Here is a 57671-nt window from a genome sequence, read left to right on the forward strand (position 1 = left end):
GGCCGCAAGGGCCTCTCAAACGCATGGGGATGCTCGGTGAGACGAGCTTGCGAGCGCAACGACAAGCACACGCGCTCGCCATCAAGCCAATTTACGACTTGATCAGACCTTCCCTAGCGTTGCGACGTTGGCATAGGCGATGGTGTAGCCGTCCGCCGGGGCGGCGATGGTGGCTTGCGTGCCGATGATGCCGGAGGCGCCGACGCGGTTCATCACCACCACCGACTGGCCGAGGTCGCGGCCCACCGCATCGGCGAGCAGCCGCGAGACGATGTCGGGCGTGGTGCCGGCGTTGAAGGGCACGATCAATGTGATCGGCTTGTCGGGATACGCGGCCTGCGCGTGGCCGCACAGGGCCAGTGTGGCCAGCGGCGCAGCCAGCACATTGAAGAGCCAGCGGCGGGAGGCAAAAGAACGAACGTTGAGGAACGACATGGTCAAGGCTTTCTGAAGAAGATCGAGGGGGGGCTTGCGGTCTCCTGGGCGACGCTGCGCCGGGGCATGGCGGCGTCGGCCTCGTTGCTATGGGGAATGGATGAATGGGCGCTACGCCATCACGGATTGCAGGACCGGCAGGTCGACGTTGCCGCCCGAGAGCACGAGCACGGCGCTCTGCCCGCGCAGCGAGATGTGGCCGGCCAGCATTGCCGCGAGCGCCACGCTGCCGCCGGGCTCGACGACGAGGTGCAGCTCCTCCAGCGCGAATCGCATCGCGCGGGCCACCTCCGCGTCCGTTACGGCCACGGCCTCGTGAAGCAGCGGCTGGTTGATGGCGAAGGGCAGCTCCGCGGGCGTAGCGGCCTGCAGGGCATCGCACAGCGTGCGCGCGCCGGGAGCGTTGGTCTCGCGTCGGCCGCTGCGCAGCGAGCGCACGGTGTCGTCGAAGCTCGCAGGCTCGACGGCCACGCGCCGCGCACCGGGGCTCAGCGCATCGAGAGCCAGGCAGCAGCCGGCCATGAGGCCGCCGCCGCCGCAGGGCGCGGCGAACAGGCCCAGGGTTTCCTGCCCGCCGACCGGCAGGTCTTGCAGCGCTTCCAGTGCCACGGTGCCCTGCGCGGCCAGCACCTCGGGGTGGTCGCCCGGCGGAATCAGCGTGCCGCCGGTTTCGGCCAGCAGGCGCATGCCGATGTCCTCGCGGCTTTCCCTCTCGCGGTCGTAGTGGATGACCTTCGCGCCCTGCGCGAGTGCGCGCGCCACCTTGGTCTTCGGGGCATCGACCGGCATCACGATGGTGGCCGATACGCCAAGCTGCCGGGCCGCCCAGGCGATCGCCTGGCCGTGGTTGCCCGTCGAATAGGCCACCACCCCGCGCTCCCGCTGCTGCGGCGTGAGTGCCAGCAGGGCATTGAAAGCGCCGCGAGCCTTGAAGGAGCCGGTGACCTGCAGGCTCTCGGGTTTGATCCAGACGGTGCCGCCCACCAGCGCGTCCAGCGCGGGCGAGCGCAGCAGCGGCGTGCGTTGCACGTGCGGCGCGATGGCCTGCGCGGCGCGCAGCACGTCCTCGAAACGGGGCACGCGCATCGTGCCGAGCATCGCGTGCTCGATGTGGTCCGGCAGCGCCGAGGCGAAAGGAGTGGAGGAGGAGTTCGTCATCGCGCGGGCCTCCTTCAAGCCGGTTGCCACACCGGGGGCTCGGTGCTGCCAGTCTGGCTGGTGAGGCGGGTGTAGGCCTCCAGGCGGCGGTGCTGGGCGAAGTTGAAGATGGTGTTGCGGCCCAGCTGGCACATTTCCAGGTTGCAGTCGGCCACCACCAGCTCGTCGTCCCAGCTGGTGGCCATGGCCATGATCTCGCCTTGGGGGTTCACGATGATGGAGTGGCCCATCAGCTCGAAGCCGTCCTCGCTGCCGGCCTTGGCCACGCCCACGCCGAAGGTGGCGTTCTGGTAGCACCCGGCCTGGATGGAAAGCTGGGAGTGGAAGTTGCGCAGGTGGTGCGCCTCGAAGCCGCGGTTTTCCTGGTTCACCGCCGGCGTGTTGTAGCCCAGCATGACCAGCTCGACTTGTTGCAGGCCGAGCTCGCGCCACGATTCGGGCCAGCGGCGGTCGTTGCAGATCAGCATGCCCAGGTTCACGCCATCGACCTTGCCCACCGGGACGCGCACGACCGGAAAGCCCAGGTTGCCCACCTCGAAGTAGCGCTTTTCCAGGTGCTGCACCTTGCGGATGGTGGAGAACTCCTTGTGCCCCGGCAGGTGCACCTTGCGGTACTTGAGCACGATCTCGCCAGAAGGCGCGATCACCACCGAGGTGTTGAAGCGGCGCTTGCGCACCACGCCGGTCTCGTCGGCTTCGTGGGCGATCTCGGCGTAGCCCAGGTAGCAGGTCAGCCCGTAGCGGCGAATGGCATCGAAGAGCGGCTGCGTGGCGGGCGAGGGCAGCGCCTCTTCGTACCAGGCGTCGGCCTCGTCGAGGTTCTCGACGTACCAGCGCGGAAAGAAAGTGGTCAGCGCCAGTTCGGGAAACACCACGACATTGGCGCCGCGCTGATGCGCGCGCTCGAGCAGGCGCACCATGCGGGCGACGACGACATCGCGGCCTTCGGCTTTCTGGATGGGCCCGAGCTGGGCGGCGGCGACGGTGATCGAGCGGTTCATGGCTGCAGAAAAGTTGGTCTGAGCCGGATGATCTGGCCCGCCGCCTCTGCGGCCAACTGCGCCTGAACCGTCCTGACAGGCCGCGAGGGCATGCCTCCGATCCGCCGCAAGTGATTGATTTCAAACACAAAATCCGTGGCACCCAAGGCGCTTCGACCCGCCCGTCGATAACCGCGCGTTATGCCCTGGGGATAAAAGGTGATGGACATCCGCCCCGCGCTGTCAATGGCGCGCAACGAACGGCCCGGCTCAGGGGCGAGGCGCGCGCACGGGCGCATCCTCGCCCGGGTGCTCCGGCAGCGTGGGAGCGAGCGCACTGTCGCGCCCCTCCTGCTTCAGCAGCCGCTTGAAGACGGCCAGGAACTCCTTGGCCATGGCCGACAGCGGGCTCACGTTGGTGTGGATCAGGTAGATGCGGTGCGCGAGTGCGGGCACGAGCGGCTTGAGCACCACGCCATCCGTCATGACCGAGCGCCGCGCACCGAAGGCTTCGATCAGCGCTACGCCGACGCCTTCACGCACCAGCGCCATCGCCTCGGGCGTGGAGCGGATCTCGATGTCGGCGCGCAAAGGCAGGCCCGACGCGGCGAGGAAATCGGCCGTGAGCCGGCCGAAGGGCGTGTCGCGCCCGAAGCCGATGAAGGTCTGGCCTACCAGGTCGCTCGCGCTGATTGCCTCGGCCTGCGCCAGCGGATGGCGCTCGGGCACCGCGCATTCGATGAAGCTGTGCCCGATCGCCCGCGCCGCCGCGTTGGCACTGGGCGGCGGCGGCATCGAGGAGATCGCCAGGTCCGCGTGTCCCAGCAGCACGTGCGGCAGCAACTGGTCGAACGGCAATGGCCTGTACTTGATGCGCACGTCCGGGTAGCGGGCCCGGAAGCGCTTGATTGCCACCGGTATCAGCCACTCGCTGAAGCTGGGGCTGGAGACCAGCGACAGCTCGCCATGGGAGCCGCCGACCAGGTCGGCAGCCAGCGCATTGAAGCGGCGCACGCCTTCCAGGATGCTTTCCACTTCGGAGAACAGTCGGCGCGCCTCGGGTGTGGGCTGCAGGCGCCCGCGCACGCGCTCGAACATCAGCATGCGCAGCCGGCTTTCGGTCGTGGCCAGCACGCGGCTGACGGCCGGCTGCGAAACGCACAGCATGCGCGCCGCCCCGCTGAGGGTGCCGGCAATCATGATGGCGTGGAAGACTTCGATCTGCCGCAGATTCAGCGGCACCGGTGGGGTCAGGAGCGTGGCAGGCATGGCGCAGTACGCCATGCAAGTAGCACGCCACCGCGCAGAGGTCGTGGCCTATGGCCTAGCGCGCCCCGAACGCCGCGTTCTCGAACAGATCCTTGAACTCGCGCGGCTGCGAGCGCCAGTACTGGTGCGGCGCTTTTACCTGCGCGCCCAGTTCGGCGGCGGCGTGCCAGGGCCAGCGCGGGTCGTAGAGGATCGCGCGTGCGAGCGACACCGCATCGGCCTGCTCTTTGGCAATGATTTCCTCCGCCTGCCGAGCCTCGGTGATGAGGCCCACGGCAATGACAGGCATGCCCACCTCCGACTTCACGCGTTCGGCAAACGGCACCTGGTAGCCAGCACCAAGCGCGATGGCCTGCTTCGGCGACACGCCGCCGCTCGATACATGGATGGCCGCGCAGCCCCGCGCTTCGAGCGCCTTGGCAAAGGCCACGGTGCCCTCGAGGTCCCAGCCGCCCGGCACCCAATCGATGGCCGAGACGCGCACCCACACCGGCTTGTCGGCGGGGAAGACTTCGCGCACCGCATCGAACACCTCGAGCGGAAAGCGCATGCGGTTCTCGATGCTGCCGCCGTATTCGTCTTCACGGTGATTGGCCAGCGGCGAGAGGAACTGGTGCAGCAGGTAGCCATGCGCCGCGTGGAGCTCGATGCCGTCGAGGCCCAGCCTCGCCGCGCGCCGTGCGGCTTCGACGAAGGCGTTGCGGATGCGGGCGAGCCCTGCGGCATCGAGCGCGATGGGTGGGTCTTCGGTGGGCGCATGCGGCACGGCTGAAGGCGCGTATGCCTTCCAGCCGCCCGGCTCGTCCGGCCGGATCTGCTTGCCGCCTTCCCACGGCGCGCGGCTCGATGCCTTGCGCCCCGCGTGGCCCAGCTGCATCGCGATCTTGATCGGCGAATGGGCGCGGGCCGCTGCGAGCACGCGCGCCAGGCCTTCTTCGTTGGCATCGGAATACAGCCCGAGGTCGCCGGGCGAGATGCGCCCCTCAGCCTCCACCGCCGTCGCTTCAAGAATCAGCAGCCCCGCACCGGATAGCGCGAGATGCCCCAGGTGAATCAGGTGCCAGTCGCCCGGCGTGCCATCTGTAGCGGAGTACTGGCACATCGGCGCGATGACGATGCGGTTGTCTATTTGAAGAGGGCCGAGCCGCAGAGGCTCGAAAAGGCGGGGCTTGCTGATGCTGTCGTTGTTGCTCATGACGGTGCGGCTCCACAGGTGCTGTAGTTGCGCGAATTCTGCGGCGTCTGCGCGATCGGCGCCGGGGCCGGCGCGGAAGCCTTGCGGTTCAGGGCGGTATGGATCAGCAGCGCGCCGACCACCATCGCCATGCCCACCGCTTCGTTCACCGTGGGCAGCCTGCCCAGCGCCGCGCTCATCAGCAGCGCCGACACCGGCACGAAGTTGATGAAGGCCGTGCCCGTGACCGCACCCAGCGTGCGCACGCCGTAGTTGAAAGCCAGCACCGCGATGGCCGAAGACACCAGCCCCACGTAGAGCAATGCCTGCCACGACAGGCGCAGGCCTTCCATGCTCGGCGCGTGCGTCCAGCCCAGCAGCGTGCCGATCAGGGCCGTGGCCAGCAGCAGCGGCCACGAGGCCAGCACCGTGAGCGCGGTGTACTCGATCACGTCGAGTTCCGGAAAGCGCGCCGCACCGCGCGTGTACCAGACCCAGCCCAGCGTTCCGACGAAGGCCACCGCGTCGCCAAAGAGCGTCGATTCGCCCGAAGGCCCTCCGCCGAACAGCAGCCCCGACACGATGGCCACGCCCAGCAGCGACAGCGCCGTGGTCAGCAGCGTGGAGCGGCTCGGCCGCACGCCGTCGAGCGCCCAGCGCAGCAGCTGCGTGGTCATGGGCGTGGTCGCCATGATCACCGCGCCGTGCGAGGGCACCGAGTGCGCCAGGCCCGCCAGCAGCATCACGCTGAAGATGCCGAAGCCCGCGAACCCGCGCAGCGCCAGCGGCCCGGCATGCTGGCGCAGCTTGCGCCACGGCGCTGCGCCGCGCGGAAGAATCAGCAGCACGAACAGCAGCGCCGACATGCTGTAGCGGATGAGCGTGAACCACGCCGGCTCGACGTGGTGCAGCACGCCTTTGCTGACCAGGAACATGCCGCCCCACCCGGAGGTGGCGAGCAGCAGCGCGGCGATGCCGAGCAGGCGTTGGCTATGGGACATGGGAAAACCTCTTCTGCAATGAATGAATCGATGTCCCAAGAATCGGTGCTGGGGCCCGCAAATGCCATTCGCTTCTTTGGACAGGGGTCTCCAAAAAAGCGAACAGACTGCGGCAGCCGCGAAGCTCACAATCCGCTCCCATGGAGCTCTACCAACTCAAGACCTTCGTCGCGATCGCTCGGGAAGGCAGCCTGACCCGCGCCGCCGAGCGTGTGTTCACCAGCGCACCGGCGGTGAGTGCCCAGCTCAAGGCGCTGGAAGACGAGCTAGGCGTGAAGCTGTTCGAGCGCACGCCGAAGGGCATGTCGCCCACCGAGGCCGGCCTCAGCCTGCTGGAAGAGGCCGAACGAACGCTGGCCTCCGCGTCGCGCATGCGCTCGGCGGCCGATCAGCTGCGCGGTGCGGCGCAGGGCGTGGTGCGCTTTGGCACGGTGGTCGATCCGGTGGCGCTGCGGCTCGGCGAGGTGCTGGTGAAGCTGGCGGAGCGCCATCCGCAGGTCGCGCTGCAGCTGAAGCAGGGCCTGTCGTACGAAACGCTGTCGGCAGTGCAGCGCGGCGATCTCGACTGCGCGTATTTGCTCAGCGACGGCGAGCAGATCGACGGGCTGGAGCTGCACCGCCTCGGCGTGATCGACCTCGTAGTGACCCTGCCGCTGCCGGTGGCCGAGGCGCACCCCGACCTCTCGCTAGACCAGCTCACCAACCTGCCATGGGTGGGCACGCCACCTTCGTGCATCCTGCGCGTGCACCTCGAAAAACTTTTCGCCGGTGCGGGCCGTGAATACCGCCAGGGCCGCACTGCCGATGGCGAGAGCGCCATTCGCAGCATGGTCGCGAGCGGAATGGGCGCGGGCCTGATGCGGCTCGACCAGGCAGAGCAGGGCGAGCGCAATGGCGAACTCGCGATCTGGAACGGATGGCGTTCGCACACATGGCTGTGCTGGGTTGCGCCTGCTGAGGGAAAGCGGCCTGTGGCTGTTGATGCTGTGCGTGCGGCGGTGATGGAGGCTTGGGCCTGAAGGGGTGGCGTTGTTCGTTCGGGGCGCGCTCACGCCGACGGGGTACCTTGCTCCGCGAATGTCCCCCGGCCTGCGGCCTCCTCCTTTATTTCGCTGCGCAAGGCACCCCATCGACGTGAGCGTTGTTCGCAGCGGTGGTTGATCGGCCAGCACAACAGCCGCGTCCATGTGCGAATGGCATCGGGTGCTCCCCGCAGCGAAATAAAGGAGGAGGCCGCAGGCCGGGGGACATTCGCGGAGGGGAGTACCCGGTGTCATTCGCACTCGCCCCGAATGAACACACCCGAACTCGGTGTTATTTGCACTACCCGGTGCCCATTCTTAAAAGCTTCTTCTTAACAGGCATGCCAAACGGCTTATTGCCCGCGCAACGAGCCACCGATACCTTCGATGCGCGCCTCATCCGAGGCGCGATTCGCATGGAAAACGGACAACCACAATGGCTCATTCACTCCCCGCGTTCCGGTCGAACTTCGGCCGGCGCCTGCAACAACTCCTGGCGTGTGCCGCATTGCTCGCGGCCGCCACCATCGCATCGGCCGCCGAGCCCGCCAAAGATCATCCGCTGGTCGGGCGCTACGAAGGCTCGGTGATGGACGCCTTCCAGAGCAAGGACTACGACGAGGTCGGCCTGCTGCGCGAACCGATCCAGAACTGGGGCGACCCCGTGCCCAAGCCGCGCCTGCTGCAGGTCGCGGGCAAGGTCTCGCTCTACTACTACCGCCTGCCTGACGGCCGCTCGCTGCTCGAAGTGCAACGCAACTACGAGGCCGGCCTGAAGGCCAAAGGCTTCCAGGCACTTTTCTCTTGTGCCACCACCGACAGCAGCTGCTACAAGAAAGACCCCGACCGCGAAACGCCGTACACCGACGTCTCGGTGCTGGCCAACACCATCGACACGCCCGAGTGGCCGATGATCGGCCGCGGCCGCCAGTTCGTGAGCAACTATTTCGACAACAGCGGCCGCTACCTGCTCGCGCAATATGACGGCCCCAACGGAAGGGTCTACGCCAGCATCGCGCTTGCCGAAGGCAACAGCCGCGGCAACTTCGCTTTCGTGCGCGTGGTCGAGAGCAAGGCAATGGAGACCGACAAGATCGTCTTCGTCGATGCCACGGCAATGCAGAAGGGGCTGACGGAGAACGGCCGCATCAGCCTCTACGGCATTCACTTCGACCTCGACAAGGACAGCATCAAGCCCGACTCGCAGCCAACGCTCGACGAGATCGCCAAGCTGATGCGCAGCAACCCGCAGCTGCGCGTGCAGGTGGTGGGCCACACCGACGCGCAAGGCGAAGAACCGCACAACGCAGACCTCTCGCGCCGGCGCAGCGTGTCGGTGATTGCCGCGCTTGCGAAGACGGGGCTCGATGCGCGGCGCTTCACTTCGCGCGGCGCCGGTTCCAAGGAGCCGGTGGCGCCGAATACCAACGAAGAAGGCCGCGCGAAGAACCGCCGCGTCGAGCTGCTGCGGCTGTAGCCGCGCATGGTCAGCCAGCGGTCAGCTGGCGAGCAAATTCCATGGATTGCCGGGATGGCAGGCCGCGCTTTGGCCTGTCATCATTCGCGGCTGCATGAATAACGACTCGAAGAATTCTCTTGCCGATTTGTTGACCCGCGCGAGACAAGCCATGGCGGACCCAGCGGGTGGATTGCCCACAGCATCGGCCGCCACAGCCGAAGCGGGGTGCGTGGTTTTCTTCGCCATCGGCGAAGACAGCGGCCGGGCCCGCGTGGTTTCAGGGCGAGGCACCGACATCGACGCCGCATGGCGCGCCGCCACCGAGAAAGCCAGGCGCGCCGGCCAGGCACCACAGCGCCTGCGCGCCGAGGTGGTCGACAAGGTCACGCCCATGAGCTGGGCCGCGCTGAAGGCGAAGCTGGCGCAAACCAAGCGCAACTACTTCAACGAAGGCATCGCATTCGATGCACGCTTCGAGTTCGCGCTGCTCGCGCAGGAAATGCACGGCAGCGCGATCCTCTACAACGGCGACGTGGAGCATGCCGAGCCCAACACCGGCAACCTGCGCCTGCACTGCAAGCGGCGCTTCGGCCGCGAGATCGACTTTCCCACGGACGATGCAGCGCCCGTCTGGTGCTTCACCACGCGGGCCGTGTACGTGGACGCGAAGGGCGCATGGCCCATCACCGCAGAAGGCCAGGCGGCCGGCTTTCGCGAGTTGCGCGAATGGAATGCGCAGCAGATCCACGCGCTGGTCGACAACGCCGGCAACTACCTCGCCGAACAGGTCCAGCCCACGGGCGAGTTCCACTACGGCTGGTTTCCCTGTTTCGACCGCGCCATCCCGACCTACAACACGCTGCGCCACGCGAGCTCCACTTACGCGATGCTGGAAGCGTGGGAGCTCACGCGCAACGACACGCTCAAGGCGGCCATTGATCGCTCGCTGGCCTTCCTGACCGGCACGCTCATCCGACCGGCCAACCTGTCGGACGGCACGCGCGCTGCCTATCTGCTGGACATCGGCAGCGAGATCAAGCTCGGCGGCAACGCCGTGTGCCTGCTCGCGCTGGTCAAGTACACCGAACTCACCGGCGACAAGAAATACCTGCCGCTGCTGGAGCAGCTCGCGCTCGGCATCCGCCACATGCAGGATGCGGAGACCGGCAGCTTCGTGCACGTGCTGAATGCGCCCGTGCTCGACGTGAAGGACAGGTTCCGCGTCATCTACTACGACGGCGAAGCAGCCTTCGGCCTGATGCGCCTGTACGGCCTCACGCGCGACGAGCGCTGGCTCGCGGTCGTGGAGAAGGCCTTCGAGCATTTCATTGCCGCCGAGCATTGGCGCGCGCACGACCACTGGCTGAGCTACTGCGTCAACGAACTCACGCGCTACCGACCCGAGACGCGCTACTACCAGTTCGGCCTGCAGAACGTGGCGGGCTACCTCGACTTCGTGCTGGAGCGCATCACCACCTTTCCCACGCTGCTCGAACTGATGATGGCTGCGCGCGACATGGTGCTGCGGCTGGAGGCCGACCCTGCACTGCGCCCGCTGCTGGCCGGGCTCGACCGCGACAAGTTCGACCGCGCGCTGGCGTACCGCGCGCGCTACCTCGCCAACGGCCACTTCTGGCCCGAGCTGGCGATGTTCTTCCGCAACCCCGCGCGCATCGCCGGCTCGTTCTTCATCAAGCACCACAGCTTTCGCGTGCGCATCGACGACGTGGAGCATTACCTCTCGGGATATGTGGCGTACCACCGGATGCTGAAGGAGCGCGAGGTGCAGCAGAGCGCGCAGGCAACAACAGCTACCGGCGTCGTCGCGTGGGGCGGCGACATCAACCTCTCGCGCCGCCAGCACTACCGGCTGCACGAACTCGGCGGTGCAAGCAAGATGCTCGGCGACATCGCCGCGCTGCGCGAAGCCGACCTGCGCATCGCGAACCTCGAATGCGTGGTCGCCACCCTCGGCGAGCAGGGCGTCGACAAGGACGAGACCGCGCCGTACTACTACCGCGCCCGCCCCGAGATGCTCGCGGTGCTGACCGAGGCCGGCATCGGCATGGTCGCCACCGCCAACAACCACAGCGGCGACTACGGCCCCGATGCGGTCATGGAGCAGCAGGGCCTGCTGGATGCCGCGGGCATCGCCCATGCCGGCACCGGCCGCACGCCAGAGGCCGCGCTGCGATCAGCGTTCCGGCGCGCGGGCGGCTTGCGCGTGGCGCTGTTTTCGCTCGATGCCACGCAGCCCGAATTTGCCGCCACCGCCGAGCGCGCAGGCGCCGCCTGGCTGCCACTGGACGACCCGGCCGTATGGACCGCCACGCTCGCGCCGCGCATCGAGGCCGCGCGACGCGAGGCCGACGTGGTGCTGGTGGCGGTGCACTGGGGCGACAACCTGGAGACCGAACCCACGCAGGCCGAGATCGCCGTCGGCCACGCCATCGTCGATGCGGGCGCGGACGCGGTCCTCGGCACCTCGGCGCATGTGCTGCAGGGCATCGAGATCTATCGCGGCCGGCCGATCCTGCACGACGCCGGCGACCTGTTGTTCGACTCGGTGCGCAACGACTTCGGCGATTCGGGCGTGTTCTCGCTGGCGCTGGGCCCGCGCGGTGTCGAGGAGGTGATGTTCACGCCCATCGGCGTTGGCTTCGGCTTCTCGCGGCAGCTCGAAGGCGACAAGGCGCAGGCACTGAGCGAACGCTTTGCCGCGCAATGCCGCGCGCTCGGCACGGAGATGCTGCCGGTGTCCGATGGCCGCTGCATGGTGCGGCTGTCGCCGCCCGAGCGGCCTGTCTTTCAGCCTGACCCGGCCGCCGTCGCATCAGTCCCCTGCCCGGCGCCCGTCGTCGGGCCAGTGCAGGCACCACGGCCCGAATGGCTGGTCGACGCGGTGCCCGAAGGCGCGCGCATCGCGCCGCTGCAGATCGGCCCGCTGCGCCTCGTGGGCCTGCGCTGCACGCCGCGGCAGATCGTCGGGCGCCGCATGCTGTGGGTCGAATCTTTCTGGACCGCTGACGAGCCTGTCGCGGCCGACCTGCGCGTGTACTTCCGCGCGATGCCGATGCGCAGCACCCGCATGCCGCCCTGGGGCGAGAGCATGGACCACGACCCCTGCGACTGGATGTGGCCCACCAGCCGCTGGGAGCCGGGCCTCATCTACCGCGACCGCTATGGCCTGCGCCCGCCGCGCGGCGGCCTGCTGGAAAGCGACGTGCTGCAACTCGAAGTGAGCGTGCGCGGTGACCTGCCCGACTTGCCACCCGCGCGCCGCCTCGCGCTGTGGTGCGGCCTGCGCGTGCCGGATGCTCCCACGCCCTTGCCGGAACGCGCCGCGCCCGTGCTGATGGCCGACCGCCCCGGCGCGGGCCCCGACCCCGCGCCCGTGTGGACCGCCGAACAATTGCAGCGGGCCACGCGCGGCCGCTGGCTCGTCGAGCCGCCGCCGGGCTGGTTCGCCAACTCGGTGGTGCGCGGCCCGGTTCACATGGGGCTGCTGCCGAAGCCCTCGCTGTTCATCGCCTCCGACTACCGCACGCTGGCCGTGCACGAGAGCTACAGCAAGCCACGCACCGACAACTGGGACCGCCACCTCGAACTACCCCGCCTGCACTCCGAGTTGGCCGGCGCCGTGGTCGCGCGTGCGGTGGACGGGCTCGATCCAGCCTTCCCGCTGCTGCAGGTGGACGACCCCATTGCCGCGATGCTCGCCATGGGCGCCGCCGCGCGGTCGCGCTACAAGGGCCTGATGGTGGGCGTGACCGGCACGGTCGGCAAGTCGTCCACCATCGCGATGCTGCGCGACCTGCTGCCCGAGCGTGCGCGCGTGCACACCACCATCGACAACTACAACTCGCGCGTCGGCGTGCCTGCCATGCTGGCCAACCTCGGGCCCGACGTGGACGTGTGCATCCTCGAAATGGCGCAGAGCGGACTGTGGATGGACCGCGGACCGATCTCGCTGGTGGCGCGGCCGCACGTGGCACTCATCACCGAGATCGGCCTGTCGCAGACGCGCCAGGCCTCGACGCTGGAGCTCACGGCCGAATACAAGTCGCGCATCTTCCTGGGGCTGGAGCCCGGCGGCGTGGCGATCGTGCCCGACCACATCCCCTGCATGCGGCAGGTGGTGGCAGCGGCCGCGCGCACGGCGAGCGCCATCTGGATAGTGGGCACCGGGCCCGAGGCCAACGTGCGCGTGACTGACACCCGGCCCGAACGCGGCGGCGGCTGCCGCGTGCGCATTGCCGTGGCGGGGCGCACGCTGGAGTACCTTTTCCCGGTCGAGAGCGCGGGGCTGGTGCGCAACTCGGTGATCGCGTTCGCGGCCCTGCTGGCCATGGGCTTCGAAGGCGAGGCCGCCTGCGCGCGCATGCCGCATGTGCGCCTGCCGGCCTCGGTGATGCAGGTGCGCGCGCTGCGCACCCAGGCCGGCGTGCAGGTCACGCTGATCGACGACAGCTGGAACGCCGAAGTCATGTCGATGCACAACGCGATGGAGTTCGTGCGCACCTGGCAGCGCGCGGAGAGCAGCGGCCCGGTGGTGCGCAAGATTGGCGTGCTGGGGCGCATCGTCAACCTCGACACGGACGCCGAGGCCATGCACCGCAGCCTGGCCGGGCCGCTGCTGGCATCGGGCATCCAGCACCTCGTGACGCACGGCGACGAGATGCGCTGGCTGCGCGAGGAAGTGCCCGCCGATCTGCTCGGCCCGCACTTCGACAACGCCGTGCAGCTTGCGAACTACATTGGTGGCTTTTTACGCGACGGCGACTTGGTGCTGGTGAAGGGCGACCGTGATCGCTCCGACTTCGGCAGCATCCCCGCGCTGCTGCAACGGCTATGACTGCATCGAGCTTCTTCCGCCGATACGCGCGCTGCGCCCTCGTGCTGCTCGCGCTGGCGCAGGCCGCCTGCGCGCAGCGCACCGGCCCCGACGTGCCCCGGCCCTTTGCCGCGGCCAACGACGAAGTGCTGCACTGGAACCAGCCCGCCGACCGCGCCAGCTGCCCCGACCGCAACAGCTACCTGTGGGTGCAGACCGCAGAGGGACCCGCCTGCATCCGCTATTTCGCGAGCGACGATATCGAGGGCGCGCGCATCGCCATCGTGCAGTTCTCTGGCGACCGCGACAGCGTGATGGACCAGGCGCCCACGCGCATTCCCGAGAACACCGAAGACCTGCGCACGCTCGATGCGCAGCGCAGCCGCGACCGCGCGGGCGTGCCGTGGATCTTCGTGGCGCGGCCCGGCACGTACGGATCGTCCGGCGACCACCGCAAGCGCCGCCAGTTGGTGGAGTTCCACGCGCTCGACGCCGCGCTCGACGCGCTCATGCAGCGCCACAGGCTGCAGCGCATCGTCATCGTCGGCCACAGCGGCGGTGCCACCGCGGGCGCGGCGCTGCTCACGCTGGGCCGCACGCGCGTGGCCTGCGCGGTGCTTACTTCTGGCGCCTACGGCCTGCTGGAGCGCGCGCGCATGCTGGGCCGCTCGAGAGACGGCCGCACCGACACCACCGGCAGCACGCAGTTCTACGACCCGCTGGACCATGTGAGCGGCATCGCGCGCGACCCGGCGCGACGCATCGTGCTGATCGGTAATCGCGAGGACAGGAACACGCCCTTTGCGCTGCAGGAGCGCTTTGCCGATGCCGTGTCCAAGGCCGGCCACCGCATCGAATTGCGCACGCACGCGGCCGAGCCGCCCGACTACCATGACCTCAAGGATCGCATCGCGCTGCGCACCGCATCGCAATGCGCGCGCGAGGCGTTATTCCCGCAAGCAGGAGACAAATGAGCAGCAACATCACATCGCGCGAGTTCGGCCGCATGCCCGACGGCCGCGCCGTCACCGAATACACCTTGAGCAACGGCCGCGGCCTGAGCCTGAGCGCCATCAACCTCGGCGGCATCGTCACTGCGCTGCGCGTGCCCGACCGCGAGGGGCGCAGCGCGAACATCGTGCTGGGCTTGCCGACGCTTGCCGACTACCTCAAGCCGCATCCGCACTTCGGCACCATCGTCGGACGCTTCGCGAACCGGATCGCGGCGGGGCGCTTCACGCTCGACGGCACGGCGCACCAGCTGGGGCTGAACGATGGCGTCAACTCGCTGCACGGCGGTGCGAAGGGCTTCGGCACGCGCTTCTGGGAGATCGTGCCGCTGTCGGCGCAAGAGGCTGGAGACGACATCGCCATCGAGCTGCGCTACACCAGCGCCGACGGCGAGGAATGCTACCCCGGCGAGGTGCGGGTGACGGTGCGCTACACGCTGCTGGCGAACGCCAACACATGGCGCATCGACTACAGCGCCCTGACCGACAAGCTCACGGTGCTGAACCTGAGCCACCACGACTACTTCAACCTCGCGGGCAGCGGCTCGGTGATGGACCACCGGCTGACGATTGCTGCGAGCCGTTATTGCCCGGTGGATGCGACGCTGATTCCGACAGGCATCGCAGACGTGACTTCGACGCCGTTCGACTTTCGCAGCGCGACCCGCATCGGTGAGCGCATCCGCGAAGGCCACGAACAGTTGCTGCTCGCGCACGGCTACGACCATAACTGGGTGCTGGACCGCGCTCAAGTCGATCGCCGCCTTGCTCTGGCGGCACGGCTGGAGCACGAGGCCACAGGCCGCGTGATGGAAGTGCACACCAGCGAGCCCGGCGTGCAGTTCTACTCGGGCAACTTTCTCGACGGCAGCCTGATGGGCACGGCGGGTGCAAGTCTGCGGCAGGGGGATGGGTTGTGCCTGGAGACGCAGCACTATCCGGATTCACCGAACCAGCCGGGGTTTCCGTCTACGGTGCTGCGGCCGGGGGAGGTGTTTCGCAGTGCGACGGAGCACCGCTTCTTCGCGTGAAGCCATCGCCGCAATCTGAATCACTTCACGGAGCCTCGATCGGTCCGCGACGGCTGGAAATCGCATGTGCCGTTGGTCGCCACAGCCTGTTGGTCACGAACTCCGCCGCATGGACTGGCCCGGCATGGGTGAGCACCACAGGGCAAAAGGGCAATGCGGCCACTGTCCCTACGGCCTGCAAGGCACGCCGGCGTGAAAGGGTCGAACCTGCCTTCGGGTCAGACGGAGCGTCACCCGTGCTCATGATGTTTTTCGTCATTGATTGATTCCTCCCTGATCTGGTCACTTGATTGCCACCGCATCGGCGGGCGCGCCCGGCACCGCCACGCGGAACTTCAGGCCGTCGAGCAGCTTGTCCCACAACGCGATGGCCTCTTCGTCGTTGAGCGAAGAGGCCGCGGCCGCGCCGACGCGGTCTGCCTGGACCTTGGTGCGCATCACCACGCTCAGATTGCCGGGGCGTGCGACGCTGCCGCCGTTCTCGCCGATGAACATCCACTCGAAGTCCTGCGTGCCGTCGGCGCGGCGCACCAGCGACTCCTCGCCGTCCCAGCCGTGAATCTTCTTCTTGCCCTCGCGCAAGGTTGTGAGCTTGGGGTATCTGCTGCCAGCCTCGCGCTTGCGGTCGGCGATGAGTTTGAGCAGGCCGTCGGTGTTGCCGGAAAACTTGGCGTTGATGGTCTGGTTGCTCTCGACGCTGAAGACTACGTCGGGTAATGCAGCCATGTGGAGGCCGACTTGCGATAACACGCTGCTGAATGACTCATCGTGCGTGAATCCGAATTCATGACAAAGGCCCTGATCGTTGGGGACTTCGTCAGGCGTACGTTGACGTAGATTCTTGGCGGTTTCAACCGTGTCTCTAAGGATGGATTCCACAGTCGCTCCGTTGGCCGTTCCTCTGCCATTCACAAAGATGTGAGGCCCTACAACGTGATAAATGCGAAAACCTTCCAATTCGAGTTCCTTGGCCGAGTCGCTTTTGTAGGATCGAATCAACCATGTATCTGGCACCGGCCCTCTGCCGAAGTAGTTGATCTCGGCTGTCTTGTTCCTCGCCAGAATCTTTGCCCGTTCGGTTTCCATCACCTTCTCGATGTCGTTTGCGCGGTTTGAAAGTGTCGGGAAGTCGCGCCCAAAGGCCAAGCGCGAGTCCACAGGGGCTGTCAGTACATAGCGCCCGAAGCACAGCAGCTTGGTGTGCTCGAACAGCCGTTCAATGCGAGGGTTCGTCATTGACATGTCGATCAGAGGGGCGCGTCCCAATGCGCGGGGCATCGTCCATGGGACTCCACAGCACATTGCTCGATGGTCCAGTTAGTCCGGCAATGGTCTTAAGTCGCGCGAGCGCTGGAATAGGCAGCGCCACCATCGCCACGGCGCCCGTCGCTAGTTGCAGCGCTTTGCGTCGTGTTGGGTGTTGCTTCGATGTCATCGTGGACTTCCTCATTTGATCGCTACCGCATCGGCAGGCGCACCCGGCACCGCCACGCGGAACTTCAGGCCGTCGAGCAGCTTGTCCCACAGCGCGATGGCTTCTTCGTCGTTGAGCGACGAGGCCGCAGCCGCGCCGATGCGGTCTGCCTGGACCTTGGTGCGCATCGTCACATCCAGGTTGCCCGGACGCGCGACGCTGCCGCCGTTCTCGCCGATGAACATCCACTCGAAGTCGTGCGTACCGTCGGGGCGGCGCACCAGCGACTCTTCGCCGTTCCAGCCGTGTACCTTCTTCTTGCCCTCGCGCAAGGTCGTGAGCTTGGGGTATTTGTTGCCCGTTTCGCGCTTCTGGTCGGCGATGAGTTTGAGCAGGCCGTCGGTGTTGCCGGAAAATTTGGCGTTGATGGTTTGGTTGCTCTCGACGCTGAACACCACGTCGGGCAACGCTGCCATGTGAAGGCCGACTTGCGTGAGCACGTTGCCCTTCGAACCATCCAGTCGGCGAAAGCCAAATTCATGACACAAGCCTGGCTCCGTAGGCACTTCGTCAGATTGGCGAAGACGAAGGTTCGTGGCTGTCTCAGAGGCATCCTGTAGTAAGAAGTCCGCCGTTATGTTCTGGCTCTTAGCAGTTGCGTCCGAATCCAAAAAAATGTGTGGCCCAACGACGTAATAGAAGCGAAACCCCTCCAGCTCATATTTCTTCGCAAACTTATCTTCGTATGACCGAATCAGCCACGTGTTCGGCGCCGGCCCCTTGCCGAAGTAGTTGATCTCGGCAGTTTTGTGTGCCCCAAGGATCTTCGTCCGCTCGGTCTCCATCACCTTCTCGATATCCCTGGCCTGGTTGGGCAGGGTCGGGAAGTCCCGGCCGAAGGCCAGGCGCGAGTCCACGGGGGCTGTCAGTACATAGCGTCCGAAGCACATCAGCTTGGTGTGCTCGAAAAGCCGTTCAATGCGATGGTTCGTCATCAGGTTGTTTCCTTGGTCATGATCGAGGTGAAGCGCTTCAGTCCTTCTTGTCCCACCACGGTGGATCGAACTCGTTGGCGATGCGCACGATGCCGTAGAGCGTCGAAGCACTGGCATCCGGGTTCTTGTAGCTGTCCTGATGGTCGTAGCCGCGCTGAACGAACTTGACCTTGGCTTGGACTTTGCTGGCGCTGCGCTCTACTGGCACCGTGCCGTCGGCCGCAGCACCGGGTGGCTGAAGCTTCAAGATGAGTTCCGTGCCATAGCTGCCGCGTACCTTCAGCAAGCCCTTCTTGTTGTCGCCCGTATCACCGGGCACCAGCGTCCAGTTCGCCGGGTCGCCCGCCTTCGCGGCGTCCCCATCGACCACGCGCCACGACACCTCGTTCCAGGCCAATTGCTTCGGATCGTTGCCGTAGTGGGCGTAGGTGCGCTCGTGGAAAGTGTGTTCGATGGAGTTGGCGAATTCCATCGCTCTTTCAACTCGCTTCATCGTTGCTTCCGGACCGATCTGCTCTTTAGTTTTGCCACCTTCTTTTTGCGGCTTTCCGAGTTGCCCAGCCGGATCAATCCACGCTGGATTGATCAACCGCCACCACTTGTGTGGCCCCTGCGCATAGATCTCGTCCACCGCATTGTCTTGAGGCAGTCGTGCAAGGAAGTTGCCGTCCTGATCCTGCACATGCAGCCATTGCGTCCCGTAGGCGGCTGCGGGCAACAGCTCCAGCCCGCCTTGTGAATTGGCCAGCACCGCAGTCACTTTTTCCCCGTCGTCGCCCAGCAGACCCTGGATGACGTTCCCGACGAAATCGTAAAAGGGGGCACCCTCGAAGCCCGCGCGCATGCGCTTGTAGGCTGCCGCAGCGCCGGTCGTGGGCATCACACCGTGCACGATGCCCAGCACCTTGTCTTTGATGTTGCCGTAGTCCGGGTGAATCAGCGCGCGTGCCAGGATGCCGCCCATGCTGTGGGTCACGAGGATCACGCCTGGGCAGTCGAAGCCGTTCTCGTTGTAGGTTTGCACAAGCTTGTCGATCTTCGGTGCGAGCGACCTGGCTTCCTCGCCATTGCTCTTGAGCCAGTTGTAGCCAAAGGCGTGCACGGGGTACCAGCAGTTGCCGATCTTCTTTATGTCGGCTTCAGTGAGCGCGGCGCTGCTCTGGCCACCGAAGCTCGAAGGCTCGCACCCCACCATCGCCCGCTGGTCTTCGTTGTTTGTCCAGGAGAACGACACCTTCACCTGCTCACCTTGGCCTTGCAGCATGTCGTTGAGGCGGCTTTCCATGTGCTTGATGATGTCGCCGTAGGCCTTGAACATCACCTCGCTCCAGCCACGTGCGCGAGCCTTCTGCGCGGCCGTGAAGCTCCGCCTGTTGGCTGCCAGCGGGTGGTTCGGATCGACTTTGGGGTCGTCGATGAGTAGCTTGCTGACGTGGCCCAGGTTGTTGGGCACGTTGTCGTGGCGCTTGTCGGAGCTGACGGTCGCGTCGCCCGTTGCATCGAAGCGCTCGCCGCCATCGTCGGTGACCTCGTAGCGGTCCACCTCCACCTCGTCCGGGTCCAGGCGCATCTGGCGCTGCGCCGGGCTGTCTTTGCGCCGGCCCAGGACATCGCCGGTGTCGTCGGGATGCCAGGCGATGTTGTCGCTGCGCTTGAGCAATGCCTGCCGCGCCTTGGACAGCCGCAGGTTGCTGCCCATGATGCCGGGCAGGAACACGATGGGGATGAGCTTGCCCGGCGGCACGCGTACGCGGACCTTGCGCTTGTCGGCCACGGGCGTCGTGGCAACGGCTACCTCCGCGAAGCCGCCGATGCCGAGGCTGAAATCCAGCCAAGCGTCCTCTTCTTCACCTTGGACTGCCATTATTTCTTCCTCCCCATCCAGCGCACCCCATAGATCTCGGGAGTATCGGAACGCTGCAATTGCGTGGTGCCGTCGGTGCCGGTGTTTGCGCCGGAGGCGTTCGCGGGCTCTGGCGGAGATTCGTCATTGCGTATGAGCCTGAACACCTGCTTTGCTGCAGCCGTGTTCTTCTCATCGAGGTGATGGAAGATGACTTCCTGATCGAAAGCTGCCTTCGCATCCCGGTTCACCACCTCCGGCGCGCGGCTGGCCGGCCCCATCAGGCTGTGGGTCGCCGCATGCTCGCGCCACAGCCCGGTGGTGCCGTGCACGATGCCCTGCGCGTTCCAGCGGCTGAAGCTGGAGCCGCCGTTGATCAGCACTTCCTCCTTGGCCGTGATCGTGATGCGCTCTGCCTCGAGCTTGATGTTGAGCCTGCCCAGAAGGTTGATGCTGTTGCGCAGGGCCTGAACGTCGATGTCCGCATTGCCGGCAATCAGGCGGATACCAGCCTTGAAGGCGAACAGGCGCACCGCATCCCTCGCGCTTGCAAGAAAGCTCTTGCCTGCACTCACGCTGGTGTGCGCGCCGCTGGTGAGCGCGTTGTGCCCCATGCTGGCAATGTGCGTGGAGCCTTGCGCCGTGGTCTGGATGCCTGCCGGGCTGGCCAGCGTCAGGTGCGGTTGCCAGAATTCGGGGAACTGGCCTTGCTCCGGGTCGATGCCGCTTCCCCTGATGGCATCGTTCTGTTCCTTCAGTTCCCGGGCCACTTCGTCCTGATCGCCCGATTCGTGCGCCTTGGCCTCCTGCGCCATTTGGCTCAGGCCTTCGTGCAGATCGCGCCCCTGCGTGAGCCGCGCCACTGTCTCGCGCATGTCGGTGATGTGGGCCTGCGCGTTCGGGCGCGATTCGGTGGTGACGAGCAGGCCGGCTCTGGCACGAATGGCGCCGTGCCCATCGGTGCGTAGCTCGAAGCCCTGGCCCCGGTCGTCTTCGCGCCCGGCTGTACCCTCGATGCGACCGATGTGCCCAAGGCTGATGCTGCTGCTCAGGTGGTCGCTCTTGAGCTGTGCCTGTACCTTGCCGCTCGTGTCGTCGAGCGCCAGATGGTTGCCGCGATCACCGCCGCCGAGCTCGCGACTGCGGTAGCCGGCCAGATGCTTCTGGTGCGGCAGGGTCCATGCCGGCATCTGGTCGGCGTTGTGGACGCGGCCGATGACGATGGGGTAGTCCGGGTCGCCGTTGAGAAAGTCGACGATGACCTCCTGCCCGATGCGCGGCAGCGCCACTTCGCCGAAGTTCGCGCCTGCCCAGTTCGAGGACACGCGCATCCAGCAACTGGAGTTCTCGTTGTTCTGGCCGATGCGGTCCCAGTGGAACTGCACCTTGATGCGGCCGTACTGGTCGGTCCAGATCTCCTCGCCCGAAGGGCCGACCACGACGGCGGTCTGCGGACCTTGGGTGCGGGGCTTTGGGGTCGTGCGACTGGGGCGCCACGGAAAGCTCGTGGGCTGCACGTCGAAAGCGAAACGCTGGACGGACCCTTCGGAGGCCTGCGCGCCTTCGGTGGCCTGGAGGTTTTCCTGAAGGTCGTAGCTCACGCCGAGCAGCAGGTACTGCCGGTTCTGGTCGGCGCGGGGATGCTCTGCCAGGCGCATGGTGAAGCCCGGCGCAAGGTCGCGCCTGTTGGAGCGACCACTTGCGCGGCTGCGCTCGCTCAGCTGTTCTTCGTTGCGGATGACCGCATAGGCTTCACCGTCTCCGAGCCGGGTGTAGCCGCCGGGCCACTCGTACAGCTCGTAGCGGTCATGGTCGTGGCCGACTGGCTTCTGCTGCGACTGGCTCAGGTCTGCCTTGGGGTGCAGGTGGTCGTAGTCGTCGTGCAGGAAACGGCCCGAGCGAACCTCTTCGGAGGCTGACCATTCGTAGACGCGCTCGCCCGCATCCAGGCCGCCCGTCATGCCGGCTTGTTCGTCGACATGGAAGCGGACTTCTTCGCCACCGGGCAGCGGTCCGTGCGAACTGGTGATGTCGTCGGCGAAGACCAGCGCATGCTGACCTTCTTCGTGACGGAAGAAGTAATACAGGCCCTCGTGCTCGCAGAGGCGGGAGATGAAGTCGAAGTCTGTCTCCCCATACTGCACGCAGTAGTCCCAGCGCCGGTAGTCGCGGCTGAGCTTCTGCTCGAGCGGGTAGCCGTAGCGCTCCAGCACGGCTGTGATGATCTCGGGAACGCTCTGGTCCTGGAAGATCCTGAAATCACTGCGGCGCGTGGCCAGCCACAGCCAGGGGCGCAACTGCATCCTGTAGAAGCAATGGCGGTCGTCTTCGCGCGCAAGACCGAATCTGGTGACGATGCCGTCGAGGTACCGCACTCCGCCGCGTTCGGTCTGGATGGCAACGCTGGCGGGCTTGCCCAGCATCGCATTCGGGTCAATTGCGTTGTGGCCGCCCAGCAGATCGAGATCGAAGCTGTAGGGCTGGCTCAGTGCCTCGCGGCCCGCCAGACGGTGGAATTGAATTGCATCGCCCGCAGGCGTGCGAATGCTTACCCGCCGCTTCATGGCAGCGGGGCGCGCACGTGCGCGCCGTCGAAGTTGGACATTGGGCTCCCTGGATAGTGATCGCCTCTCGTGCCGAGAGCGAAGAACTTGTTTGGGCGGGATTCTGGGAGCCCATGTACCAACGCCAATGACACCGCGTGAGGTGCCTGCGCTTTGCGTGAACTAGTGCGCGATCATTCTTGCGTGCATAAGAGGCCCTCTAGCCTGCGAACAGTGCCGCCGGCACACCCGGGCTGTCGATGCGCACCTTGAACAATCCACCCGCCAGCGGCTCGGCCGCCTGCTGCTGCGCAGTGAGCCCGTTGCGCGCGGTCGTGATGTAGAGCGTGCGCAGGTCAGCATCACCGAAGGCGCAGTCGGTGACGTGGCTCGCAGGCAGCGCGATGCGGCACAGCTCGGCCGCGCTCACCGGGTCGTGGCAGGTCACGCAGGAGCCGCCCCAGTGCGCGATCCAGAGCCGGCCGGCTGCGTCGGTGGTCATGCCGTCGGGCAGGCCATCGGGTTTCGGAAAGCGGTGCCATACGCGTCGGTTCGACACGGTGCCCGCTTCCATGTCGAAGTCGTAGGCGTAGAGGTTGTTGAGCACCGTGTTGTTGAAGTACATGGTGCGGCCGTCGGCCGACCACGTCGGGCCGTTGGTCACTTCGAAGCCGTCGTCGTGCTTCGTGCAGCGGCCGTCGGCGTCGTAGCGGTAGAGCGCGCCGGTGGGTGCCTTGCAGTCGAAGTCCATGCTGCCTGCCCAGAAGCGGCCGCGGCTGTCGCACTTGCCGTCGTTGAAGCGGTTGCCGGTGCGCTCGGGTTCGGGTTGGTGCAGGTAGCGCGGCTTGGCGTCGTCGCCGGGCGCGGTGGTGTCGAACAGCGCGAAGCCGCGGCGCAGGGTGATGAAGAGGCCCGGCGCGTTGGCGCGCTCGGCGATGGCGGTGATCTCTTCGTCGAAGGTCCAGGTCCGCTGCGCGCCGGTGGCGGGGTCGTAGCGGAACAGGCGCGGCGTGAGGATGTCGATCCAGTAGAGCGCCTGTTCGCGCTGCGACCACATCGTGCCTTCGCCGAGGTTGGCGCCGGCGGGCCAGATGCATTCGGGCTCGCCTGCGACCGAAGGCGCGGGCAACGGGGGGAGGGAGGGGCTTGTCTCTTTCATTTGTTCTTTCCTTGTGATGTCTTCTTGACGCGGCGGATCGTATCAAGGCATATTGATAACGGAAATTGAAAATACTGGCATCAACAGATATTCATATTGCAATGTCATGTGATGCGTACCTCGGAGACTTTTCTTGAATTCCCCCCAGCTTTCCATTCATCCCAGCCTGAAGGACCGCACGGTGTTTGTCACCGGTGGCGGCAGCGGCATTGGCGCGGCCATCGTCGCCGCATTCGCGGCGCAGGGCGCTCGCGTGGCCTTCGTCGATATCGCCGAGGGCGCCAGCGCGGCGCTCGCGCAGCAGATCAAGAGCGCCGGCCACGCAGCGCCGTGGTGGCGCGCCTGCGACGTGCGCGACATCGCCTCACTGCAGAAGGCCATTGCTGACGCAGCCGCCGAACTCGGCGACTTCGCGGTGCTGGTCAACAACGTCGCGAGCGACGACCGCCACACGCTTGAATCGGTCACGCCCGACTACTACGACAACCGCATGGCCATCAACGAGCGGCCCGCGCTGTTCGCGATCCAGTCGGTGGTGCCGGGCATGAAGCGGCTGGGCTTCGGCTCGGTGGTCAACCTGGGCTCGACGGGCTGGCAGACCAAGGGCTCGGGCTACCCCTGCTATGCAATTGCCAAGTCGTCGGTGAACGGCCTCACGCGCGGGCTTGCGGTGGATCTGGGGCGTGACCGCATCCGCATCAACACCGTGTCGCCCGGTTGGGTGATGACCGAGCGGCAGGTGAAGCTGTGGCTCGATGAAGAGGGCGAGAAGGCCTTGCAGCGCAACCAGTGCCTGCCCGACAAGCTGATGCCGGAAGACATCGCGCGCATGGTGCTATTCCTCGCGTCTGACGACGCGAAGATGTGCACGGCGCAAGAGTTCACCGTCGACGCCGGCTGGACCTGAAGCCGCGGCGGCCCAGCCGTCAGTCGATTTCCAGTTTGCGGCCGTACACGCTGAGGCTCGCGGTCTTCAGCGCCTTCATCATCACCTTTGCCGCCGGCGACAGCAGCCGGTCGGTGCGCGTGATGATGCCGAAGGCGTCCATGTGGCAGGGCATGTCCAGCGGCAGCAGCGACACGATGCCGTGTGCGGCGTAGTAGCGTGCCACGTCGGTCGCCAGCACGGCCACCATGTCGCTCTGCTGCAGCATGCGCGTGATGAAGAGCAGGGCCGAGCTCTCGATGGTGTTGGTTGGCGGCGCGAGGCCTTCTTCCTGGAACATCAGCTCGAAGCGGTGGCGCAGCACGCTGCCCGCGGGCGGCACGATCCAGCCGGCGCTCACCACGTCGCGCAACGTGAGCCCGCTCACGCCCAAGAGCGGATGGCCCGGGCGCACCAGCGCACACACGGGCTCTTCGGTCAGCGCCTCGTAGCGCAGCTGCGACTTGTCGTGCTCGGCAAAGAGCCGTGCCACCAGGATGTCGAGCTTGCCCTGCTCCAGCCGCTCGATCAGCACGGGGCTGGTTTCGATCTCCAGCGACACGCGCAAATCGGGCTGCTCGCGCTTCACCATCGCCACGGCGGGCGGCATCAGCGTGAGGCCCGGCGCGGTGATGGCGCCCACGCTCACCTGGCCGAAGCGGCCGGCCTTGAGCGCGGTGAGCTCGTCGTGCGCCTGGTTCAGGCTCGCGAGCGCGACGCGGGCGTGGCGGATCATGGTCTCGCCGTACCAGGTCGGGCGCATGCCGCGCGGAAGGCGGTCGAACAGCGGCACCTCCAGCACGTCTTCCAGGTCTTTCAGCAGCTTGGATGCGGCGGGCTGCGTCATGTTGAGCACCTGCGCCGCGCGGTGGATGTTGCCTTCCTCGGCCAGGGCCACGAGCAGCAGCAGTTGCCGGGTCTTGAGCCGGGCGCGGATGAACCAGTGGTTGTAGTTGGTCATGTCATGTCGTCTCTTGAAACGAAGGACTGATCGGGTTTTCCAGAATCCGATGATCGATATCCATTTTGCTTAAAAAACGATTGGATTGATATCAAAACTATTCATAGACTCCGGGCACCCCAATAACAACAGAGACAAGGTCCGCGCCCCGGTGATTCACGGCGAGATCCATCAGAACGTGCGGCAGTACATCAATGGCCGCTGGGAAACCAGCGCGACCACGGGTCTGAGCGCCAATCCCTCGGACACCAGCGAAGTGGTGGCCGAGTACGCACGTGCCGATCGCCGCCAGGCCGAGTCCGCCATCCGCGCGGCCACCGAGGCCTTTCCCCACTGGAGCCACAGCACGCCGCAGCGGCGCGCCGACGTGCTCGACCGCATCGGCGCCGAACTGCTCGCACGCAAGGACGACCTGGGCCTGCTGCTGGCGCGCGAAGAGGGCAAGACCCTGCCCGAGGCCGTTGCGGAGGTGGCGCGCGCGGGCCAGATCTTCAAGTTCTTCGCGGGCGAAGCCCTGCGCGGCGGCGGTGGCGAGAACGTGGCCTCGGTGCGCGCGGGCGTGCAGGTCGACGTCACGCGCGAGCCGGTCGGTGTGGTCGGGCTCATCACGCCGTGGAACTCGCCCTTCGTCATTCCGGCGTGGAAGATCGCACCCGCGCTGGCCCATGGCAACAGCGTGGTGTTCAAGCCGGCCGAACTAGTGCCGGCCTGCGGCTGGGCGCTGACCGAGATCATCAGCCGCGCCGCCTTGCCGGCCGGTGCCTTCAACCTCGTGATGGGCAGCGGCCGCGAAGTGGGGCAGGCGTTGGTCGACAGCGCGCTGGTCGATGCGCTGAGCTTCACGGGCTCCATGGCCAATGGCGAACGCATCCTGCAGGCCGCTGCCGCGAGGCGCGCCAAGGTGCAGCTCGAAACAGGCGGCAAGAACGCGCTGGTGGTGCTGGCCGACGCGGACCTCGACCGCGCCGTCGATTGCGCGGTGCAGGGCGCGTATTTCTCCGCGGGCCAGCGCTGCACCGCATCGAGCCGGCTCATCGTCGAGGCGGCGGTGCACGACGCCTTCGTCGCAAAGCTGCGCCAGCGGCTCAAGACGCTGAAGATCGGCCACGCGCTGGAGCGCGGCGTCGACATCGGCCCGGTGGCCGACGAAGAGCGCCTGGCGCAGAACCTCGCCTGGGTCGACGTGGCGCGCGAAGAGGGCGCCGAGCACGTGTGGGGCGGTGAGGCGCTGGAGCGCGCCACCGCCGGCCACTACATGAGCCCCGCGCTCTTTTTGGCCAAGCCCTCGCACCGCATCGCGCGCGAGGAAATCTTCGGCCCGCTGGCCTGCGTGCTGCGCGCCGACGACTACGACGAAGCGCTCGCGCTGTGCAACGACACGCCCTTCGGCCTGTGCGCGGGCATCTGCACCAACTCGCTGAAACACGCGATGCATTTCAGGCGCCATGCCGTGGTCGGCATGACGATGGTCAATCTGCCGACCGCGGGGGTGGACTTCCACGTGCCCTTCGGTGGCCGCAAGGGGTCGGGCTACGGGCCGCGCGAACAAGGGCGCCATGCCGCGGAGTTCTACACGACGGTGAAGACCGGCTACATGCTGGCCTGAGCCACGACGAAAAACGGTTCTCAACAAGCAAGTCAACAGAAGGAGACATCCCATGACCATGAATCGCCGTACCCTCAACACCGCGCTCGCCGCCGCTGCCCTCAGTGGCCTGCTGCCCGTTTCCGCGCTGGCGCAGAAGAAACTCGTGCTCGGCTTCGCGCAGGTGGGGGCCGAGAGCGAATGGCGCACCGCCAACACCGAGTCGATCAAGTCCTCGGCCAAGGAGGCGGGCATCGATCTCAAGTTCTCCGATGCGCAGCAGAAGCAGGAAAACCAGATCAAGGCCATCCGCTCGTACATCGCGCAGAAGGTGGACGTGATCGCGTTCTCGCCTGTGGTCGAGTCGGGCTGGGAAACCGTGCTGCGCGAGGCCAAGGCCGCCAAGATCCCGGTGGTGCTGACCGACCGCTCCGTCAACACCAAGGACGACTCGCTCTACGTGACTTTCATGGGCTCCGATTTCACCGAGGAAGGCCGCAAGGCCGGCCGCTGGCTGGTCGAGAAGATGAAGGATCAGAAGGGCGAAGTGAACATCGTCGAGCTGCAGGGCACCGTGGGCTCGGCCCCTGCCATCGACCGCAAGAAGGGCTTCGAGGAAATCATCAAGGCCGACCCGAAGTTCAAGATCATCCGCTCGCAGACCGGCGACTTCACGCGCGCCAAGGGCAAGGAAGTGATGGAAGCCTTCCTGAAGGCCGAGGGCAAGAAGATCAACGTGCTCTACGCGCACAACGACGACATGGCCATCGGCGCGATCCAGGCGATTGAAGAAGCCGGTCTGAAGCCCGCGAAGGACATCGTCATCATCTCCATCGACGGTGTGAAGGGCGCCTTCGAAGCCATGATCGCCGGCAAGCTCAACGTGTCGGTCGAATGCAGCCCGCTGCTCGGGCCGCAGCTGATGCAGGCGGTGAAGGACATCAAGGACGGCAAGACGCTGCCAAAGCGTATCGTGACGGTCGAAGGCATCTTCCCCATGGAAGTCGCAGCCAAAGAGTTTCCCAATCGCAAGTACTGAGAGCCCACACCCATGAAACGCAAATTCCTCAAGGCCTCCCTCGCGGGCATCGCATTGGCCGTCGTCGGCTTCACGCCGCTGGCCAACGCGCAGGACAAGGGCCTGATCGCCATCTCGATGCCCACCAAGTCGTCGGCCCGCTGGATTGCCGACGGCGCCAACATGGTCAAGTACTTCAAGGACAAGGGCTACAAGACCGACCTGCAGTACGCCGACGACGACATTCCGAACCAGCTCGCGCAGATCGAGAACATGGTGACCAAGGGCTCCAAGGTGCTGGTGATTGCGGCCATCGACGGCACCACGCTGTCCGACGTGCTGCAGAAGGCGGCCGACAAGGGCGTGAAGGTTATCGCGTACGACCGGCTCATCAAGGGTTCGAAGAACGTCGACTACTACGCCACCTTCGACAACTTCCAGGTCGGCGTGCTGCAGGCGCAGTCGATCGAGGCGGCGCTGGGGCTGAAGAGCGGCAAGGGCCCGTTCAACATCGAGCTGTTCGGCGGCTCGCCCGACGACAACAACGCCTTCTTCTTCTACAACGGCGCGCTCTCGGTGCTCAAGCCCTACATCGACAGCGGCAAGCTGGTGGTGCGCAGCAAGCAGATGGGCATGGACAAGGTCGGCACGCTGCGCTGGGACGGCGCGGTAGCGCAGGCGCGCATGGACAACCTGCTGTCGGCCTACTACACCAAGGACCGTGTCGATGCAGTGCTGTCGCCGTACGACGGCCTCTCTATCGGCATTTTGTCGTCGCTTAAGGGCGTGGGCTACGGCTCGGGCTCGCAGCCGATGCCCATCGTGTCGGGTCAGGACGCCGAGGTGCCTTCGGTGAAGTCGATCCTGCGCAAGGAGCAGACATCGACCGTGTTCAAGGACACGCGCGAGCTGGCCAAGGTTACGGTGGCCATGGTCGACGCCATGCTCTCGGGCAAGACGCCCGAGGTGAACGACACCAAGACCTACAACAACGGCATCAAGGTCGTGCCCTCGTACCTGCTGAAGCCGGTGAGCGTGGATGCGTCGAACTGGAAGACGGTGCTGGTCGACAGCGGCTACTACAAGGAAAGCCAGATCAAGTGAGCATTGACGGCCGTACTGCCGATGCCGCCGCCATCCTCGAGATGCGCGGCATCACCAAGACGTTCCCTGGCGTGAAGGCGCTGAGCAACGTCAACCTCAGCGTGCGCGCGGGGGAGATCCACGCGGTGGTCGGCGAGAACGGCGCGGGCAAGTCGACGCTCATGAAGGTGCTGAGCGGCGTCTACCCGTGCGACTCGTACACCGGCGAGATCCATTTCGAGGGCGAGCTGCGCCGCTTCCGGGGCATTGCCGACAGCGAGAAGCTGGGCATCATCATCATCCACCAGGAGCTTGCGCTGGTGCCGCTGCTGTCCATTGCCGAGAACATATTCCTCGGCAACGAGATTGCCAGCGGCGGCGTGATCGACTGGTTTGCCGCCTATGCGAAGACGCGCGAGCTGCTCGCCAAGGTGGGCCTGAAGGAGCCGCCGACCACGCTGGTGACCGACCTGGGCGTGGGCAAGCAGCAGCTGGTGGAAATCGCCAAGGCGCTGGCCAAGGAGGTGAAGCTGCTGATCCTCGACGAGCCCACCGCCAGCCTGAACGAGAACGACAGCGATGCGCTGCTGATGCTTCTGCTGGAGCTCAAGCGCCAGGGCATCGCGTCGATCCTCATCTCGCACAAGCTCAACGAGATTGCCAAGGTGGCCGATTCGATCACCGTGCTGCGCGACGGCGCCACGGTCGAGACGATGGATTGCGCAAGGCAGGCGATCAGCGAAGACCGCATCATCCGCGGCATGGTCGGGCGTGACATGGCGCACCGCTATCCGCAGCGCGACCCGAAGATCGGCGAGACCGTGTTCGAGGTGCGCGACTGGCGCGTGCACCATGCGCTGCATGCCGACCGCGAGCAGATCAAGGGCGTGAGCCTGAATGTGCGCAAGGGCGAGATCGTCGGCATCGCGGGCCTCATGGGCGCGGGCCGCACCGAGCTGGCCATGAGCGTGTTCGGCAAGTCCTACGGGCAGCGCATCAGCGGCTCGGTGTTCATGCACGGCAAGCAGGTGGATGTGAGCACGGTGCGCAAGGCCATCGACCACGGCATCGCCTACGTCACCGAAGACCGCAAGGGCCTGGGGCTGGTGCTGGAGGAAGACATCCGCAAGAACATCAGCCTGGCCAACCTCGATGCGATTTCCGATTCTTCGGTGATCGACAACGGGCGCGAATTCAAGGTGGCCAACGAGTACCGCAAGGCGCTCAACATCCGCTGCTCGGGCGTCGAGCAGCTGGTGGTCAACCTGTCAGGCGGCAACCAGCAGAAGGTGGTGTTGAGCAAGTGGCTCTTCACCAAGCCCGAACTACTGATTCTCGACGAGCCCACGCGCGGCATCGACGTGGGCGCCAAGTACGAGATCTACACCATCATCGACCAGCTCGCGAGCGAGGGCAAAGGCATTCTCATGATTTCTTCGGAACTGCCGGAGCTGCTCGGCATGTGCGACCGCATCTACGTGATGAACGAGGGGCGCTTCGTCGCCGAGTTTCCGGCTGCAGAAGCCTCGCAGGAACGCATCATGCACGCCATCGTGAGTGCGGGGAGTTCGGTTCATGTCGCAGCCTGAAGTGAACGCGGTGAAGCCCGCAGTACCCGTTACGGAAGCGCCGAAGCTGCATGTCGGCTTCCTGAAGAACAACCTGCGCGAATACGGCATGCTGATCTCGCTGGTCGCGATCATGGTGCTGTTCCAGGTGCTGACTGACGGCACGCTGCTGCGGCCGCTGAACCTCACCAACCTGCTGCTGCAGAACAGCTACGTGGTCATCATGGCGCTGGGCATGCTGCTGGTGATCGTGGCGGGGCACATCGACTTGTCGGTGGGCTCGGTGTGCGGTTTCATCGGCGCGCTGGCTGCGGTGCTGATGGTGGAGTACGAGTGGCACTTCGTGCCCACGGCCATCGTGAGCATTCTTGCGGGCGCCGTCATCGGCGCGGCGCAGGGCTGGTTCGTGGCCTTCCGCAAGATCCCTTCGTTCATCGTCACGCTCGCGGGCATGCTGGTGTTCAAGGGGCTCACGCTGGCGCTGCTGGCGGGGCAGTCGGTGGGGCCGTTCCCGGTGGAGTTCCAGCGTCTCAGCTCGGGCTTCATTCCCGATCCGCTGGGCGGCGAGGCATTGCGCACCACATCACTGGTGGTGGGTGCGCTGGCTGCGGCGGCGCTGGTGTTCTTCAAGCTGCGTGGGCGAGCCAAGCTGGCGGCGCACGGCATGGAGCAGGAGCCGTATGCCTTCTTCCTGGTGAAGAACCTGTTCTTCGCGGCCATCATCCTGTTCTTCAGCTACCTGCTCTCGACCTACAAGGGCCTGCCCAACGTGCTGATCGTGATGGCGGTGCTGATCGTGGTGTACGACTTCGTCACCAACCGCACGACCATCGGCCGGCGCATCTATGCGCTGGGCGGCAACGAGAAGGCGGCGCGGCTGTCGGGCGTGAAGACGCAGCGGCTCGCATTCCTCACTTTCGTGAACATGGGCGCGCTGGCGGCGCTGGCGGGCCTGGTGTTCGCGGCGCGGCTCAACACGGCCACGCCCAAGGCGGGCCTGGGCTTCGAGCTCGACGTGATCGCAGCCTGCTTCATCGGCGGCGCATCGGCCTCGGGTGGCGTGGGCCGGGTGATGGGCGCGGTGATCGGCGCTTTCATCATGGGCGTGATGAACAACGGCATGTCGATCCTGGGCATCGGCATCGACTACCAGCAGGTCATCAAGGGGCTGGTGCTGCTGGCGGCGGTGTTCATCGACGTCTACAACAAGAACAAGTGATGAAGGCGGCGCAGCATGGCTGACGACACTCCCCGCTCACCCGTGCTGGAGCTCAAGGGCATCCACAAGCAGTTCGGCGGCATCCCGGTGCTGCGCGACGTGCAGTTGCGGCTGTACCCCGGCGAGATCCACGCACTGATGGGGCAGAACGGCGCGGGCAAGTCGACGCTGATCAAGGTGCTGACGGGCGTGCTGCCGTCGAGCGGTGGCGAGATGTTCCTCGACGGCCAGCCGATTCATCCGCACTCGCCGCTGGAGGCGCAGAAGCTGGGCATCAGCACGGTCTACCAGGAGGTGAACCTGTGCCCGAACCTGTCGGTGGCGGAGAACGTGTTCGCGGGGCGCTACCCGCGCTGCGGTGTGGCACAGGGCTTTCGCATCGACTGGGCTTCCGTGAACCGGCGCGCCGAAGAACTGCTGGCGCGCATCGGGCTCGACATCGACGTGACGCGGCTGCTGTCGAGCTACTCGGTGGCGGTGCAGCAGATGGTGGCGATCGCGCGGGCGCTGGGCGTGTCGTCGAAGGTGCTGATCCTCGACGAGCCGACGTCGAGCCTGGACGACGACGAGGTGGAGAAGCTGTTCGAGGTGCTGCGGAGGCTGCGCGGCGAAGGACTGGCCATCGTTTTCGTCACGCACTTCCTCAACCAGATGTACGCGGTGTCGGACCGTATCACGGTGCTGCGCAACGGCAGTTGGATCGGCGAATGGCGCGCGGCCGACCTGGGGCCGCAGGCGTTGATTGCCGCGATGCTCGGGCGCGAACTGGCGGCGCAATCGGCGCGGCCTGCTGCGTTGCCTGCGTTCGACGAGGCCGCACCGGCTTTTCTGCAGGCCGAAGGGCTGGGCCAGGCCGGACAACTGCAGGCGACGGACCTGCGTGTGCGTGCCGGCGAAGTCGTTGGCATCGCGGGCCTGTTGGGCGCGGGGCGCACGGAACTCGCGCGGCTGCTGTTCGGGCTGGAGTCGCCCGACCGTGGCGTGCTCAAGGTGGACGGCCGCGCTGTCAGTTTTTCCAACCCGGCAGACGCGATCCGCGAAGGGCTCGCGTTGTGCCCCGAGGAACGCAAGACCGACGGCATTGTTTCGGAGTTGTCGGTGCGCGAGAACATCGCGCTTGCCTTGCAGGCACGCCTGGGCACACGGCGTTTCCTGTCGCATGCCGAGCAGACCGAGATGGCCGAGCGCTTCGTCAAGTCACTCGGCATCAAGACCGCGAGCGTCGAAACCCCCATCGGCCTGCTCTCCGGCGGTAACCAGCAGAAGGCAATGATCGCGCGCTGGCTCGCGACCGAGCCGCGTCTGCTGATCCTCGACGAGCCCACGCGCGGCATCGATGTGGCGGCCAAGCAGGAGATCATGGAAGAGATCCTGCGGCTTGCCAAGGCGGGTATGGCGGTGATCTTCATCTCGTCGGAGATGAGCGAGGTGGTGCGCGTGGCGCACCGCATCGTGGTGCTGCGGGACCGGAAGAAAGTGGGGGAGCTGCCGGGCGGCTCGTCTGAGGACGAGGTGTACGAAATGATTGCTGCGGCATGAAACACCTCTCTTCAGGGCGCGATCACGCCGACGGGGTACCTTGCTCCGCGAATGTCCCCCGGCCTGCGGCCTCCTCCTTTATTTCGCTGCGCAAGGCACCCCATCGACGTGATCGTTGGACAGTGCGGTCATTGATCGGCCAACACAACGGCATCGCCCATTGTGCGAATGGCACCGGGTGCTCCCCGCAGCGAAATAAAGGAGGAGCCGAAGGCGGGGGACATTCGCGGAGGGGAGTACCCGGTGTCATTCGCACGCGTCCCGAACACAACGCCCGTTGGAACAACTGACATGGCCGACAAGAACCACAACCCATTGGCAAGAGCGATGCACCACCGCCTGGCCTGGCCGATCGTCACGCTGCTGCTCCTGCTCGCAGTCAACACAGCCTTCAACTCCAGCTTCCTGCATCTCGAATGGCGCGAAGGCCATCTCTACGGCAGCCTGATCGACATCCTCAATCGCGCGGCGCCGCTGGTGCTGGTGTCGCTGGGCATGACGCTGGTGATCGCCACGCGCGGCATCGACATCTCCGTGGGCGCAGTGGTGGCCATTGCTGCGGCGCTTGCGGCCTGGATGATCGGCGGCTCGGTGGCCAATGACGTGAGCCGCTTTCCGATGCCGCTCGCCATCCTCGCGGCCATCGGCATTGCACTGTTGTGCGGACTGTGGAACGGGCTGCTGGTGGCCAAGGTTGGCATGCAGCCGATCATCGCGACGCTGATCCTCATGGTGGCAGGGCGCGGCATTGCGCAGTTGATTGCTGATGGCCAGATCATCACGATCTACTACAAGCCGTTCTTCTTCCTCGGCAGTGGCTATCTGCTGGGGTTGCCGTTCTCGCTGTTCATCGTGGGGGCGGTGTTCGTGCTGCTGTATCTCGCGATCACGCGCACGGCGCTGGGTTTGTTCATTCAGGCGGTGGGCATCAACCCGACGGCGGCGCGCGTGGCGGGCGTGCAGGCGCGGCGGCTGATTGTTGGTGCGTATGCCTTCTGTGGTGCCTGCGCGGGCGTGGCGGGGCTGCTGATCAGCTCCAACGTGAAGAGCGCGGATGGCAACAACGCAGGGCAGCTGATCGAGCTCGATGCGATCCTGGCGGTGACGCTGGGTGGCACAGCGCTGACTGGTGGGCGCTTCAGCTTGGTGGGCAGCGTGATCGGCGCGCTCATCATCCAGACGCTGACCTATGCGATCTATTCGCTGGGGGTGCCGCCGGAGATCAATCTTGTGGTGAAAGCCGGTGTGGTGTTTGCGGTGATGCTGCTGCAGTCGCCCGAGTTCAGGGCAGAAGTGCGGTCGCTGGTGCAGCGGCCGGCGCATGAAGGAGCTCGATCATGAGCGCGGTGATTGACGCTGCACCCTCACCCCAGCCCTCTCCCGCGCGCGGGACACGAGGGAAAGGGAGCAAGAGGCTCAACCCGAAGTACCTGCCGCTGGCGGCGACCATTTCGCTGTTCGTGCTGGTGGCGACGCTGGGGTCTGTCTTCTATGACGGCTTCTTCTCGGCACAGGTGTTCCTCAACCTGCTGATCGACAACGCGTTTCTCATCGTTGTTGCCGTGGGCATGACCTTCGTGATCCTCTCGGGCGGCATCGACCTGTCGGTGGGCTCGGTGATCGCGCTCACCACCATGGTGTCGGCCTCGCTCGTCGAGAAGCACGGCTGGAGTCCGGGCATCGTGATTCCGCTGGTGTTGCTCATGGGCACGGCCTTTGGCGCGTTCATGGGGCTGCTCATCGAGCGCTTCCGGCTGCAGCCCTTCATCGTCACGCTGGCAGGCATGTTCCTGGCGCGGGGACTTTGCTATCTCATCAGCATCGACTCGATCAGCATCACCAACGAGTTTTACTCGGAGGTTTCGCAGATCCGCATTCCCATCTGGGGCGAGGCCTCGGTGTCTATCAGCGCGGTGATCGCCATCGTGGTGCTGCTGGCGGCGATTTTCATTGCGCACTGCACGCCCTTTGGCCGCGCGGTGTACGCCATTGGTGGCAGCGAGCATTCGGCGATGCTGATGGGCCTGCCGGTGCGCCGCACGCTCATTGGCGTGTACACGCTGTCTGGCTTCTGCTCGGCGCTGGCGGGCGTGATCTTCACCTTCTACATGCTCTCGGGCTACGGCCTGCACGCGATAGGGCTGGAGCTCGACGCCATCGCGGCGGTGGTGATCGGCGGCACGCTGCTCACGGGCGGCGTGGGCTATGTGGCGGGCACGCTGTTCGGCGTGCTGATGCTCGGGATCATCCAGACGCTTATCTCATTCGACGGCACGCTGAGCTCGTGGTGGACGCGCATCGTCGTCGGTGCGCTGCTGTTCGTGTTCTGCCTGCTGCAACGCTTCTTTACCTCGCGCGCACCCCGGCGCTGACTTTCAATTTTTCCCCTCAGGACACCTCGCATGCCGGACACCCCTCCGAAGAAACTGCGCTCGACCGAATGGTTCGGGTCGGCCGACAAGAACGGCTTCATGTACCGAAGCTGGATGAAGAACCAGGGCATTCCGGACCACGAGTTCGATGGCCGGCCGATCATCGGCATCTGCAACACCTGGTCGGAGCTGACGCCATGCAACGCGCACTTCCGCAAGATCGCCGAGCACGTGAAGCGCGGCATCTCGGAGGCGGGTGGCTTCCCGGTCGAATTTCCGGTGTTCTCCAACGGTGAATCGAACCTGCGGCCCACTGCGATGCTCACGCGCAATCTCGCGAGCATGGACGTGGAAGAGGCCATCCGCGGCAACCCCGTCGATGCGGTGGTGCTGCTCACGGGCTGCGACAAGACCACGCCCGCGCTGTTGATGGGTGCGGCGAGTTGCGACATACCAGCCATCGTGGTCACGGGCGGGCCGATGCTCAACGGCAAGCTCGACGGCAAGAACATCGGCTCGGGCACGGCCGTGTGGCAGCTGCACGAATCGCTGAAGGCGGGCGAGATCAACCTGCATCAATTTCTTTCGGCCGAAGGCGGCATGTCGCGTTCGGCGGGCACCTGCAACACCATGGGCACGGCCTCGACCATGGCCTGCATGGCCGAGGCGCTGGGCACTTCGCTGCCGCACAACGCTGCCATTCCGGCGGTTGATGCGCGGCGCTATGTGCTCGCGCAGATGTCGGGCATGCGCGCGGTGCAGATGGCGAAAGAAGGGCTCACGCTGTCGAAGATCCTCACGCGCGAGGCTTTCGAGAATGCCATTCGCGTGAACGCGGCCATTGGTGGTTCGACCAATGCGGTGATCCACCTGAAGGCGATCGCGGGGCGCATCGGCGTCGATCTGGAGCTGGAAGACTGGACGCGCATCGGCAGCAACACGCCGACCATCGTCGACCTGATGCCTTCGGGGCGCTTCCTGATGGAAGAGTTCTATTACGCCGGTGGTTTGCCTGCCGTGCTGCGCCGGCTCGGTGAGAACGGGCTGCTGCCGCACCCTGATGCGCTCACCGTCAACGGCCATTCGATCTGGGACAACGTGCGCGAGGCGCCCAGCCTCGACGACGAGGTGATCCGCCCGCTGAGCAACCCGCTGATCGCCGATGGCGGCATCCGCATCCTTCGCGGCAACCTGTCGCCGCGCGGCGCGGTGCTCAAGCCCTCGGCCGCGTCGCCGGAGCTGCTGAAGCACCGCGGCAAGGCGGTGGTGTTCGAGAACCTGGAGCACTACAAGGCGCGCATCGTCGATGAAAACCTCGACGTCGATGCCAGCTCGGTGATGGTGCTGAAGAACTGCGGCCCCAAGGGCTACCCCGGCATGGCCGAGGTGGGCAACATGGGACTGCCGCCGAAGCTGCTGCGCCAGGGCGTGAAGGACATGGTGCGCATCTCGGATGCACGCATGAGCGGCACGGCGTACGGCACGGTGGTGCTGCACGTCGCGCCTGAGGCGGCGGATGGCGGGCCGCTCGCGGCGGTGCGCGATGGCGACTGGATCGAGCTCGATTGCGATGCGGGGCGCTTGCATCTCGACATCAGCGACGAGGAGCTGGCGTCGCGCCTGGCTTCGTTGTCGGCCTCCGACGTGCAGCCGATGAGCACGCGTGGCGGCGGCTACCAGAAGCTTTATGTCAACCACGTGCTGCAGGCCGATGAGGGCTGCGACTTCGATTTTCTGGTCGGCTGCAGAGGCTCGGCCGTTCCCCGCCATTCACACTGATTCATACACACGCCATGACACCCAGATACCGCGGCATCTTCCCGGTGGTGCCCACCACCTTCACCGAACAGGGTGCGCTCGACATCGAGAGCCAGAAGCGTTGCGTCGATTTCATGATCGACGCGGGCTCGGATGGCCTGTGCATCCTGGCGAATTTCTCGGAGCAGTTCGTGCTGTCCGACGAAGAGCGCGAAGTGCTTACGCGCACGATCCTCGAACACGTGAAGGGCCGAGTGCCGGTGATCGTGACCACCACGCACTACAGCACCAGGGTGTGCGCCGAACGCAGCCGCCGCGCGCAGGACATGGGCGCCGCGATGCTGATGGTGATGCCGCCGTACCACGGCGCGACCTTCCGCGTGCCCGAGCCGCAGATCTTCGAGTTCTATGCGCGGCTGTCGGACGCGGTGGGCATTCCGATCATGATCCAGGACGCGCCGGCCAGCGGCACGGTGCTGTCGGCCCCGTTCCTCGCGCGCATGGCCAAGGAGATCGAGCACGTCGCGTACTTCAAGATCGAAACCGCCGGCGCGGCCGCGAAGCTGCGGGAGCTGATCCGCCTGGGCGGCGACGCCATCGAGGGGCCATGGGACGGCGAAGAAGCCATCACGCTGATGCCCGACCTCGACGCCGGCGCGACCGGCTCGATGACCGGTGGTGGCTACCCGGACGGCATCCGGCCGATCATCGAGGCGCACCGTTCAGGCGACCGCGACAAGGCCTTCGCGCTGTATCAGCAGTGGCTGCCGCTGATCAACTACGAAAACCGACAGGCGGGCCTGCTGGCTTGCAAATCGCTGATGAAGGAGGGCGGGGTGATCGCCTGCGAAGCGCCGCGTCACCCGTTGCCGACGATGCACCCCGACACGCGTGCCGGCCTGATCGAAACCGCGAAGCGGCTCGATCCGATGGTGCTGCGCTGGGGGAAGTAGGGACGGGGAAAGAGGCCGCTCAGGCCTCGGGGGTGCTGCTGCTCTTTTCGAGTTCGCTGACCTGCAGCGACAGATCGAACAGCTTGGACTTGCTGGCGTAGTAGCGGTCGAGCCGCCATTCCTTCAGGATGTCCATTGCGAGCTGGAAGCTCTTGTAGTCGAGGTTGTAAAGCGTGACCAGTTCGAAGCTGCGTTCGGACTCTAGAGCCAACACGAGTTGGGCCAGGATCTTGGCCGATTCGTTGGCCGGGTCCGTTTCGATGAATCGGCGAGCGACCTTGATGGCATTCATGGGAAAGGATTCCTCGGTAGGCAGGGACCGAGAACTATAGCTAGCGTGCAACTGCCTTTTGTGACAGTACTGTGACAGTAGGGGCATCGCCAGCCCACCGAGTGGGTTGGCGATGCCTCGAGAGCAAAGCTCAATCAGCGCAGGGGAGCAGGCATCGGTTGGGGCATCGGGCGAGGCATTGGCCGAGGCATGGGCATCGGCTCCGGTGCCATGGCCGGCGCGGGCATCACGATGGTGGTGACCGACTCGCGGATCACGCCGCCGCCCATCACGCTGCCGTCGACGCTGGCCTGGGTGTTGCCGTTGCTGCCGAGCACGCGAGCCTCGCAGGCGGCGCGGTCGTCCGGTTGCTGCTGCAGGCCGCAGCGCGCGAGCGCATTGGCGCGGTAGTCAGGTGCGCTGGTCAGGCCGCCCTGGGCGGCCGCCTGGCGCGCGGCACCGGCTTCACGGATACAGGCGGCGCGGTCTTGCTGGTTGTGGCCGCAGACGGCCAGTTCCTGCTGGTAGATGCCGGGCGCTTCACCGCGGCGCGGCGATGCGGCCGAGACAGCGGTGGAGGCCGCCAGCGCGCCAACGGCGAGCACGGCGAAGAGCATTGAACGAGTGTTGCGAGTAGTGCTTTTCATGGATGACTCCTTGAAGCGAGCTGAAAAACCAGGGAAATGTTCGACCTCCCATAGGAGGACAGGAGGCCGGGTTCGGTCAACGTGCCGGCAGGGTCTGCGGCGGCAGGGGCGTCACGGTTTCGCGGATCACGCCGCCGCCCATCACGCTGCCTTCGGTGGTGGTGCGTGCTCCGCCCTTGATGCGGGCTTCGCAGTCAGGCTGTTCGACGGCGGGCAATTCGCTGCAGCGGGCGAGGGCATTGACCTGCTCGCGGGCGGGGCTGGGGCTGGTGAGGCCGCTGCGTCCGGCTTCCTGACGGGCGGCGCCGGCTTCGCGCAGGCACGCGGCGCGGTCCTGCTGCACGCCGTCGCAGGTGGCGCGTTCCTTCTGCATGCGGGCTTCGGAGCCCGGTGCCTGTGCGCTGGCCGTCTGTGCGCCGAAAACGATGAAACCACTGGCGGCGAAGAGGGCCGTGGCAGAGAGGATCGAACGAACTGTTGTTGTCATGCGGGCTCCTGGTAAAGCCACGCCCTCCGGGAGGTGCGTGACTGGAGCCACAGTCTGGTGTCGGTCGGGGCCTGCGGTCTGTGGGACAGCCGCACCCATGGACTGGGCCGGACGCGCCCCTGCATGTGGGACGTGTCCGGCAAGCGGGGCTTCAGCCCGCTGCGATGCGCTGTGCCAGGTGAGCGAGCGCTTCCTCGACCTGATCCACCAAGATCAGCGACAGGTCGCCGGGCTGCAGCCGGGCCAGTGCCGTGTCGATGGCGACGAACTCACCGCGGATCTCGTCGATATGGCGCGTGCGCGCCGCGCCCTGCAGGCCCTGACGCAGCAGCGCCATGACTTCGCCGTCGGCACGGCCGCGTTGCGCCGCGTCCTGATAGAGGATCACGTCGTCGAAGGCCTGGCCGAGGATGGCCGTCTGGTCGCGGATGTCCGAATCGCGCCGGTCGCCCGCGCCGCTGATCACCACCGAGCGCTTCTTCGCCGGCATCGTGTCCACGGCAGACACCAGGGCGCGCATGGCGTCGGTGTTGTGGCCGTAGTCGGCGATCACGGTGGCACCGCGGTAGTCCATGACGTTGAAGCGTCCGGGTACGCCGGCCGCGTCGTTCATGAAGCTCGCGAGGCCGCTGCGGATGGTGTCCCAGTCGAGGCCCACGGCCCAGGCCGCGGCCACGGAGGCCATGACGTTGTCGACCTGGAAGCCGATGGTGCCGCCGCGCGTGATGGGCACGTCGCGCAGCGCGATGCGTTCGCGCCACGAGCCTTCGGCCGCGACCAGCGTGTCCTGGTCGACATACACAGTGCGCTTGCCTTGCGCGCGGTGCGTGGCCATTACCGGGTGCATGCGGTCGGCGGTGAAGAAGATCACGTGGCCGGGGCAACCCGCTGCCATGGCAGCGACGTTCGGGTCGGCCGCGTTGAGCACCGCGTAACCGTCGGCCGCCACATTGCGAACGATCACGCGCTTGAGCACCGCGAGGTCTTCGACGGTGGTGATGTAGTTCAGGCCCAGGTGGTCGCCGCTGCCGATGTTGGTGACCACGGCCACCTGGCAGCGGTCGAAACCGAGGCCTTCGCGCAGCACGCCGCCGCGAGCCACTTCGAACACGGCTGCATCCACGTCGGGGTGCATCAGCACGTTGCGCGCGCTCTTGGGGCCGCTGCAGTCGCCGCTGTCGGTCTGGCGGCCGTCGACGTACACGCCGTCGGTGTTGGTCATGCCGGTGCGCAGGCCACTCGACGCGAGCAGGTGGTTGATGAGGCGCGCGGTGGTGGTCTTGCCGTTGGTGCCGGTGACGGCAACCACCGGAATGCGGCCGTCGTCGCCGTGGGCGAAGAGGGTGTCCATCACCGCTTCGCCGACCGCGCGGCCACGGCCGAACGAGGGCGAGATGTGCATGCGAAGGCCGGGCGCGGCATTTACTTCGACCACGCCGCCGTGCTGCTCTTCGAGTGGGCGCAGCACGTTCTCACAGACCATGTCGACGCCGCAGATGTGCAGACCTACCATTTGTGCCGCATCGACGGCGCGTGCCGCGACTTCGGGGTGCACGGTGTCGGTCACGTCGGTGGCGGTGCCGCCGGTGGACAGATTCGCGTTGTTGCGCAGCACCACGCGCTGGCCGCGCGCGGGCACGCTGTTGGGCGCGAGGCCCTGCGATTCGAGCCGGCCAACGGCGATGTCGTCGAGGCGAATCTTGGTGAGCGAGGTGGCGTGGCCCTCGCCGCGGCGCGGGTCGAGGTTCACGGCATCGACCAACTGGCGAACCGTGGAGCTACCGTCGCCGATCACCTGCGGAGGGTCGCGCCGCGCGGCGGCCACGAGGCGGTCGCCCACCACCAGCAGGCGGAAGTCGAAGCCGGGGAGAAACTTCTCGACCATCACCTCGCCGTAGGCGGCGGCCGAGTCGTAGGCCGCGAACAGTTCTTCGCGCGAGTTGATGTTGACCGTGACGCCCTTGCCCTGGTTGCCGTCCTGCGGCTTCACCACGACCGGCAGGCCGATCTCGTTGGCGGCGGCCCAGCCGTCTTCGGCGCTGCTGACGGGGCGGCCCAGCGGCACGGGCACGCCGGCAGCGTTGAGCAACTGCTTGGTCAGTTCCTTGTCTTGTGCGATCGATTCGGCCACGCCGCTGGTGCTGTCGACTTCGGCGGCCTGGATGCGGCGCTGCTTCGAACCCCAGCCGAATTGCACGAGGCTGCCGCTCGTGAGCCGGCGGAACGGAATGCCGCGTGCCACGGCGGCATCGACGATGGAGCCGGTGCTCGGGCCCAGGCGCTCGGATTCGTCGAGGTCGCGCAGCTCGGTGATGGCGGCGTTGGCGTCGAAGGCGGTGTCGGTCAGGGCGGCGGTAATGAGCTGCTCGGCCACTTCGATCGCGCGGCGGCCGACGGCTTCTTCGCTGTACTGGAACACGACCTGGTAGACGCCTTCTTCCACGGTGGGCGAGGTGTGGCCGAAGTTGACGGCGCAGCCGGCCTGGGCCTGCAGCGCCACGGCGGCGTTCTCGAGCACGTGGGCCAGCGCCAGCGGCTGGCCCAGCACCATCGGGTGCAGCTCGCCGATGGTGGGGAAGCGCGCGCGCAGGCGCGCCTCGAAGCCGGCCAGCTTGCTGATGGCGTTCTCGTCGCCTTCGCAGGCCACGACAGCCTCGATGGCGGTGTGGCGGCTCCAGAGATTGGGCCCGCGAAGGGCTCGGGTGCGGGTGACTTTCATGGGGCTGCGAGGGCTACGGTCTTATCGAGGCGATGCGAGGCAAGGCTCAAGCGAATTGGGGTTGGAGGGGTTGCGTCTGCGACAGCTGCAGCGAGGCCAGCGCCGCCTGCAGGTCGGCCTCGAAGGCCTCCACGCCGGCGCCGATCAGGTTCAGCGGAATGCCCATGGCCCAGGCCGCGGCCACGGCGGCCAGCAGGCTTTCGAGGCTCACGCCGGCATGGGTAGCGCGCCACACGGTCAGTCGGCCGAGGCCCGGCAGGAACGATTCGCTGCTGCCGTTGGCCAGCACCACGCGGTCTTGCCGCACCAGCACGGCCTTGCCGCCGGCGGTCTGGTGCGCGGTGAGGTCGGCGGCCTGCGAGTCGGCCGAGTACAGGATGACGGCGCCGTCGCACAGCGGCGCAAGGCCGGCCACGCGCGGGTCGGCTGCGTTCAGCACGGCCGTGCCTTCGGACAGCACCACGTCGACCTGAGTGCGCAGCACCTTGACCATCTGGTCGCTCTCGGTGATGTCGTAGTCGGCCAGCGTTTCAGAGCCTTCGAGGTCGGTGACGATGCCGACTTCGCAGCGGTCATAAGAAAGGCCGTCGCGCAGGATGGTCTCGGCGCCGTTCTCGATCACCACGGCCTGCACGGCGCGGTTCACGAGCAGGCGGTGGCCGGCGTCCCAGTTGGCGCTGTCGCGCGCGTCGACGCGGCGGCGTTCGAGGAACAGGCCGTCGCGACAGGCAAGGCCGGTGTGGCGCCCGCCCAGGCCGATCAGCCAGGCCACCAGGCGCGCCAGCACGGCGGTGTCGCGCGAACCGGCCACGCCGACCACGGGAATGCGTCCGGGCGCGTCGTTGGGGAACAGGTGGTCGCAGATGGCGCGGCCCACCGGGCGCGGCGAGCCGACGGCCGGCTTCAGGTGCATCAGCAGGCCGGGGCCGGCGTTGACTTCGACGATCGCGCCGCGCTGCGGGCCCAGCGGCTTGGAGATGTCTTGCGCAACGAGGTCGATGCCGGCGATGTCGAGGCCCACCACGCGCGCGGCCAGCACGGCGGCGTGAGCGACTTCGGGGTGGACCTGGTCGGTGCAGTCGTTGGCCATGTTGCCATTGCGCTGGATCGTGACCACGCGGCCGGCTGCGGGCACGGCGTTGGCGTCCAGCTCCTGGCGCTTGAGTTCGAGCTGAAGCTTGGCGTCGGTGTCGATCACGATCACGTCGAGCGGAAACTCTTCCTCAGCGCCGCGGCGCGGGTCGCTGTTGAGCTGCTTGTCGATGAGGTCGCGCACGCTGCTCTGGCCGTCGCCGGTCACGGTGATGATCTCCCCGCGCGCGGCTGCCACCACCTCGCCGCCCACCACCAGCAGGCGGTGTTCGTGGCCGCGGATGAAGCGCTCGACCATCACGTCGCTGCCCTCGGGCTCGGCGACCGCGAAGGCGGCAAATACTTCTTCGCGAGTCGTCAGTTCGAGCGACACGCCGCGGCCGTGGTTGGCGTCCGACGGCTTCACGACCACCGGCAGGCCGATGTCCTCGGCGGCTTCCCAGGCTTCTTCGGCAGTGGCGACCACCTGGCCTTCGGGCACGGGCACGCCGCAGCTCGCGAGCAGGGACTTGGTCAGTTCCTTGTCGCTGGCGATCGATTCGCCGATGGCGCTGGTGTAGTCGGTCTCGGCCGTCCAGATGCGCTGCTGGTTGGCGCCGTAGCCCAGCTGCACCAGGTTGCCGCTGTTCAGGCGCATGTGCGGAATGCCGCGGTCGGTGGCGGCGGCCACGATGGCGGCGGTGCTCGGGCCGAGGTAGCAGTCTTCGACCTTGGCCTTGACCGCGTCGACGGCCTTCTGCACGTCGGCGGCGGTGAACGGGTCGTTGTTGATGGCGGCCATCAGCAGGCGGTGGCCCTCGGCCAGCGCCACGCGGGCGACCTGCTCGTCACGCGCGCGGAACACCATGCGGTAGACGCCGTGCTCCGAGGTGCTGCGGGTTTGCCCGAAGCCCGTGGGCATGCCGGCCAGGTTCAGCAGCTCGATGACGACGTGTTCGAGCACGTGGCCTGACCAGGTGCCTTCGGTCAGGCGCTGGACGAAGCCGCCGCGCTCGCCCACGCCACAGTGGTGCTCGATGAGCGCCGGCAGCAGGCCAGTCAGGCGGTCGGTGAAACCGTCGATCTTGTTGGAGGGGTAATCTTCCAGTTGGCCCAGATCGAGCCAGACTTCGAGCACCGGACGGTAGGTCCAGAGGTTGGGACCGCGCAAATAGTTGATGCGCAGCAGTCGGATGTCGTCGAAACGGGTCATGCAAACGTTCGATGTGCTTTGGCCGAGCACCACGGCGCCTTCAAGCGCGCCCATGGCGATCAGTCAGAATCGGCGCCCGACGAAGGGCGCCATGACGCGGTCCATGCGGCCCGCGACGGGCAAGAGTCAAAGAAACACAATGCAACATCACGATCCAGTCGGCACCCGGGAGGGCGAAACAGAGGCGGCTTCAGACGCGCTGAAAAACCGGCTCGCAGTCGCGGAAAACGTTCTGGTAATACTGTCGGTTGACCTCGACGACCAACTTCGCTTCGCTTCCGGCCTAGTGGCCCTGACTGACCAGAGGCTGATCGCGCTCGAACCGGGTGGCCAATCCGGGGGGGAATGGCGTGAGTGGCCACTAACCGATGCGGCCCTCGAACTGCGCCTGTCCGACCACTCCGGCGTCGGAACCCTAGATTTGACGGGGCCTGCGGGCCGGTTGGGCCGCTGGCGCTACACCCTGGCCGGGCAGGCCGCGGCCCTGCGGCTGCTCAAGCTTTTCGGTCAGCGCATGGCTGGTGTCGCCAAGGAGACACCTGAAGTCATCGAGGTCGCCGATGGCGACGAACCCGCCGACACCGAGCTCCAGACCCCGCCCTCGACCTGGGTGCTGCTGCGCCTGGGCCGCTTCGCCAAGCCCTACCGCAAGCAGTTGATTGCAGGGTTTCTGCTGACCCTGATCTCCACCGCCGCCACCCTGGTGCCGCCGTACCTGACCATCCCGCTGATGGACGACATCCTGATTCCGTTCCAGAACGGGCAGAAGATCGACACCATGCGCGTGGGCCTGTACCTGGGCGGCCTGCTGGTCGCGGCGCTGGTCGGCTGGGGGCTGGGCTGGGCGCGCACCTACCTGCTGGCGCTGGTGTCCGAGCGCATCGGCGCCGACCTGCGCACCACCACCTACGAACACCTGCTGACCCTGCCGCTGGACTACTTCGGCGGCAAGCGCACCGGCGACCTGATGGCGCGCATCGGCTCGGAAACCGATCGCATCAACGTTTTCCTGTCGCTGCACGCGCTCGATTTCGCCAACGACGTGCTGATGATCGTGATGACCGCGGTCATCCTGTTTTCCATCAACCCGCTGCTGGCCGTGGTCACGCTGGTGCCGCTGCCCTTCATCGCCTGGATGATCCATGTGGTGCGCGACCGCCTGCGCACCGGCTTCGAGAAGATCGACCGCGTCTGGTCCGAGGTGACCAACGTGCTGGCCGACACCATTCCCGGCATCCGCGTGGTCAAGGCCTTCGCCCAGGAGCGCCGCGAAGCCGAGCGCTTCCGCATCGCCAACGCCTACAACCTGCAGGTCAACGACAAGCTCAACCGCACCTGGTCGCTGTTCACGCCGACCGTGTCGCTGCTGACCGAAATCGGCCTGCTCGTGGTCTGGGCCTTCGGCATCTGGCAGGTGGCGCGCGGCAGCATCACGGTGGGTGTGCTCACCGCCTTCATTGCCTACATCGGCCGCTTCTATACGCGGCTCGACTCGATGAGCCGCATCGTCTCTGTCACGCAGAAGGCGGCGGCCGGCGCCAAGCGCATCTTCGACATCCTCGACCACGTGAGCAATGTGCCCGAGCCTGCCAACCCGGTGAAGGTGGAGCGGGTGCAGGGCCGCATCGAGATGAGCGGGCTGGGCTTCCGCTACGGCTCGCGCGCCGTGATCCACGACCTCGACCTGGTGATCGAGCCCGGCGAGATGATCGGCCTCGTGGGCCACAGCGGTTCGGGCAAGAGCACGCTGGTCAATCTGATCTGCCGCTTCTACGACGTGACCGATGGCGCCATCAAGGTCGACGGCACCGACATCCGCCGCTTCGCCGTGGCCGACTACCGGCGCCACGTGGGGCTGGTGCTGCAGGAGCCCTTCCTGTTCTTCGGCACCATCGCGCAGAACATCGCCTACGGCAAGCCCGACGCCACGCGCGAGGAAATCGTGGCCGCGGCCCGTGCGGCCCATGCACATGACTTCATCCTGCGGCTGCAGCACGGCTACGACTCGCTGGTGGGCGAGCGTGGGCAGGGCTTGTCAGGCGGCGAGCGCCAGCGCATCAGCATCGCGCGCGCGTTGCTGATCGACCCGCGCATCCTGATCCTCGACGAAGCTACTTCGGCCGTGGACACCGAGACCGAGAAGGAAATCCAGAAGGCGCTCGACAACCTCGTGCAGGGCCGCACCACCATCGCCATCGCGCACCGCCTGTCGACGCTGCGCAAGGCCGACCGGCTCGTGGTCATGGACCGCGGCGAGGTGGTCGAGGTGGGACCGCACGACGCCTTGATGGCAAAGCAGGGCGCCTACTGGCGGCTCTACCAGGCGCAACTGCGCCAGGGCGACGACGATGCGAGCGAAGGAGCAGCCGACGAGCGCGCCAACGCGCAGGCTCCGCTGGCCATCAGCCATGCAGCCCATCCGGCGGGGGAAGCATGACCGAGCACAACACTCCATCTTTCGAACTCGAACGCGATGCCTTCGGCCGCCTCGTGCTGACCGACGCGCAGGGCGAGCGCCATGTGGGCATCGTGCCCGTGCGGGCCTTTCCGCTGAGCGCGCCCGGCCATGGCATTTCGCTGGTCGGCAGCGAAGGGCGCGAGCTGGTCTGGATTGACAGCGTCGATCAGCTGCCGGCGCAAGCCAAGGCGCTGCTGGAAGAAGAACTCGCGGTGCGCGACTTCGCGCCCACGCTGCTGCGCCTGCACGGCGTGTCGAGCTTCGGCGTGCCCAGCACCTGGACCATCAGCACCGACCGCGGCGACACCACCTTCGTGCTCAAGGCGGAGGAAGACATCCGCCGGCTCGAAGGCGGCGCGCTGTTGATCGCGAGCGCACACGGCGTGCAGTTCCGCATTCCCGATGTGAAGACGCTCGACCGCGCGTCGCGCAAGCTGCTCGAGCGCTTCCTCTAGAAGAAAGCGCGGCGCAGTCAGCGGGCGGCGAACCAGCGCAGCGTTACCGCGCCCGCTGCGGCAGCCACGCCGCTCACCAGCGTGCCCCAGGCGATGTCGATGAACGACAGCGCCAGCGGCCAGTTGCGGATGACGGCCAGGTTGGTCAGGTCGTAGGTGGCGTAGCAGAAGAGGCCGAACAGCCCGCCCAGCAGCGCGGCCCGCATCACGCCCTGCGCCTTCAGCCCCGGCACGATCGCGAACACCAGCAGGCCGATGGGGTACATCAGGTAGAAGAGGGCCGCGAAGCCCAGACGCGGGTTGGGCGACATCAGCTCGCCCATCGCCTCCTGGTACATGCCCTTGGCGACGACACCGAGCCAGGTCATGTCGATCACCAGCAGCACCACGAAGGTGACGGCCCATGCAGCCAGGTGTTTGATGCTCATGCGCGGGATCGTATCCGCGGCCCCGCTCGGCCTGCGAAAATCGCACATTTGGACTACAACGGCCCCGCCGTTGACGGATATGCCCCTGCACACCACCGCCCTCGTTCTGTTTTCCGGCGGCCAGGACTCGACCACCTGCCTCGCCGACGCGCTCTCGAAGTACCAGCGCGTCGAAACCCTGGGCTTCGACTACGGGCAACGCCACCGCGTCGAGCTCGACGTGCGCGGCACCATCCTCTCGAAGCTGCGCGAGCGCTTCCCTGACTGGGCGCCGCGCCTGGGCGAAGACCATGTGCTCACGCTCGCCGCGCTGGCGCAGCTCGGCGGCTCTTCGCTCACCGAAGAAGTCGCCTTCGCCATGCAGGCCGACGGCCTGCCCAACACCTTCGTGCCCGGGCGCAACCTGCTGTTTCTCACGCTGGCCGGCGCGCTGGCCTACCGGCGCGGGCTGCAGGTGATCGTCACCGGCGTCTGCGAGACCGACTTCTCGGGCTACCCCGACTGCCGCGACGACACGATGAAGGCGATGCAGCTTGCGCTGTCGCTGGGGCTGGAGCGCCGCCTCGTCATCGAGACGCCGCTCATGTGGATCGACAAGGCCGAGACCTGGACCATGGCGCACCGCCTGGGCGGCGAGCCTCTCGTCGACCTGATCGTGGAAGAGACCCACACCTGCTACCTCGGCGACCGCGTGCACCGCCAGGCCTGGGGCTACGGCTGCGGCGAGTGCCCTGCCTGCGACCTGCGCAAGAAGGGCTGGGAGCGCTACGCCGCGGCGGGCTGAACCCCCGCTGAGGTGTTCAGCCGGTAGCGCGCACCGCCGGCAGCGCCGTCTTCCTGCGGCACCAGCGTCCATCGCTGATTGTGGAAGTCGCCCACGGCCGCGCGGTGCGCGATCGACACCATCGCCCCGCCGGCGGCGTGCACCGTGGCGGCGAGCCGCTTGTAGAGAACGCTTTCGGCCTGGGCGTCGAGCGCGCTGGTGATCTCGTCGGCGAACAGCCATGCCGGTTTCTTGAGCAGCACCCGCGCGATGGCCAGGCGCTGCTGCTCGCCGCCGGAGAGTTTCTGGCTCCAGGCGTCGCTGTCGTCGAGGCGGCTTACGAGGTCGGGCAGCAGCGCATCGGTCAGGGCCTGGCGCAGTTGGTCGTCGCTGAAGTTCGATGCGGGGTTGGGGTACGTCAGCGCATCGCGCAGCTTGCCGTCGGGCACGTAGGGCCGCTGGGGCATGAAGGCGACGTTGTCGGGCACCTGCAGCTTGCCCTTCGAGAACGGCCAGATGCCCGCGAACGAGCGGAACAGCGTCGACTTGCCGCTGCCCGAAGGCCCTTGCAGCAGCACGCTGTCGCCGGGCTTCACCGCCAGCGCGGCGCCGGCAAGCAGCGGCGTGCCGTTTGGCAGCGCGACTGCGAGGTCGTCGGTTTGCAGCATCTCCGAGGGCGCGCGCTGCAGGGCGTCGTCCCGCGAGGCATGGGCCGTCATGCTGTCGTCGAAACTGGTAAGGCGGTCGGTGGTGGCGCGCCACACGGCCACGCTGTCGTAGTTGTCGACGAACCAGCTGAGCGACTCCTGCACCTTGCCGAAGGCCGAGCCGATCTGCATCAGGTGGCCGAGCTGGAACGCGCCGCCAAAGTACTGCTGCGCTGCCACGAGAAACGGAAAGATCACCGCAGCCTGCCCGAAGAACGAGGTGAAGGTGACGAGGTTCTTCTGCTGCTTGATCAGCAGCAGGTAGTTGCGCAGCACGTCGCCGAAGCGCAGGTCGAGCTGGCCGCGCTCGACCTTCTCGCCGTGGTCCAGCGCAATCGCCTCGCTGTACTCCCGCACGCGCACCAGGTGATGCCGGAAGTCGGCCTCGAAGCGCTGCTGCCTGAAGTTCAGGCCGATCAGCGGGCGGCCGATGAAATGCGTGACGACGGTGCCGACGATGGAATACCCCAGCGCCAGCCAGACCATCGCGCCGACGATCTGGTGGGTGGTGCCGTTGAAGGTGAACGAGAAATTGCCCGACAGCCCCCAGAGCAGGCCGATAAAGCTCAGGAGAGTGACGACGGCATTCAACAGGCCCATCGAGAGCGTCATCGTGGAACTGGTGAAGATCTGCATGTCTTCCTGGAGGCGCTGGTCGGGGTTGTCCGGCGTGTGGCCGTCCTTGTTGGCGTAGCGCGCCAGCTCCAGGTGATAGAAGGTGCGGTCCGCCATCCAGCGCGACAGGTAGCTGCGTGTCATCCAGGTGCGCCAGCGCAGCTGCAGCAGCTGGGTTATGTAGAACTTCAGCACCTGCACCGCGATGTTGAAGAAGGCGATCCAGCCGAACACGCGCACCTCGCGCCAGAAGGCCGTCACGTCCTTGTTCTGCAACGCGTCGTAGAAGCGCCCGTACCACTGGTTGCCCAGCACCGCCACATATACATAGAAGAGGTTCAGCGCGACGATGGTCAGCAGCATGGCGCGGGCGCGCCATTTCTCCTCTGACCGGAAGTAGGGCGCCGCGAGCGAGAAGACGCGGCGCAGTACCTGGATGAACGTGCTTGCGCGCGCGGTGACGGATGAAGACATGTGGTTTCCTCGCAGGCGCCCGTGCGGCGCCGGTCATCATGAAGAAACCATCGTAGACAACTGTTTCTTAGTCCGGCCTGAAATCAGCCGGAAACCTGGCCCAGTCCCGAAAAATCGACTCGTCAGTGCAGCATGACCCTGGCTGCAGTCGCCAGGAAGTGGGCCAGAGGCGGCGTCTGCAGCCCTTCGACCTTCGCCTCTTCGTCCCACAGCCGAAGCCGCACTGCGTCGCCCGACCAGCGGTGCGTGGCAAAGCGCTGAGCCGTTTCCGCGTCCATCACGCCGCCCTGCAGGGCCAGGCTGCGCACCGAATCGGGCGAGAGCTTCGAGAAATAGTCGGGCCGTGTCGCGCACAGGTAGCGCTTGGCGTCCACGTGCAGGCGGATCGGCTCGCGCACTTCGATGTCGAATGCGCCGCGCAGCAGTGGCAGTGCGATGTATTGATGGCGGTCGTCGATGCCCAGCTGGGTAGGAGACTGCGATAGCGTCTGGTGCTCGGCGATCAGCAGGTGGCCCAGGTCATGCAGCAGCGCGGCGGTGACCAGTGAATCGCTCGCGCCGGCCTGCTCCGCGAGCCAGGCGCATTGCAGCGCATGTTCCAGCTGGGACACGGGTTCGCCCGCGTACGCGACTCCACCGCGTTCAGCGAACAGGCGGGCGATCTCGGCAAGGTCGAGTGTCATGAAAGCGAAGCGAAAACACAGGTAATAACTCCGGCAGCTTGACGCGACGCAATGACATGCAGATGACGAAACCGCCGCGAAATCGCCGGCCCAAGGTGCATTTTTGGGTATTTGGGTGTTTCTGGGGCATCTGACAAATTCCTGTCACATGCCGGTGCCAGCATCGCCCGCATTCGCTGAACGGCACTTGCGTACTTTCGCTTGCCTGTCCATGTGTCCCGCATCGCGTCCTTTCTACTTTCCCAAGGGAACCTCCACCATGCTGCATCGTCAACTCCGCTGGGCCTTCGTGCCGGCCGCCCTGTTCTCGCTGGCTTTTGCCGCATCGGCCCAGGGCCGTACCGAGCTGCTGGTCTACACCGCGCTCGAAGCCGACCAGGTGCAGGCCTACAAGGCCGCATTCGAAAAGGAGAACCCGAGCATCGAGCTGAAGTTCGTGCGCGACTCGACCGGCATCGTCACCGCCAAGCTGCTGGCCGAAAAGGCCAACCCGCAGGCCGACGTGGTGTGGGGCCTGGCCGCCACCTCGCTGATGCTGCTCGACAAGGAAGGCATGCTCCAGCCCTACGCGCCCAAGGGCCTCGATGCCATCAAGCCGACCATGCGCGATGCGGCCAACCCGCCCAAGTGGGTCGGCATGGACGTGTGGTCGTCGGCCATCTGCTTCAACACCGCCGAAGCGCAGAAGAAGAACCTGCCCAAGCCCACCAGCTGGGCCGACCTGACCAACCCGGTCTACAAGGGCCAGATCACCATGCCCAACCCCGCCGCGTCGGGCACCGGCTACCTGATGGTGTCGGGCTGGATCCAGATGATGGGTGAAGAAAAAGCGTGGAAGTACATGGATGCGCTGCACCAGAACATCGGCATCTACAGCCAGTCGGGCAGCAAGCCCTGCCGCCAGGCTGGCGCCGGCGAGTTCGCGCTCGGCATGTCCTTCGAATACCGCGCCAACAAGACCAAGCGCGACGGCGCTCCCATCGACATCGTGCTGCCCAAGGAAGGCCTGGGTTGGGACATGGAAGCCACCGGCATCATGAAGACCAGCAAGAAGCAGGAAGCCGCCAAGGCGCTGGCCGACTGGGCCGTGACCAAGCAGGCCAACGAGCTGTATGCCAAGAACTTCGCCGTGCTCGCGCTGCCGGGCATCCAGGAAAAGCTCGAATTCGTGCCGGGCGACGTCGAGAAGCTGCTCGCCAAGAACGACTTCAACTGGGCTGCCGCCAACCGCGACCGCATCCTGACGGAATGGTCCAAGCGCTACGAGTCCAAGTCGGAAAAGAAGCCGCTCTGATTTCTTCGAAGCCAAGCGGTATCCGGTCATGACGAGCAGCAGCTTTCTTTCCCTTCGCGGCATCGGCAAGTCCTTTGGCGCCACACGCGTGCTCGACGGCATCGATCTCGACATCGAGCCCGGCGAGTTCGTGTGTCTGCTCGGCCCTTCGGGCTGCGGCAAGACCACGCTGCTGCGCATCGTCTGCGGCATCGAGCGCGCAGACAGCGGCCAGATCCTGCTCGGCGGCCAGGACATCGCGGGCCTGCCGCCCGCGGCGCGCGGCTTCGGCGTGGTGTTCCAGTCGTACGCGCTGTTTCCCAACCTGACGGCTGCGCAGAACATCGCCTACGGCCTGCATCCCACGGGCGCACTGGCCCGCGAGATGGCCAAGCGTTCGCGCGAGATGCTCGACCTCGTCGGCCTGGCCGCGCATGCCGACAAGTACCCCGTTCAGCTCTCGGGCGGCCAGCAGCAGCGCATTGCACTGGCGCGCGCACTCGCGCCCAATCCGCGCCTGCTGCTGCTCGACGAGCCGCTTTCCGCGCTCGACGCGCAAGTGCGCGCCAGCCTGCGCAGCGAAATCCGCGCGCTGCAGAAGCGCCTGGGCATCGTCACCATCATGGTCACGCACGACCAGGAAGAAGCCCTCTCGATGGCTGACCGCGTGGTGCTGATGCACAACGGCCGCATCGAGCAGGCCGGCACGCCCGACGAGCTGTACCGCCAGCCGCGCACCCGCTTCGTGGCCGGTTTCGTGGGCCGCATGAACATGCTGCCGGCCACCGTGCTGGCCGACGGCAAGGTGCGCGTGCGCGACAGCGAGTTGTTCTGTGCACCTGGCAGCCTCAGCGTCGGTTCGCAGGCAACAGTGGGCATCCGTCCCGAGCACGTGGTCGTGAAGCGCTTCGGCACCGAGCTCGGTGCCAACAGCTTTGCGGCACGCCTGCTCGACACCGAGTTCTTCGGCAACCGCACCTCGGCCCGCCTGGCCTGCGAGCCGTTGGGCATCGAGATCGAGGCCGAGCTGCCCGCCGATGCGCGCGGCGGCGGCAGCGATCCGCTGGTGCCGAGCAGCATGGTGCACATCCAGCTGCCCCTGAACGCGCTGTCGGTCCTGGCGAACTGAGCATGAGCAGTTCTCCCGACGCCATCGCCGCCGTGCCGGTGGTGGTGGCGCGCAGCAGCGCATTCGACCGCGAGCGCTGGCTGACGGGCGCGGCCGTGTTGCTGGTCGTGCTGCTGCTGGTCGTGATCGTCGCGCTGCCGGTCAGCGCGCTGGTCGGCCAGAGCTTCTTCGACCATGCGGGCGCGTTCGTGGGCCTTGCCAACTTCGCGCGCTACCTCGACAACCCGGCGCTGGTGCAGTCGGCCTTCAACAGCCTGGGGCTCGCGGCGCTCAGCGCCGTGATTTGCACGGGCATCGCGTACGTGTACGCCTACGGGCTCACGCTGTCGTGCATGCCGGCCAAGGGCGTGCTGCGCGCGGTGGCGCTGGTGCCGCTGCTGGCGCCTTCGCTGCTGCCTGCGATCAGCCTCGTCTACCTGTTCGGAAACCAGGGCCTGTTCAAGGGGCTGCTCGGTGGCGCGTCCATCTACGGCCCGCTGGGCATCGTGCTCGGCTCGGTGTTCTGGACGCTGCCGCATGCGCTGCTGATCCTCACGACCGCCATGGCCACCTCCGATGGCCGGCTCTACGAGGCCGCGCAGACGCTGGGCGCATCGCGCTGGCGCATCTTCCGCACGGTGACGCTGCCGTCGTCGCGCTACGGCCTCATCGTGGCCGCGATGGTGGTGTTCGTGCTGGTCATCACCGACTTCGGCGTGCCGAAAGTCGTGGGCGGCCAGACCGGCGTGCTCGCGACTGACATCTACAAGCAGGTGGTCGGGCAGCAGAACTTCCAGATGGGCGCGGTGGTCGGCCTCGTGCTGCTGATTCCGGCGGTGCTGTCGTTCCTGGTCGAGCGCCATGTGCGCAGCAAGCAGGCTGCGGCACTCTCGGCGCGTGCCACGCCTTACCAGCCCGAGCCCGTGAAGGTGCGCGACCGCGCACTGCTGGCCTTCTGCGTGCTCACGGCCTGCGGCATCCTGGTGATGATCGGCATGGCGGTGTTCGCCTCGCTGGCCACCTACTGGCCCTACAACCTCGTACCGTCGTTCAAGAACTACGACTTCAGCAACATGGACGGGGGCGGCTGGGGCAGCTACTTCAACTCGCTGCGACTGGCCGTGTGCGCGGCAGTGGCGGGCGCATTCATCACCTTCATCTCGGCCTACCTGGTCGAGAAGCCGCGCCACTTCGGCCTGCTGCGCGAACTGCTGAACCTGCTGGCCAACCTGCCGCTCGCGGTGCCGGGGCTGGTGCTGGGCGTGGGCTATATCTTCTTCTTCATCTCGCCTTCGAACCCGCTGCGCGCCATCTACGGCAGCATGACCATCCTCGTGGTGTGCACGGTGGCGCACTTCTTCTCGGTGGCGCACCTGACCTCGCTCACTGCGTTGCGCCAGCTCGACCGCGAATACGAGCTGGTGTCCGAGTCGATGGGCGTGCCGTTCTGGCGCACGCTGTGGCGGGTGCACCTGCCGGTAGCGCTGCCGACCGTGCTCAACGTGGGCGGCTATTTCTTCGTCAATGCGATGACGACCGTGTCGGCCGTCGTGTTCCTCTACTCGCCGCAGACCACGCTGGCAGCCATCGCCGTGCTCAACATGGACGACGCTGGCGATGTCGCGCCCGCCGCCGCTATGGCCTCGCTGATCATGCTCACGGCCGCCATCGGCCGGGGCGTGTTCGCGCTGGCGGGGCACTGGGCGCTGAAGCGCACCCAAACCTGGAGACACCGGTAATGCCCGGCACCCAACAACAAGCCCACAACCCCGACAGCTTCGATCTCATCGTGGTCGGCGCCGGCATCGTCGGCCTGGCCCATGCCTACAGCGCCGTGCAGCGCGGTCTCAAGGTCTGCGTGATCGAGCGCGATGCGGCCTGCGTTGGTGCCTCGATCCGCAACTTCGGCTTCATTACCATCACCGGCCAGGCCCCGGGCGACATGTGGCGCCGTGCGATGCATGCCCGCCACGTGTGGAGCGAGGTTGCGCCGCAGGCCGGCATCGAGGTCGTGCACCGCAACCTCTGGCTCGCGGCCTACCGCCCCGAGGCGCACGACGTGCTCGAAGCCTTCATGCGCACGCCGATGGGCAAGGGCTGCGAGCTGCTCGACGCCGCCGACGCACAGGCCAAGGCGCCGGCGCTGAGCCTGGCGGATGCGCGCTCGGTGCTTTTCAGCCCGCACGAGTTGCGCGTCGAATCGCGCACCGCCATCGGCTTGCTGACCAAATGGCTGGCCGAAGCGCACGGCGTGACCTTCCGTTTCAGTGAAGCCGTGCTCGAAGTGGAAACGCCCCGCGTACGTACCTCGCGCGGCACGCTGCATGCCGAGCGCGTGGTGGTCTGTACCAACACCGACCTGCACGGCCTGTTCGCCGACCGTATCGCCGCGCACGAGCTCACGCTGTGCCGCTTGCAGATGCTGCGCGTGAAGCCCGAGGCGGGCTTTCATCTGCCCGGCTCCGTGATGATGGACCTGAGCCTCGTGCGCTACGAGGGCTACAGCACGCTGCCCGAAGCCGCCGCGCTGCGCGCACGCCTGCAGCAGGAAGAGGCCGCCTCGCTCGCGCACGGTATCCACCTGATCGTGGTGCAGAGCGCCGACGGCTCGCTGGTGGTCGGCGACTCGCACCACTACGCCGATGCGCCCGAACCCTTCGCAATGGAAGAGGTCGACCAGCTCATCCTGCGCCACCTGCGCAGCACGCTGAACCTCGAAACCGCGCAGGTCACCGAGCGCTGGACCGGCGTGTACCCTTCGTCGAAGACCACGCCCTGCGTGATCGACGCGCCCGACGACGCCACGCGCTTGGTGCTGGTCACCAGTGGCAGCGGCGCGAGCACCGGCTTCGGCATCGCGCACGACGTCTTCAACGCCTGGTGATGGCTGCAAGGCCGTCGCCTTCCTTCCGAACCTCTTCATCTCAGCCGCCATGAACGCCCACAACCATTCGCAACTCCAGGCCGTCGTCTTCGACTGGGCCGGCACCATCCTCGACTTCGGCTCCTGCGCCCCCATGGGTGCCTTCGTGAAGCTGTTCGAACAGTTCGGTGTTGACATCACCATCGCCGAGGCGCGCGGCCCGATGGGCGTGGCCAAGTGGGACCACATCAAGGCGCTAGGCACGCTGCCGCGCATCAATGCGCAGTGGGAAGAAAAGCACGGCCATGCGTTCAACGACGCCGATGCCGACAAGCTGTATGAAATCTTCACGCCCATGAACGCAGCCAGCGTGCGCGACCACGCCGACTTCATTCCGGGCGCGCTCGAGGCAGTCGGCGTGCTGCGCCAGCGCGGCCTGAAGATCGGCTCGACCACCGGCTACAACCGCCCGATCATGGAAGTGGTCGTGCCCATTGCTGCGGCCGGCGGCTATGCGCCCGACAACCTCGTGTGCGGCGGCGACCTCGCCGAAGGCCGCCCGTCGCCGCTCATGATGTACCGCTGCTTCGCCGACCTCGGCGTGTGGCCGCCGCACACCGTGGTGAAGGTCGACGACACGGGCGTCGGCTTGCAGGAAGGGTTGAACGCGGGCACCTGGGCCGTGGGCCTGGCAATCAGCGGCAACGCCAACGGCCTCACGCTCGCCGAGTGGCAGGCGCTCGACGAAGATCAACAGCAGGAGCGCCGCGCACGCGCCACAGCCGAACTCGAAGCAGCCGGCGCGCACTACGTGATCGACAGCGTGGCTGACTTGCCGCTGGTTCTCGAAGACATCGAGCGCCGGCTGCAGCGCGGCGAGCGGCCTGTCGTCGCCTGACCTGTAGCCAGAAGCGGCAGCGTCCGACTTGACGCGGGCCTATGAGCTTTGTCGCCACGCCTGCGCCATTCGCACACTGAGCCAATGCCGAGCCTGAAGGTGGTTTGACACCACCGGGCTGTTCGCGTGTCTCGCGTGCCTCGCGTTTTCGCGTCACGGGGTATCCTCGTCGCGGAGACAAAAATGAAGACAAACGAGACAACCGCCCATCAGGCGGATTCACGCTACGC

At 66.4% G+C, this 57671-nt stretch carries 45 protein-coding genes (1 of these 45 running past the window's edge); 25 read left to right on the plus strand and 20 right to left on the minus strand.

The genetic code is table 11. The features are described from left to right. Positions 1-102: 102 nt before the first annotated feature. The 6 genes from ACSFBF_RS25345 to ACSFBF_RS25370 form a co-directional block, all read right to left on the minus strand. Positions 103-435 carry a Bug family tripartite tricarboxylate transporter substrate binding protein gene (locus tag ACSFBF_RS25345; protein ID WP_435471852.1) on the minus strand — a complete coding sequence of 111 codons (333 nt, stop codon included), beginning with the start codon at positions 433-435 and terminating at the stop codon, positions 103-105. A 111-nt stretch (positions 436-546) separates the two neighbouring features. Continuing rightward, positions 547-1593 carry a threonine ammonia-lyase gene (locus ACSFBF_RS25350; RefSeq protein WP_435471854.1) on the minus strand — a complete coding sequence of 349 codons (1047 nt, stop codon included), beginning with the start codon at positions 1591-1593 and terminating at the stop codon, positions 547-549. 14 nt (positions 1594-1607) lie between these two features. Then, positions 1608-2594: an N-carbamoyl-D-amino-acid hydrolase gene (locus tag ACSFBF_RS25355; protein WP_435471856.1), complete on the minus strand. Its 987-nt coding sequence runs from the start codon at positions 2592-2594 to the stop codon at positions 1608-1610. Between the two features lie 249 nt (positions 2595-2843). Beyond that, the gene (locus ACSFBF_RS25360; protein WP_435460980.1) at positions 2844-3842 is read right to left on the minus strand and encodes a LysR substrate-binding domain-containing protein; all 999 of its coding nucleotides are present in this window, start codon (positions 3840-3842) and stop codon (positions 2844-2846) included. A 55-nt stretch (positions 3843-3897) separates the two neighbouring features. Further along, complete coding sequence (locus ACSFBF_RS25365) at positions 3898-5037, minus strand: NADH:flavin oxidoreductase/NADH oxidase (protein WP_435471858.1); 1140 nt, start codon at positions 5035-5037, stop codon at positions 3898-3900. Next, complete coding sequence (locus tag ACSFBF_RS25370) at positions 5034-6017, minus strand: DMT family transporter (RefSeq protein ID WP_435471860.1); 984 nt, start codon at positions 6015-6017, stop codon at positions 5034-5036. Before ACSFBF_RS25370 ends, ACSFBF_RS25365 begins: the two co-directional genes overlap by 4 nt. Before the next feature lie 140 nt (positions 6018-6157). On the opposite strand from ACSFBF_RS25370, the gene ACSFBF_RS25375 reads away from it, so the two are divergent. From ACSFBF_RS25375 to ACSFBF_RS25395, 5 genes are all read left to right on the plus strand, one after another. Further along, entirely contained in the window at positions 6158-7036 is an 879-nt protein-coding gene (locus ACSFBF_RS25375; RefSeq protein WP_435471862.1) for a LysR family transcriptional regulator, read from the plus strand. A gap of 439 nt (positions 7037-7475) precedes the next feature. Further along, a complete protein-coding gene (locus ACSFBF_RS25380) occupies positions 7476-8516 on the plus strand; it encodes an OmpA family protein (RefSeq protein WP_435471864.1) in 1041 nt (346 codons plus the stop codon). 151 nt (positions 8517-8667) lie between these two features. Then, the gene (locus ACSFBF_RS25385; RefSeq protein WP_435471866.1) at positions 8668-13353 is read left to right on the plus strand and encodes a CapA family protein; all 4686 of its coding nucleotides are present in this window, start codon (positions 8668-8670) and stop codon (positions 13351-13353) included. Continuing rightward, the gene (locus ACSFBF_RS25390; RefSeq protein ID WP_435471867.1) at positions 13350-14306 is read left to right on the plus strand and encodes an alpha/beta hydrolase family protein; all 957 of its coding nucleotides are present in this window, start codon (positions 13350-13352) and stop codon (positions 14304-14306) included. Before ACSFBF_RS25385 ends, ACSFBF_RS25390 begins: the two co-directional genes overlap by 4 nt. Continuing rightward, complete coding sequence (locus tag ACSFBF_RS25395) at positions 14303-15373, plus strand: aldose epimerase family protein (protein WP_435471869.1); 1071 nt, start codon at positions 14303-14305, stop codon at positions 15371-15373. The genes ACSFBF_RS25390 and ACSFBF_RS25395 overlap by 4 nt, the downstream gene beginning before the upstream one ends. Positions 15374-15655: 282 nt before the next feature. Here the strand turns inward: ACSFBF_RS25395 and ACSFBF_RS25400 are convergent, their stop codons facing one another. The 5 genes from ACSFBF_RS25400 to ACSFBF_RS25420 form a co-directional block, all read right to left on the minus strand. Beyond that, positions 15656-16609, minus strand: a complete 954-nt coding sequence (locus ACSFBF_RS25400; protein ID WP_435471871.1) for a T6SS immunity protein Tli4 family protein — start codon at positions 16607-16609, stop codon at positions 15656-15658. Between the two features lie 210 nt (positions 16610-16819). Then, on the minus strand, positions 16820-17782 hold the full coding sequence (locus ACSFBF_RS25405; protein WP_435471873.1) for a T6SS immunity protein Tli4 family protein: 963 nt from the start codon (positions 17780-17782) through the stop codon (positions 16820-16822). Between the two features lie 37 nt (positions 17783-17819). Further along, positions 17820-19646, minus strand: coding sequence for a lipase family alpha/beta hydrolase (locus ACSFBF_RS25410; protein WP_435471875.1), 1827 nt, complete (start codon positions 19644-19646; stop codon positions 17820-17822). Continuing rightward, positions 19646-22189: a type VI secretion system Vgr family protein gene (locus ACSFBF_RS25415; RefSeq protein WP_435471877.1), complete on the minus strand. Its 2544-nt coding sequence runs from the start codon at positions 22187-22189 to the stop codon at positions 19646-19648. The genes ACSFBF_RS25410 and ACSFBF_RS25415 overlap by 1 nt, the downstream gene beginning before the upstream one ends. 199 nt (positions 22190-22388) lie before the next feature. After that, positions 22389-23327 carry an SMP-30/gluconolactonase/LRE family protein gene (locus tag ACSFBF_RS25420; protein WP_435471879.1) on the minus strand — a complete coding sequence of 313 codons (939 nt, stop codon included), beginning with the start codon at positions 23325-23327 and terminating at the stop codon, positions 22389-22391. A 133-nt stretch (positions 23328-23460) separates the two neighbouring features. On the opposite strand from ACSFBF_RS25420, the gene ACSFBF_RS25425 reads away from it, so the two are divergent. Further along, entirely contained in the window at positions 23461-24234 is a 774-nt protein-coding gene (locus ACSFBF_RS25425) for an SDR family NAD(P)-dependent oxidoreductase (RefSeq protein WP_435471881.1), read from the plus strand. Between the two features lie 19 nt (positions 24235-24253). Here the strand turns inward: ACSFBF_RS25425 and ACSFBF_RS25430 are convergent, their stop codons facing one another. Then, positions 24254-25213 (minus strand): LysR family transcriptional regulator, encoded by a 960-nt coding sequence (locus ACSFBF_RS25430; protein ID WP_435471883.1) that lies wholly within the window; start codon positions 25211-25213, stop codon positions 24254-24256. 151 nt (positions 25214-25364) lie between these two features. Between ACSFBF_RS25430 and ACSFBF_RS25435 the strand changes: the two genes are divergently transcribed. The 10 genes from ACSFBF_RS25435 to ACSFBF_RS25480 all read left to right on the plus strand — a co-directional run bounded on the left by ACSFBF_RS25435 (position 25365) and on the right by ACSFBF_RS25480 (position 38308). Next, the gene (locus tag ACSFBF_RS25435; RefSeq protein WP_435471885.1) at positions 25365-26819 is read left to right on the plus strand and encodes an aldehyde dehydrogenase family protein; all 1455 of its coding nucleotides are present in this window, start codon (positions 25365-25367) and stop codon (positions 26817-26819) included. A 52-nt stretch (positions 26820-26871) separates the two neighbouring features. After that, complete coding sequence (locus ACSFBF_RS25440) at positions 26872-27837, plus strand: ABC transporter substrate-binding protein (protein WP_435471887.1); 966 nt, start codon at positions 26872-26874, stop codon at positions 27835-27837. Positions 27838-27849: 12 nt separating this feature from the next. Then, the gene (gene chvE / locus ACSFBF_RS25445) at positions 27850-28920 is read left to right on the plus strand and encodes a multiple monosaccharide ABC transporter substrate-binding protein (protein WP_435471889.1); all 1071 of its coding nucleotides are present in this window, start codon (positions 27850-27852) and stop codon (positions 28918-28920) included. Positions 28921-28961: 41 nt separating this feature from the next. Continuing rightward, positions 28962-30488, plus strand: coding sequence for a multiple monosaccharide ABC transporter ATP-binding protein (gene mmsA / locus ACSFBF_RS25450; RefSeq protein WP_435472364.1), 1527 nt, complete (start codon positions 28962-28964; stop codon positions 30486-30488). Beyond that, positions 30475-31686 carry a multiple monosaccharide ABC transporter permease gene (gene mmsB / locus ACSFBF_RS25455; protein WP_435471891.1) on the plus strand — a complete coding sequence of 404 codons (1212 nt, stop codon included), beginning with the start codon at positions 30475-30477 and terminating at the stop codon, positions 31684-31686. Before mmsA ends, mmsB begins: the two co-directional genes overlap by 14 nt. A gap of 15 nt (positions 31687-31701) precedes the next feature. Beyond that, positions 31702-33225, plus strand: coding sequence for a sugar ABC transporter ATP-binding protein (locus tag ACSFBF_RS25460; RefSeq protein ID WP_435471892.1), 1524 nt, complete (start codon positions 31702-31704; stop codon positions 33223-33225). Between the two features lie 291 nt (positions 33226-33516). Further along, positions 33517-34566 (plus strand): ABC transporter permease, encoded by a 1050-nt coding sequence (locus ACSFBF_RS25465; protein ID WP_435471894.1) that lies wholly within the window; start codon positions 33517-33519, stop codon positions 34564-34566. Continuing rightward, on the plus strand, positions 34563-35597 hold the full coding sequence (gene yjfF / locus ACSFBF_RS25470; RefSeq protein ID WP_435471896.1) for a galactofuranose ABC transporter, permease protein YjfF: 1035 nt from the start codon (positions 34563-34565) through the stop codon (positions 35595-35597). Before ACSFBF_RS25465 ends, yjfF begins: the two co-directional genes overlap by 4 nt. A 30-nt stretch (positions 35598-35627) precedes the next feature. Further along, positions 35628-37376: an IlvD/Edd family dehydratase gene (locus tag ACSFBF_RS25475; protein WP_435471898.1), complete on the plus strand. Its 1749-nt coding sequence runs from the start codon at positions 35628-35630 to the stop codon at positions 37374-37376. A gap of 14 nt (positions 37377-37390) precedes the next feature. Further along, a complete protein-coding gene (locus ACSFBF_RS25480; RefSeq protein WP_435471900.1) occupies positions 37391-38308 on the plus strand; it encodes a dihydrodipicolinate synthase family protein in 918 nt (305 codons plus the stop codon). A 19-nt stretch (positions 38309-38327) separates the two neighbouring features. Here the strand turns inward: ACSFBF_RS25480 and ACSFBF_RS25485 are convergent, their stop codons facing one another. From ACSFBF_RS25485 to ACSFBF_RS25505, 5 genes are all read right to left on the minus strand, one after another. Next, on the minus strand, positions 38328-38600 hold the full coding sequence (locus ACSFBF_RS25485; protein WP_435471902.1) for a hypothetical protein: 273 nt from the start codon (positions 38598-38600) through the stop codon (positions 38328-38330). A gap of 134 nt (positions 38601-38734) precedes the next feature. Then, positions 38735-39226, minus strand: coding sequence for a hypothetical protein (locus ACSFBF_RS25490; RefSeq protein ID WP_435471904.1), 492 nt, complete (start codon positions 39224-39226; stop codon positions 38735-38737). 76 nt (positions 39227-39302) lie between these two features. Then, the gene (locus ACSFBF_RS25495; protein ID WP_093076001.1) at positions 39303-39713 is read right to left on the minus strand and encodes a hypothetical protein; all 411 of its coding nucleotides are present in this window, start codon (positions 39711-39713) and stop codon (positions 39303-39305) included. Positions 39714-39864: 151 nt separating this feature from the next. Continuing rightward, positions 39865-42432, minus strand: a complete 2568-nt coding sequence (gene cphA / locus ACSFBF_RS25500; protein ID WP_435471906.1) for a cyanophycin synthetase — start codon at positions 42430-42432, stop codon at positions 39865-39867. A gap of 46 nt (positions 42433-42478) precedes the next feature. Then, entirely contained in the window at positions 42479-44716 is a 2238-nt protein-coding gene (locus ACSFBF_RS25505) for a cyanophycin synthetase (protein WP_435471908.1), read from the minus strand. Positions 44717-44855: 139 nt separating this feature from the next. Between ACSFBF_RS25505 and ACSFBF_RS25510 the strand changes: the two genes are divergently transcribed. Further along, positions 44856-47153: a cyanophycin metabolism-associated ABC transporter gene (locus tag ACSFBF_RS25510; protein WP_435471910.1), complete on the plus strand. Its 2298-nt coding sequence runs from the start codon at positions 44856-44858 to the stop codon at positions 47151-47153. Next, positions 47150-47629 carry a cyanophycin metabolism-associated DUF1854 family protein gene (locus tag ACSFBF_RS25515; protein WP_435471912.1) on the plus strand — a complete coding sequence of 160 codons (480 nt, stop codon included), beginning with the start codon at positions 47150-47152 and terminating at the stop codon, positions 47627-47629. The genes ACSFBF_RS25510 and ACSFBF_RS25515 overlap by 4 nt, the downstream gene beginning before the upstream one ends. 17 nt (positions 47630-47646) lie before the next feature. Here ACSFBF_RS25515 and ACSFBF_RS25520 read toward each other — a convergent pair whose 3' ends face one another. Beyond that, positions 47647-48057: a DUF2177 family protein gene (locus tag ACSFBF_RS25520; protein WP_435471914.1), complete on the minus strand. Its 411-nt coding sequence runs from the start codon at positions 48055-48057 to the stop codon at positions 47647-47649. A 79-nt stretch (positions 48058-48136) separates the two neighbouring features. Between ACSFBF_RS25520 and queC the strand changes: the two genes are divergently transcribed. Continuing rightward, on the plus strand, positions 48137-48841 hold the full coding sequence (gene queC, locus ACSFBF_RS25525; RefSeq protein ID WP_435472366.1) for a 7-cyano-7-deazaguanine synthase QueC: 705 nt from the start codon (positions 48137-48139) through the stop codon (positions 48839-48841). On the opposite strand, the gene ACSFBF_RS25530 is transcribed toward queC, so the two are convergent. Further along, entirely contained in the window at positions 48823-50616 is a 1794-nt protein-coding gene (locus ACSFBF_RS25530) for an ABC transporter ATP-binding protein/permease (protein WP_435471916.1), read from the minus strand. The two genes, queC and ACSFBF_RS25530, sit on opposite strands and share 19 nt — an antisense overlap. 122 nt (positions 50617-50738) lie before the next feature. Then, positions 50739-51299: a phosphonate degradation HD-domain oxygenase gene (locus ACSFBF_RS25535; RefSeq protein ID WP_435471918.1), complete on the minus strand. Its 561-nt coding sequence runs from the start codon at positions 51297-51299 to the stop codon at positions 50739-50741. Positions 51300-51558: 259 nt separating this feature from the next. Here ACSFBF_RS25535 and ACSFBF_RS25540 point away from each other — a divergent pair, with 259 nt between their 5' ends. The 6 genes from ACSFBF_RS25540 to ACSFBF_RS25565 all read left to right on the plus strand — a co-directional run. Beyond that, positions 51559-52593 (plus strand): putative 2-aminoethylphosphonate ABC transporter substrate-binding protein, encoded by a 1035-nt coding sequence (locus tag ACSFBF_RS25540; protein ID WP_435471920.1) that lies wholly within the window; start codon positions 51559-51561, stop codon positions 52591-52593. Positions 52594-52621: 28 nt separating this feature from the next. Beyond that, positions 52622-53701 carry an ABC transporter ATP-binding protein gene (locus ACSFBF_RS25545; protein ID WP_093172634.1) on the plus strand — a complete coding sequence of 360 codons (1080 nt, stop codon included), beginning with the start codon at positions 52622-52624 and terminating at the stop codon, positions 53699-53701. Between the two features lie 2 nt (positions 53702-53703). Next, positions 53704-55419, plus strand: coding sequence for a putative 2-aminoethylphosphonate ABC transporter permease subunit (locus tag ACSFBF_RS25550; RefSeq protein WP_435471922.1), 1716 nt, complete (start codon positions 53704-53706; stop codon positions 55417-55419). After that, positions 55419-56564, plus strand: a complete 1146-nt coding sequence (locus ACSFBF_RS25555; protein ID WP_435471924.1) for a TIGR03364 family FAD-dependent oxidoreductase — start codon at positions 55419-55421, stop codon at positions 56562-56564. The genes ACSFBF_RS25550 and ACSFBF_RS25555 overlap by 1 nt, the downstream gene beginning before the upstream one ends. A 49-nt stretch (positions 56565-56613) precedes the next feature. After that, positions 56614-57441, plus strand: a complete 828-nt coding sequence (gene phnX / locus ACSFBF_RS25560) for a phosphonoacetaldehyde hydrolase (RefSeq protein ID WP_435471926.1) — start codon at positions 56614-56616, stop codon at positions 57439-57441. A 183-nt stretch (positions 57442-57624) separates the two neighbouring features. Next, positions 57625-57671, plus strand: the 5' end (the start) of a protein-coding gene (locus ACSFBF_RS25565) for an MFS transporter (protein ID WP_435471928.1). It continues 1222 nt past the right edge of the window; only the first 47 of its 1269 coding nucleotides appear in the window; it begins with the start codon at positions 57625-57627; its stop codon lies off the right edge, out of view.

This window comes from Variovorax nivicola (assembly GCF_051216475.1).
Taxonomy (GTDB): Bacteria; Pseudomonadota; Gammaproteobacteria; order Burkholderiales; family Burkholderiaceae_C; genus Variovorax.

Coding starts and splice junctions, on each gene's coding strand:
- ACSFBF_RS25345 (WP_435471852.1), bottom strand. CDS start 435: ATGTCGTTCCTCAACGTTCGTTCTTTTGCCTCCCGCCGCTGGCTCTTC.
- ACSFBF_RS25350 (WP_435471854.1), bottom strand. CDS start 1,593: ATGACGAACTCCTCCTCCACTCCTTTCGCCTCGGCGCTGCCGGACCAC.
- ACSFBF_RS25355 (WP_435471856.1), bottom strand. CDS start 2,594: ATGAACCGCTCGATCACCGTCGCCGCCGCCCAGCTCGGGCCCATCCAG.
- ACSFBF_RS25360 (WP_435460980.1), bottom strand. CDS start 3,842: ATGCCTGCCACGCTCCTGACCCCACCGGTGCCGCTGAATCTGCGGCAG.
- ACSFBF_RS25365 (WP_435471858.1), bottom strand. CDS start 5,037: ATGAGCAACAACGACAGCATCAGCAAGCCCCGCCTTTTCGAGCCTCTG.
- ACSFBF_RS25370 (WP_435471860.1), bottom strand. CDS start 6,017: ATGTCCCATAGCCAACGCCTGCTCGGCATCGCCGCGCTGCTGCTCGCC.
- ACSFBF_RS25375 (WP_435471862.1), top strand. CDS start 6,158: ATGGAGCTCTACCAACTCAAGACCTTCGTCGCGATCGCTCGGGAAGGC.
- ACSFBF_RS25380 (WP_435471864.1), top strand. CDS start 7,476: ATGGCTCATTCACTCCCCGCGTTCCGGTCGAACTTCGGCCGGCGCCTG.
- ACSFBF_RS25385 (WP_435471866.1), top strand. CDS start 8,668: ATGGCGGACCCAGCGGGTGGATTGCCCACAGCATCGGCCGCCACAGCC.
- ACSFBF_RS25390 (WP_435471867.1), top strand. CDS start 13,350: ATGACTGCATCGAGCTTCTTCCGCCGATACGCGCGCTGCGCCCTCGTG.
- ACSFBF_RS25395 (WP_435471869.1), top strand. CDS start 14,303: ATGAGCAGCAACATCACATCGCGCGAGTTCGGCCGCATGCCCGACGGC.
- ACSFBF_RS25400 (WP_435471871.1), bottom strand. CDS start 16,609: ATGACGAACCCTCGCATTGAACGGCTGTTCGAGCACACCAAGCTGCTG.
- ACSFBF_RS25405 (WP_435471873.1), bottom strand. CDS start 17,782: ATGACGAACCATCGCATTGAACGGCTTTTCGAGCACACCAAGCTGATG.
- ACSFBF_RS25410 (WP_435471875.1), bottom strand. CDS start 19,646: ATGGCAGTCCAAGGTGAAGAAGAGGACGCTTGGCTGGATTTCAGCCTC.
- ACSFBF_RS25415 (WP_435471877.1), bottom strand. CDS start 22,189: ATGAAGCGGCGGGTAAGCATTCGCACGCCTGCGGGCGATGCAATTCAA.
- ACSFBF_RS25420 (WP_435471879.1), bottom strand. CDS start 23,327: ATGAAAGAGACAAGCCCCTCCCTCCCCCCGTTGCCCGCGCCTTCGGTC.
- ACSFBF_RS25430 (WP_435471883.1), bottom strand. CDS start 25,213: ATGACCAACTACAACCACTGGTTCATCCGCGCCCGGCTCAAGACCCGG.
- ACSFBF_RS25440 (WP_435471887.1), top strand. CDS start 26,872: ATGACCATGAATCGCCGTACCCTCAACACCGCGCTCGCCGCCGCTGCC.
- chvE (WP_435471889.1), top strand. CDS start 27,850: ATGAAACGCAAATTCCTCAAGGCCTCCCTCGCGGGCATCGCATTGGCC.
- mmsA (WP_435472364.1), top strand. CDS start 28,962: ATGCGCGGCATCACCAAGACGTTCCCTGGCGTGAAGGCGCTGAGCAAC.
- mmsB (WP_435471891.1), top strand. CDS start 30,475: ATGTCGCAGCCTGAAGTGAACGCGGTGAAGCCCGCAGTACCCGTTACG.
- ACSFBF_RS25460 (WP_435471892.1), top strand. CDS start 31,702: ATGGCTGACGACACTCCCCGCTCACCCGTGCTGGAGCTCAAGGGCATC.
- ACSFBF_RS25465 (WP_435471894.1), top strand. CDS start 33,517: ATGGCCGACAAGAACCACAACCCATTGGCAAGAGCGATGCACCACCGC.
- yjfF (WP_435471896.1), top strand. CDS start 34,563: ATGAGCGCGGTGATTGACGCTGCACCCTCACCCCAGCCCTCTCCCGCG.
- ACSFBF_RS25475 (WP_435471898.1), top strand. CDS start 35,628: ATGCCGGACACCCCTCCGAAGAAACTGCGCTCGACCGAATGGTTCGGG.
- ACSFBF_RS25480 (WP_435471900.1), top strand. CDS start 37,391: ATGACACCCAGATACCGCGGCATCTTCCCGGTGGTGCCCACCACCTTC.
- ACSFBF_RS25485 (WP_435471902.1), bottom strand. CDS start 38,600: ATGAATGCCATCAAGGTCGCTCGCCGATTCATCGAAACGGACCCGGCC.
- ACSFBF_RS25490 (WP_435471904.1), bottom strand. CDS start 39,226: ATGAAAAGCACTACTCGCAACACTCGTTCAATGCTCTTCGCCGTGCTC.
- ACSFBF_RS25495 (WP_093076001.1), bottom strand. CDS start 39,713: ATGACAACAACAGTTCGTTCGATCCTCTCTGCCACGGCCCTCTTCGCC.
- cphA (WP_435471906.1), bottom strand. CDS start 42,432: ATGAAAGTCACCCGCACCCGAGCCCTTCGCGGGCCCAATCTCTGGAGC.
- ACSFBF_RS25505 (WP_435471908.1), bottom strand. CDS start 44,716: ATGACCCGTTTCGACGACATCCGACTGCTGCGCATCAACTATTTGCGC.
- ACSFBF_RS25510 (WP_435471910.1), top strand. CDS start 44,856: ATGCAACATCACGATCCAGTCGGCACCCGGGAGGGCGAAACAGAGGCG.
- ACSFBF_RS25515 (WP_435471912.1), top strand. CDS start 47,150: ATGACCGAGCACAACACTCCATCTTTCGAACTCGAACGCGATGCCTTC.
- ACSFBF_RS25520 (WP_435471914.1), bottom strand. CDS start 48,057: ATGAGCATCAAACACCTGGCTGCATGGGCCGTCACCTTCGTGGTGCTG.
- queC (WP_435472366.1), top strand. CDS start 48,137: ATGCCCCTGCACACCACCGCCCTCGTTCTGTTTTCCGGCGGCCAGGAC.
- ACSFBF_RS25530 (WP_435471916.1), bottom strand. CDS start 50,616: ATGTCTTCATCCGTCACCGCGCGCGCAAGCACGTTCATCCAGGTACTG.
- ACSFBF_RS25535 (WP_435471918.1), bottom strand. CDS start 51,299: ATGACACTCGACCTTGCCGAGATCGCCCGCCTGTTCGCTGAACGCGGT.
- ACSFBF_RS25540 (WP_435471920.1), top strand. CDS start 51,559: ATGCTGCATCGTCAACTCCGCTGGGCCTTCGTGCCGGCCGCCCTGTTC.
- ACSFBF_RS25545 (WP_093172634.1), top strand. CDS start 52,622: ATGACGAGCAGCAGCTTTCTTTCCCTTCGCGGCATCGGCAAGTCCTTT.
- ACSFBF_RS25550 (WP_435471922.1), top strand. CDS start 53,704: ATGAGCAGTTCTCCCGACGCCATCGCCGCCGTGCCGGTGGTGGTGGCG.
- ACSFBF_RS25555 (WP_435471924.1), top strand. CDS start 55,419: ATGCCCGGCACCCAACAACAAGCCCACAACCCCGACAGCTTCGATCTC.
- phnX (WP_435471926.1), top strand. CDS start 56,614: ATGAACGCCCACAACCATTCGCAACTCCAGGCCGTCGTCTTCGACTGG.